Consider the following 57,671-nt stretch of genomic DNA (forward strand, 5'->3'; position numbering starts at 1 on the left):
CCTTGAGCACCAGGCTGGTGGCACCGAACGCCAGCAACTGGACCACTGCCGCAATCAACGCCCAGACCACCACGTCCAGAATATTGATGCTGTAGGCGATGACGTTACTGGCGGGCAAGGCGAAACCGATCAACGAACCGCCCAGGGCCAGGGCCGCTGCGCTGTTGTTGTCGCGGATCAGGACAAACTCTTTGTGCGGGGTCACCCGGCTGTAGATGAACTGGAACACCGCGAACAGTAGAGCGGCGACCAGAATATAGAGAATGAAGCCGAACACCGCCTGGGCATCGAGCGACATACGCAACGCGTCGAGCATGAAGATTTCCTTTTCTTTTATAGAACGTTGATGTCTGTAGAAAGCAGCGTCACACCGACCGCCGTTGTAAGGGTAATGTTCCCTTGCTCGTCTTCTTCCACCGAGAACAGCAAAAACTCACGGCGGTCGATCAGGCCGGTTTCCCGCGCATAGAGCATGCTCAGGTGTTTGACGCGGTAGGCAGTGTCAGGACTGACGACGTTCTCGTCCATAGGCGTGAGTTCGGTCTGACCGGTCTCGGTGCCCCATTGGCGCTCGAACACTTCGCCTTCATGCTCATAGGTCGGCAGGCCGATTTTCGAATCCGGCCCGGTCAGGCGCAGCAGCTCGTCACGGCTGTTGATCGGCGTCGCGCTGTAATAGCCGAACAGCACGATATCCTGAATGTCCTCAGGCAACGGCCCGTTGCTGAGGATCTGCAGAAAGTAGTCTTCATCGTCGAGATAGAAGCGGCGCAGCACCATGGCCTGGCCCAGATCGATCTCCCCCACCGCCCAGACCTTTTCATCGCCCGGCAGCACAACATAGCTGTGGCCATCGAGCAGCAGTTTCAGGGAAGAGTCCAGACACAACATGCCACCGCTGCGCAGCCCCAGCGGACTGGAGGCACTGGCAGCCGTGTTTTTCGGCAGGGGCGCTTCCAGGCCCATGACTCGCTTGAACCAGCTCATAATGCGTTTCCTTGAAGCCGAGTGGATGCAATGTAGAAAATTTCACCGCCCTCGATACGCAGATCGTTGGCGGGGTTGAGTTCGAAATGGCTGCCCTGCGGCGCCCGATAACCGATCAGGGTGGCGTTGAATTCCTGGCGCAGGCGGATATAAAGCTCGCCGCAGGTGATGCTGAAACCGGGCGACAACACATGACGGAACTGGGTTGCGCCTTCACCGATGCACAGCAGTTCGTTGATTACGGTGCTCGAACCCGGATCCTGGGCCGAACGCACCAGCATCTCGATGGCCATGTTGGAGGTGCATTCCAGTTCCGGGGCATAGCTTCTGGCCAGGGCGGCGCGTTCAGAGTTGTCAAAATGGGCAACCACATGACCGGCAGGCTCGAGTTTTTTCAGGGTCAGGACAATCGCCAGGGTCAGGCTGTCGGAGCGGGTGTGCACCAGAATCCGTTCAGCGCCACGAACCCCGGCGCGTAACAGCACCGCCGGCGAATCGAGCGAATCGCCCTTGATGAATGAGGCATGGCCTGGCATCGGATTTTCAGTGATCAGCGAATCGCAGATCACCAGCCCGCCGCTGCGGGTGCGGCAGTCCTGGCTGAGCAGTTCGACAATCCGCTCGCTGGCATCACCGTCCCAGCCGACCAGCACGGTATGGCCGCTTAGTGCTGAACAATCGCCCTGCCCTTTCATGTTGCGTCTCCAGATATCGCCAACCGACGTCGACGCCTTGCCAATCACTGTGGTCAGTAACGCAATCCCGCCGAGCATGATCCAGGTACTGGTAATCAGCTTGCCGGCAGCAGACTTGGGTGACAGGTCGCCGTAGCCCACGGTGGTGGCCGTGGTCAGGTAAAAATAGGTGAAATCCAGCCCGCTCAGCAGATGCTCTTCAGCGGCCAGGGCCAGCAACAGGTAAGACAGCAAGTAGTGACCGAGCAAAAACATGCCGATTCCGGCCCAGCCGAAACGCTCGAAAAAAGCAGACACATGACGCCTGAGCAACAGCAACACCATCATTGGCGCAATCCATTTATCAGAACCCGGTATGTTTCAGCGGCTCGGTCGCCACCATCGCCCTTACTCAGACCTTGCCTTGCCCGGCATGCAGTAGCCTGGCTGCGAAGATTCCTGCCAGCGCACCGCCGATATGTGACTCGAACGATACCCCCGGTGACGGCAGAAAACCCAGCACCAGACCGCTATAACCGGCCAGAGCGATCAGCGCCACCAGCAGGCTGGCGAAGCTGCGTTGATACCAGACCCTGGCCAGCAGATAGGTCCACAGGCCGAAAATCAGGCCACTGGCGCCAACGTGCAGGCTGGTACGGCCAAACACCCAGACCAGACCGCCGCCAAACAGGCAGACCAGTATCACCACCCAGGCATAGCGCTTGACACCCTCGGTCGCCACCAGCCAACTGAGCACCAGAAACGGCAGCAGATTGCTGAGCAGGTGGGCGAAGGATCCATGCAGCAGTGGCGCCAGGGCAATGCCCTGCAAGCCTGAAAGATGACGCGGCAGGATACCGTGGCCCACCAGGCTATAGCCACTGGCCGCGTTGTAGATCTGTACGGCGAGCATCAGCGCCGCCAGACCGAGAATAACGCGAAGTCGGGTCGAGAATGCCAAGCGGTCTTCCTTGTCTATGGCGTTGCGGCTTGATAAGCGTTCGCCCGCCGCGCTGTCGCGCAGCAGACACAGAACCCGGTAGGAGCAGCTTCAGCTGCGAAGCCTGCGCAACTGAAGCCGGTACTGTTAGCTGCCGCCTGTTACTGAGGTGTCTGGCGAGCCTTCAAACGCGCCAGTACATCGTCGGCACCGCTGCTGCTGGCGCCGATGCCGGCTTCCTGCAGACGGCGCTCCAGATCACCGCCATTGGACTGGCTGGCCAGTTCTTCGGCGGCTTCAAGCTTGGCGTCCTGCTCGTCCTGGCGTTGCTTGAGACGGGCCAGCGAACCGACGGCGGTCTCGACCGCGCCATTGGCGCCACCGGTGGCATTGGCGGTGGCGACACGGGCACGCTGCACGGTTTCCCGGGCCTTGGCCATCTCGACCTGCTGCTTGAGGCCGCGAATCCGCGCCTCAGACTTGACCACCTGCTCTTGCAGCAGCGCAGCCTGCTTGCCGAACTGGTCGGCCAGGGCTTTTTCCTGATCACGCTGGGCCTCGATCTCGGCGATCTTCGCCGCGCACTCGACGGCCAGGCTTTCTTCGCCCTTGTTGAGGGCTTGCAGGGCACGGTTTTCCCAATTGGCGATATTGGTGCCATGTTCTTCAAGGCGCTGCGCAGAAAGCTTGTGCTTGGCCTTGATACCGATCAGACCTTCACGAGCCTTGGCCAGTGCGTTGTCAGCGTCGCGGATTTCCTGGTCGAGAATCCGCAGGGCGTTGGCGTCGATGAGTGCCTCACCGGCTTCTGATGCGCCACCGCGCACGGCAGTGACCAGTTTTTTCCAGATGCTTGTCGTCATGAGTGTTCTCCTGCCAAAACCGCTATTCAGTCGATGAAGTGATCTTCGAAAGCTTCTGCCGCACGAATCACGTTGTCGGCCAGCGTCAGCACTTCCTGGACGATCACGGTCAGGCTGGAAGCGGCACTCAATGCGCCGAACAGGCAGTAGACTTCCTGGCCGTCGGCCAGACGCTCGATACCCACCGCCGACAGCGGGAACAGGTCACGGCTGCGCAGCACGATGTCGTTGAAGGCTGCGGTGTCCTTGACCCGGCTGACTTCGATCAGGGTGGTATCGGCGAGGATCTGCTCGCCAACCACGGCCAGATAGACCGGCAGGTCGCCGAACTCCTTGAGGATCAGACGGATACCGGTTTCGGCACCGTCGGTGAGGGACAGGTCGATCTGCCCCAGGCTGACCAGCTCAAGCTCGGCCAGCGATTGATGCAACGAGCTGATGGTCCAGTGGGTGTTCCCGGTCATGAAATCCTCCAGATTGATTCGTTTACCGAGGTAGGGCTGTCGCAAAGCTTTTTCGATACCGCGCAGGGCATCGACGTTTTCAGGACGGATCCAGAACTCACGTTTGACCAGACCCGCGTCCTTGAGGCGTTGGCGCATTTCGCGCATGTAGTCGGTCGAGCTTTTCAAGCTCTTGCCCTGTTCAGCAGTGGTTGCGCCCCCGGTCTTGCGAGGCATAGGCACGGCTCCCTGGATTGGTTGTGGCAATGGAGGTGAACGCTATCAGATACCCAGGCCGAACAAAAGCCTCACATGTGAGGATTTTTGTAGAATGTTTCATCGTGCTTATTCGGCCACTGACAAACGCAGCCACGTCAGTTAGAAGCACCATGCCTGCGATAAAAAAAGGCGCTATCGACCATGGCCGATAGCGCCCCTTCTCCAGCGAGAACCCTGCTTAAACCAGGCTCTTGCTCACCACCTCAAAGACATCAGCCGACAACTCACCGCTGCTGCGGATACGCTCAAGCTCGGCCTTCATCAGCGCCTGACGGGCGCTGTCGTACTTGCGCCAGCGGGTCAGCGGCGCCAGCTGCCGCGAGGCGATCTGCGGGTTGAAGCCGTTGAGTTCGATGACGATGTCGGCCAGAAAGCGGTAGCCCGAACCATCGGCGGCATGGAAGTTGATCAGGTTCTGGCCGGCGAAAGCACCGATCAGGGCACGGACCTTGTTCGGGTTCTTGATGTTGAATGCCTTGTGCTGCATCAACTCGCGGACCCGTGCCAGGCCACCCGGCAAGGTGCTGCCTGCCTGAACACTGAACCACTGGTCCATGACCAGCGGGTTGTCCTTGAAGTGTTCGGCGAATACCGCCAGTGCCTGGGCGCGCTCCTGTTCGAACGGCGAGTTGACCAGCACCGCCAGCGCGGTCAGGCGCTCGGTCATGTTGTCACTGCTGTCGAACTGGTCGATGGCCGCCGCCAGCACTTCAGGCTTGCCGCTGAGCATCAGGTACGACAGGACAATGTTCTGCAGCGCACGGCGAGCGAAGTGCTCAGCCTCGGCGATGTAGGCGGTGTTGCGCGACACTTCGCGGTTGGCCTGGTAACGCGCCCAGAGGCTGTCGGACAGGTTGTCGGCGATGGCTTTACGGGCAAACTCGCGAGCGGCATGAATGGCATCGACGTCGGCGACCTGGCTGATTTCGGTGAGGTACGCCTCACCCGGCAGCGACAGCATCTCGGCAACCATCGCCTGATCCAGGGTCTCGTCAGCCAGTACCGTGCCCAGTGCAGTCAGCAGCCGCTGATCGAGTACCAGTGGCTGGCCGGCCTGATGCTGACCGATCAACTCTTGCAACACCTGCACCGCCAGTTGCTGGCCCGCTTCCCAACGGTTGAAGCCATCGCTGTCGTGCTGCATCAGGAACATCAACTGGTCGCGGCTGTACGGGAAGCTCATCTTGACCGGGGCCGAGAAACCGCGCAGCAGCGATGGCAACGGCTTGGCAGGCACGTCAACGAAGCTGAACGTCTGCTCGGCCTCGGTCACCGAAATGACCCGGCTGGAGCCTTGCGCAGCGGCTTCGCCACTCAGGCGCAGGGCGATTTCGTTGCCCTGCTCATCGAGCAGACCCAAGGCCACGGGAATCACGAACGGCAGTTTTTCCTGCTTGTCCGGGGTGATCGGGCAGCTCTGCCGGAAGGTCAGGCTGTAGGTGCCGGCAGCGCTGTCATAGGCTTCGCTGACGTCCAGGCGCGGGGTACCGGCCTGGCTGTACCAGCGTTTGAACTGGGTCAGGTCGACGCCGTTGGCATCTTCCATGGCCTTGATGAAGTCGTCACAGGTCACCGCCTGGCCGTCATGGCGCTCGAAGTACAGGTCACTGCCTTTACGGAAGCCCTCGGCACCCAGCAGGGTGTGGAGCATGCCGACCACTTCCGAGCCCTTCTCGTACACGGTCAGGGTGTAGAAGTTGGAGATCTCGATAAAGCTGTCCGGGCGCACCGGGTGCGACATGGGGCCTGCATCTTCGGCAAACTGGTGAGTACGCAGGTAGGCGACGTCCTGGATGCGCTTGACCGTGGCGGAGTTCATGTCGGCCGAGAAACCGGCGTCGCGAAACACCGTGAAGCCTTCCTTGAGCGAGAGCTGGAACCAGTCGCGGCAGGTCACGCGGTTGCCCGACCAGTTATGGAAGTATTCGTGGGCTACGATCGCCTCGACCCGCTGGTGCGCGGCATCGGTGGCGGTTTCAGCGCGGGCCAGCACGGCGCTGGAGTTGAAGATATTGAGGCCCTTGTTCTCCATGGCGCCCATGTTGAAGTCGTTGACCGCAACGATCATGAAGATGTCCAGATCGTACTCGCGGCCATAGACCTCTTCGTCCCAGCGCATGGACTTCTTCAGGCTGTCCATGGCGTGCTGGCATTTGTCGACGTTTTCGGGTTCGACATAAATGCGCAGGGTGACTTCACGCTGGCTGCGGGTGGTGAAGGTATCTTCAATGCACCACAGGTCACCGGCCACCAGGGCGAACAGGTAGGCCGGTTTCTTGAACGGGTCTTCCCAGGTTGCCCAATGGCGGTCGCCGTCCTGGCCGCTGGCAATCGGGTTGCCGTTGGACAGCAGGACCGGATAGCGCTGCTTGTCGCCGCTGACCGTGGTGGTGAAGCTGCTCATCACATCCGGGCGGTCGAGGTAATAGGTGATCTTGCGAAAGCCTTCGGCCTCACACTGGGTACAGAACATGCCGCTGGACTTGTACAGGCCTTCCAGTGCGGTGTTGGTTTCCGGGTGGATGCGCACCGTGCTGTCGACCGTGAAGCTGGCGCTGGACGGCTGCAGGGTCAGGTGGCTGTCGGTGAGTTGGTAATCGGCCGGTTGCAGCTCGCGGTCATCGAGTTGCAGCGACACCAGCTCCAGTTGCTGGCCATCGAGCACCAATGCCGGCAAGCCAGCGCCGCGCTCGGGGTTGCGGCGCATCACCAGTTGCGCATGCACCAGGGTGTGGTCCTCGAACAGCTCGAAAGTCAGGTGCGTCTCGTCGATGAGATACTCGGGCGCCTGATAGTCCTTGAGGTAGATCACTTGCGGTTGTTCAGTGCGCATGCGCGAATCCTTTTTACTGGAGCACGGCCAGTTGATAGGCCGTGTACTTGCGGATATTGATGACGCCGGTGTCGAAAATCAGGTACTGGCCCTTGATACCCAGCAGCGTGCCTTCGGCGATCGGGTTCTTGTCCAGGTTGAAGCTGACGATCTTGGTCGGGTAGGCCTCGACCGGGTAGCGAAACTCCAGCGGTTCGACATCGTGCAGCATCTGGATGGCCTGCAGGCCGAAGCGTTCCTGCAACCCCGCCAGCCCCTCGGCGCACTTGTCGAACAGTTCGTCGCGGATCGCGACAAGGTCCACCGGCAGCGCCTCACCCTTGAGCAGTTCGCGCCAGTTGGTGCGGTCGGCAACGTGGCTGCGCAGCAGGTCTTCGACAAAGCCCGATTGCTGCCGGGTGGCGACGCGCAGGATCGGCAGCGCCTGGCTGGCGCCCTGGTCGAGCCAGCGGGTCGGCAGCTGAGTGGCGCGGGTAATCCCGACCTTGACCCCTGAGGAGTTGGCCAGATAGACAATGTGATCGGTCATACAGAACTGCTCGCCCCATGAAGGCTCGCGGCAGGTGCCCTCATGGTGATGGCACTTTTCCGGGCTCATGATGCATACGTCGCACTGCGCCAGCTTCTGCATGCACGGGTAGCAGTAACCCTGGCTGTAGCTGGTTTTGGTCTTGCGCCCGCAATGGCTGCAGTGAATCGCGCCCAGGTATTCCAGACGCAGGCTCTGGCCAATCAGCGGATTGACGGCAATCTCGCTGTCGCCCAGCCGAAAGGCATATTGCACAAACGGCGCGTCAGCCTGACGCACCGCCATCTTGTTGACGGAACCGCGACCCAATTCAATCAATGGATGGCATCCGACTTGAACAGGATGTTGGGCACAGGTGCCGACTTCGACGCGCATTCTTGCGGGCCCATGTAGCCGGTGCGCTGCTCTTCGGGCAGGTTTTGCGCTTCCCAGGCGATCAGCGCCTGCAGCGACAGCTCGCGCTGTTCCTGGGTCAGTTTGCGGCCATCGGACCATTTGCCGATTTCGACAGCCAGCTTGAGGCTCTCGTAGATATCGGGGGTGATGTTTTCAATCATTTCCATAAAAGAGGACATGGCGTACTCCAGAAGACAGCCGGGAAGTTTAGGCTTTTCGGCGCGCGATCGCACCCCCTGCGAGTCCCGTGACACAACCGATGATCAAGCCGCCGACATGTGCACCGTTGGCGATCTCGCCGAAGCCAAGCACACTCACCAGCCCCGACAGGCATAGCAGCAGCCAGACCAGCATCATCACCAGCACGCCCCGCGGCAGACGGTAGATCGGGTTGGGCGCCAGCCACTGGAACAGCCAGCAGTGCCCCAGCAGACCATAGAGCACGCCCGACAGGCCGCCGAATAAAGTCGGGCCACCGAAATAATACTGCACCGCGTTGGAGAACGCGGCGAACACCAGGGTCAGCAACAGCAATTGCCAGCCGCCCTGGCGCAGTTCGATGCGCCGCCCCAGTTCCCAGTACCACAGGCTGTTCATGGCCAGGTGCAGGACACCGAAGTGGATCAGCATCGGTGAGACGATCCGCCACCACTGCCCGGCGGCCAGGCTGTCGGCCAGCGGCACGAACATGGCGTACTCGCCCTGCACCCGGAAGTCGAGAAAGGTCAGCCAGCGCACCGCGTCCAGGTTTTCACCGAGCATGGTCAGGCCCGCCACCACCAGGGTCGCGAGCAACACCAACACGGTGAACGGCACCTGCCTTGCCTGTTGGGCAAGACCGGGACGAGCCAGCGCTGCACCCTGACTGTCCGGCGGCGGCTGATAGGCGTCATTGCCCTCGGGGAAACGCTCGTACAGCTCGCGAACCTCGTCGACCAATTGCGGGTTACCCGGCACCCACAGCACCTGCTCGCCAGCCTCCTCGGCCACCCGGTGCGGCACATTCAGGCGCCGCAGCAGGCTGACAAAACCACTCAGGTCGGTGGACAGCGGCAGGCGCAAAACAGCGACAGGGCTCATGACTTCAACTCCGGGCGGTGCACATCAACCCAGACGAATTTTTCCGGGTCGATTGAAGTTTCCTGGTCCAGCCGATAGGCCACCAGCTTGCCGTACAGCACGGCGCTGTAATCCAGACAGGCCAGATTGGGCCGGATCGGCGCCGGCACACCGCTGCGCCAGTAGTGACCGACAAACAGCAGCGGCTCGTCGCTGCCATAGCGCAGCAAAGCATTTTTGTCAGTGGTTGACAGTGGCGTCTTGGCCACCCCTTCGGGCAGCGCATCGGGCTGGAAGACCACATCACCATAGGTCTGCGGGTCATCCTCCCAGAACTTGGTACGGAAGAACTCGCGGGTCAGGCCATCGCCGCCGGTGAGGGTCAGGCCGTGCGGCAGACGCATGTCGGTGCCGCGCAGCAAACGATTGAAAACGTTGCTGGCAAAGCTGCCAGGCGTGGCGCTGGCCTGGATGAACTGTTGGTTGATCAACCCGTTGCCATGCAGGCCACGCAGCGGCTCAATCAGGTTAGGGTCCCAGCAGGCATGCACGGCGCGAAAGCGTCCGGCATCAATGAACAACGGCAACTCATAAAGCCAGTCGATGAACTCGCGCCACTCCTGCGGGTACTGCTCAAACTGGGCCAGGGTTTCAGCGATGAGCCGCTCGTGACGCGGGGTGTGCTCACGGACGAACTTCTGGCCGGTGTGGGCCGGCGCTGGCGTCACCCAGCCCAGCACGTTGAATTCGTGGTTACCCATGATGCACAGCGCCTGCCCGGCCTGGACCATGTCGCGCACGATATGCAGCGCTTCGCGAATCCGTGGGCCGCGGTCGACGATATCGCCCAGAAACAATGCCATACGCCGTGGATGACGCCATACGCCGGCCTCGCGGCGATAGCCCATCTGCTCCAGCAGCGCCTCAAGGGTCTGGGCGCACCCGTGCACGTCACCGATCAGATCAAAGCCACGCGCCGGATCGATCATCAGTCGTCTCCTCGCCCACCGAGGCGGCTGCCCCAGCCGAGCTTGGTCCGGCAGACTTCGTAGTAGTTGTGATCCAGCGGGTGAATCAGGCGCAGCTTCTTGGGCTTTTTGCGCACCGTGATGGTGTCGCCCGGCGCGCAAGTGAAATGGTTTTGCCCGTCACAGGACACCTGCGGGTAGATGGTCATGTCTTTGGCCACAACGATCTTCAGCTCGCTGTTGCCATCGACCACGATGGGCCGCCCGGACAGGGTGTGCGGGTACATCGGCACAATGACAATGGCGTCGAGTTTGGGGTGCATGATCGGGCCGCCGGCCGACAGCGCGTAGGCGGTAGAGCCGGTCGGGGTCGCGACGATCAGGCCGTCGGCCTTCTGGCTGCAGACGAACTGGCCATCGATGTAGATTTCAAACTCGATCATCCGGGTTGATTTGCCGGGGTGCAGCACGACATCGTTAAGCGCATCGCCCTGACCGATGCTTTCGCCGTGACGACGCGCTTCGGCTTCGAGCAGAAAACGGTTTTCGACCAGATAGTGACCGTCGAGGACTTCTGCGACTTTCAATTCCAGTTCGTCGGGGCGGATATCGGTGAGAAAGCCCAGGTTGCCGCGGTTGATGCCCAGTACCGGGACATTGTGGCGGGCCAGGGCGCGGGCGGCGCCGAGCAGGCTGCCGTCGCCACCGACGACAATGACCAGGTCGCAGACTTCGCCGAGCATTTTGCGTGAGGACGTTTGCAGGCCATGACCGGGCAGCACCTCGGCGATGGTGTCTTCGAGAATGACGTGCAGGTGGCGGTCCAACAGGAACCTCTTGAGCCGGCGCACCGTTTCCAGCACCTGGGCGCTGCCCAGACGGCCGATGATGCCGATATTACGAAAGTGCTCCATGAGGCTCCTGCTAAGTCTGCGAAACGGCGTTATGAGCGCGATTATGGCGAAACGCCCGGCGGGCGGCAAACCGGGGGTGGGTCGGGTGCGGTTCCGGGCATTGCCTGGCACCCGAACGCCCGCCTTCGATCTACCTTGCAGGACCTGCCGGGTGGCGATCCGCCTTAGCCGTAATACTGTTCATTTAGGTACTGCATGCCCTGGTGGGAGCGAGCTAGCTCGCGAAGAGGCCAGTAAAAACACTACATCTGCTGTGAATGTGCCGCCGTCTTCGCCAGCAGAGCTGCCTCCCACCGGTCTAATTGAACAGTATTGGCTTTAGCCGTGAAGGCCATCCAACATTAACCTGATTAATCAATGGCCTTTTTTGATGCCTTACCTTGTCACTGCGCCAGCGCTATTCTTGCTGCATGACACCTTTCCCTTCTCTCTGCGGTCTGCCCCGCCAGTTGCGCCATCCCGAGGTGCGTGATCTGGCCTGGGTGATGCTTGCTCCGCCGATGCTGGCCGAGGCGCCTTGGGTGCAGCGTCATCCGCTCAGCGGCAGCGATTGGGTGGCGGCCCCCGAACAGTTGCGTGACTGGCTGCTGGCGCTCGATCACCACCCGGCTTCGCTGGTCCAGTGGCTGGAGCAGGCGTCGACGCGCCGGCTGGGGCGTTACTACGAGCGACTCTGGCAATACGCAGTGCTGCAGGCTCCGGGTGTCGAGTTGCTGGCGGCCAATCTGCCGGTGCGCCAGCAGGGCCAGACCTTGGGCGAGCTGGACATGCTGCTGCGTGACCGCGACGGGGTGCATCATGTCGAGTTGGCGATCAAGCTGTATCTGGGCCCGCAAGACGGTAACGGCCGTGACCCGGCGCAGTGGCTGGGGCCCAGTGCCCATGACCGGCTGGACCGCAAGCTGCGCCATGTAAGCCTGCATCAATTGCCGATGTCGTCACGCCCGGAGGGCCGCGCAACCCTGGCCGGGCTGGGAGTCGAGGCGTTCAGTGCCGAGCTGTGGCTGGGTGGCTATCTGCTGTACCCCTGGCCCGGCCATGCGCAGCCGCCCGACGGCGCCCATGACCAGCATCTCAAAGGGCTTTGGCTCCATCAGCGCGACTGGCCAGCGTTTGTCGCCGCCAGCCGCCCCGGCCGCTGGCAACCGCTGCCTCGCCACGCCTGGCTGGCGCCGGCACGTTATCAGGACGCCTGGAGCGAGGCGCAATTGCAAGACTGGCTGGCAAAGCTTGAGCCACTGGCCCCGGCGCAATTGCTGGTGCGCCTGGAGCCAGACGCCGAGGGCGGCTGGCAGGAAGCCGAGCGGCTGTTTCTGGTGGCCGATGCCTGGCCTGATCTGCCCGACACCGGCCGCTGACCCGCCGCCTTTATTTGGTACGTGGCAGGAGGATGGTCAGAAAGCCCAGCAACGGCAGGAATGAACACAGGTGGTAGACATAGGCGATGCCGTGGCTGTCGGCCAGGTAACCCAAGGTCCCGGCGCCGATGCCGCTCAAGCCGAACATCAGACCGAAGAACACCCCGGCGATCATGCCTACGTTGCCTGGCACCAGTTCCTGGGCGTAAACCACAATGGCCGAGAACGCCGAGGCCAGGATAAAGCCGATGATCACGCTCAGCACCGTGGTCCAGAACAGATCCGCATACGGCAGCGCCAGGGTGAACGGTGCCGCGCCCAGAATCGAAAACCAGATCACCGCCTTGCGGCCGATGCGGTCACCAATCGGTCCGCCGAAGAAGGTCCCCGCCGCCACCGCGCCGAGGAACAGGAACAGGTGCAGTTGTGAACTGGCCACCGACAGGTCGAATTTCTCGATCAGGTAGAAGGTGTAATAGCTGGTCAGGCTGGTCATGTACCAGAACTTGGAAAAGATCAGCAGCGCCAGGATCGCCAGCGAGAAGATCACTTTCTGCTTCGACAGGCCATGGGTGGCTTGCTGCCCGGTCTTGAGTTTGAACAGGTTCAGGTGCGCCTTGTACCAGCGGCTGATGGCCCACAGCAGACCCAGCGCCAGCAAGGCGATGATGCCGACGAACACCACGTTACCCTGGCCGAACGGAATGATGATCGCTGCCGCCAGCAACGGGCCGATCGCCGTCCCGGCGTTGCCGCCGACCTGAAAGGTCGACTGCGCCAGGCCAAACCGCCCGCCTGAGGCCAGCCGCGCAATACGCGAGGCTTCGGGGTGGAAGGTCGACGAGCCGATCCCGATCAAGGCTGCTGCCAGCAGAATCATTTCGAAACTGCCGGCCATCGACATCATCACGATACCGATGAGGGTACAGACCGAGCCCATCGGCAGCACCAGCGGGTTGGGGTGCCGGTCGGTGTAGTAACCGACCCAGGGTTGCAGCAAGGACGCGGTGAGCTGGAACGTCAGGGTGATCATGCCGATCTGTGCAAAGCTCAGGTCATAGTTGGCTTTGAGCATCGGGTAGATGGACGGCAGGATCGCCTGGATCAGGTCATTGATCAGGTGTGCCAGCGCCACTGCGCCGATGATGCGCATCACCAGCGGGCTGGACTGTGGCGTGGCCGGAGCGGCCGCCGAAGCGGGTTGGACACTGGACATGAGGGTCATCCGTAAAGGCAGGTTGCAGAGCCCTCAAACCGATATTACAAAATATGTCATCAGCCCGAAGGGGGCGACAATGTGCCATTTTTCCGGGCCGCAGCGCCACGCTTTATTGTCGTTTTTGTGGCTCTGGTCCTTACTCGGCCAATGGCCGAACGGTGCGCGCCTTATCCATCGACGGCACCTCATGCAGGGAAATCCGCGAGGTTTCCGGCAACGCCAGGCCCCCCATCAATGCCAGCAACGACACCGCCACCAGATAGAACGCCGGTGACAGATTGCTGCCGGTGGTAGAGATCAGCCAGGTGGCGACCAGCGGTGCGGTGCCGCCAAACAGGGTGTAGGCCATGTTGTAGGTGATTGCCGAGGCGGTGTAGCGGGTCCGGGTCGGGAACACTTCCGAGAGCAACGCGGCGGTGACCACGCCACTGAGTACCGCGCCTACGGCCAGCAACATCACACCGAGCACCGAGGCGGCGAACGACCCGGAGCTGGCCATCAGAAACGCCGGCAGTACCACAACGATCAACAGCGCGCAGGTGGTGGCAATGGTCTTGCGTCGCCCGACCCTGTCGGAAAATGCCCCGGCCAGCGGGCAGATCAGCGCAGCAAACAGCAGCGCGATCAGCGCCACCAGCAGCGAAGTGGCACGCGTCAGGCCACCCGCCACTTGCAGGTAGGTGGCGAAGTAAGTGGTGAACATATAAAACGACAGCGCCGTCAGCGATACAAAGGCGCCCAGGCACAGAATCGGACGGGCGTGGTGGCGAAGGGTTTCCTTGAGCGGCGAATGGGCCACTGCATGCTCGTCACTGACCGCCTGGAAGGCAGGGGTCTCGGCCAGCCGCGAGCGCAGATAGATACCGATCAGGCCCATGGGGGCAGCGATCAGAAACGGCAGACGCCAGCCCCAGCTCTGCATGGTTTGACTCGACAGCGTGGCTTCCAGTGCATACGCCACCACGGCTGCGGTGGCAAACGCGGAGAACGTCGAAACCGGCAGGAAGCTGCCGTACCAGGCGCGCTTGTCAGTCGGCGCATGCTCCATCACATAAGCGCAGGCCCCGGCATACTCGCCGCCAGCGGAAAAGCCCTGGGCGCAGCGAATCAGGGTCAGCAGGATCGGCGCCATGACTCCGATGCTGGCGTAGGTGGGCAGTATGCCGATCAACGTGGTGGCGGCGGCCATCAGCAAAATGGTCATGGCCAGGGTGCGTTTGCGCCCGATCCGGTCGCCGAGCATGCCGAAAAAGATCCCGCCCAGCGGCCGGAAGGCAAACGCCACGGCAAACACGGCGAAGGTCTTGAGCAAGGCGACACTGGGGTCACCACTGGGGAAAAACAGCAAGGCAATGGTGGTGGCCAGAAAACCATAGACGGCAAAGTCGAACCACTCGACAAAGTTGCCAATGGCCGCAGCGACGATGACTTTTCTCAGGGTGGCAGGATCAACCTGCGGGGCGGCGGGGTTTGTCATGCGGACCTCGGCATGCTGATCGGGAGTGCCCCGATTATCCGAAGCGCCGCCTGCCCGACTCGCTCTGAAAGGGGCCTCTACGTACCCGAGACCGACACACTGGCCCGCTTGCCCTGCAAACCACCGGTGTGGACGAACAATAACCGGGTGCCGGAGGCGAAACGGCCCGCCATGACGGCCTGGTGCAAGGCCAACAACGCTTTGCCGGTGTACAGCGCTTCCAGCGGCATGCCGCTCTGTTGCTCACTGTCACGGATGAACGCCAACAGCCGAGCGTCGGTTTTCGCAAATCCACCGCGACTGGCGTCGAGCAATTCATAACCGCTGCCGGGTGCTTGCAGCAAACCCGCAACATTGCCCGCCACACCGTGATCGTCCGGCACCGCCAGCGCACCGAACACCCGATGTGCCCCGGCCTCGGCACGCACCAGCCCGGCCAGGGTCGTGCCGGTGCCGGCGGCCAGCCACCAGCCGTGGTAATCCTCCCAGCCCAGCCCCGCCAGTTGCCCTGTGACCATTGGCAGCAACTGCGCACAACCGATAAGCCCTGCCGCCCCGCCGCCGCCTTCGGCAACCGGCTGAAACTGCGGATACCGCGCCTGCCACGGGCCCCAGAAATCGGCCTGATGGCGCTGGCGATAACCGCCGTAACCCAGCCAGTGCAACTGCATGCCGAAGTCTTGCAGGTCTTGCACGGTTGGCGTGAGCTGTTCATGACCACGCAGCAGACCAACCGTGGCAAAGCCAAAGCGTTTGCCCGCTGCGGCCAGTGCATGCAGATGATTGGAGTGGGCGCCACCGAGGCTGATCACGCCCGCCGCATCCTGAGCAGCGGCCGCTTGCAGATGGCCAATGAGCTTGAACCACTTATTGCCGCTGATCAGCGGGTCGATCAGGTCCAGACGCAGCACGGCCACCTGCACCCCGGCCTGGCGCAGCCAGGGCAGATCAAGAGGATGCAGGGGGGCTGTGGGTTGCCAGGTCAGGGCGTCATCAAGCATAAGAACTATCGGCCGGGAAAAACGCGCAGTGTATCGCTTGCGACTGAAAACCGGCCCCATAAGGGCACCTCTAAAAACGTAGGCGAGGCAGCCAGCGCAAGGCGAAAACCGGCGAGAAACGGTCGGAGTCGCGCTCGACTTTACGGGGTGTAAATGAGCATTTTGAGCCGATTTTCAACGCAGCGATGGCAACGCAGGTAGTTTTTAGAGGCGCCCATAAGCGGCCTGCAACCTGAATCACTCGGTTTTCAAGCCTGGTTTGCCGTTCTCGGCTCGCCATTTTTTTACAGTGTTCACGATACCTTCAGGGGAACAATCTTCATCAGGTGACGGATAGTAGAACAGATCGCTTCCTCTGGGGTGCTCTGTGATTTTTCTGAAGTGCATGATCCACGAATTGTGTTCGCGCTCACTGGCTGATCTGACGAACCAGATGTCATTGATAAATTCAGAAAACTCCAATTCGGTATAGTCATTAAAGCTTTTCTTTAGCTCAGCCACGTTTCACCTCCGCATGTAATTTTATATGACCCTTAGGCGTCATGATAATCAAATTATCCACATCATATACCGCTCCGCCGTTCGAGATAAACTCTATGTGATGTATTTCAAAAACTTGCCTTGCACCTGAACGCTGATTCTCAGGTACAACTGGCGCATAGCCCTGTTTCATACGAGAAATTTCCGAAGGAATAAACTGTTTTCCCAATACTTCGTCAGCCGCCACTAGCCGCCAAAAGGCCTCTCTAAACCGTGAGAAATTGTTGAACCTCATTCCCCGAAGTTGATTTGCGATCCGTGCTGGCACAGGAGACCCGTTGCGCTCCGGGAAGCTACTTAGCCAGCCTCCTTGTACAGACTGCCCCTCGCCACTGACGGTGCCAGGCATATTTCTGGGACTACGGAACACGACATAGAGCGGAGGCAGTCCTGAGTCTGCCGGAAACACGAAGATATAGTCATCAATCTCGGCGTCAGCGAGCTCAGGATAAGTGTCAACCCGGCCATCTAAAGGGACCAGAGCTGCCCCCTCATATACAGGCCCCGGAAAACTGTCGACTGGTCTGGCCGTAGAGCTATCGCCCGGCTCAACAATCGGCGTCCAGATCAAATTTCTTCCCGGCACATCGGGTGTCGACGCAGTATAAACCTTACGTTCAGAATCGTATTTTGCGGCAATGACTCGTAACGAGGAAGATTCACTCAATAGGTCAGTCGCAACCGCCACTATCTCAACCTGATCTGCCGTAGACATCCTGAAGTCAAGGCGAATGGGGATTTTTACAGCGCCTGATTTAAACTCACTGAGCGTAGGCGCATTCAACTCTGACAAGGGGATGGTAAATGAGTAGCGGCTCGACAACTCACCATCTCCCAATTTGGATGAATAGACCAGAGCGCTGATACCAACCATCATGCCAGAGCTTGCTTTTGCCAAGTTCTCAGCCAATGTAGCGACGGCCGAGCGCACTGCGCTTTGCAAGGCAGTCACACCACCCTCTGTCGAAATAACTCTGCCCGATGCTGTAACGAGCTGAGCACTTGACGTACTCGCTGCACCGCTGTAATGAAAGCTGCCAGCAACACCCTCTGTTGTGGTTGATTCGTTTGCACGCTTATCAGCGTCAATACGGGCCCGCTCACTGGCCCGCGCCGCCGCTTGCGCTAGAGACTGCTTGCTATTAGGTAGTGCCGCTTGTGCAAAACGCGCAGCAACCCCCTCCAGACTATTCATCGCATGCGCTGCAACACGCGAACGTTCCTGCTCCGCCGCTCTTGCGCGCTCCAGTTCCTGCTGGACCTCTGCCAGCCTTGCCTGCAATACGCTCGTTTCTTGAACCAGCCTGGCCAATCCCGCTTTTGCAAAACTGCGTCGGTAGGCAGCTTCGTGCGAGCGTTGAGCAAACTGATGTACATCACTGACCGTCCGGGCACGCATCATCTGCTCAGAAACTCTATGCATGCGTTGCTGGTGTGACAGTGACAATGGATCAACGCCGTAAAATCGGTCAGCGACTTCAGAGGCCTGCTGGATTTCCGAACTCTTTTTCTGGATCAACTGAGCTCGGACTGCCAATTCTCGATTAAGCCCATCAATTGATCGAGTGTCTTCAGCGCTAGTCCCACCGAGTGCATTTAGCTCCTGAGTGAGTGTAGATTCAATCAGCGCAAGGCTATCTTTATATTGCTTCTCCCACTCAAGAACCTCGCGATGCATAAAAGGACCGAAGCGTATAATTTCTGGAACCGGAGGGGGTGGAACGGACTGCGCCCACCCACCCAAACCAAAATCTCCATCAGGTGGCTGTGCCCCCACAAAAATGGGCGGTAATTCGATCTGTTTCTTCGACATTTGAAACCCCTGCCTTGAAAGTTTATTAAAATGCCAGACACCAAACCATCAGCAACATGCAACTGACGGAGCGATACCTGACAAAAACTTTCAAACACCACCATTCCAAAACCGCAAGAGATTTCAAAAATAAAAACCAACACAGTTACCGTTAAAAACAGAGGAATAAATAGCAATAAGACAACTCTCAAACCAGAGTAGGAATCTTCCTTAAAAACAGAAGAGACATCTTTTTCCTGCGACAGGACATTCCCGGCACGCCAAACACAACAGCGCATGGCGCGAAACTCGCACCCTAGCTCTTGCGCTAATTTAGAGATCATGAAAAAGTGCTCAAGGCACCTATAAAAACGTGCGAGAGGCGAAGGCAATAATCGGCCAGATTCGTGAGCGACCATACGGAGTATGATTAAGCAGCAAATTTCTAATTTACGCACAAACCTACTTTACAAAACAGCGATGGCAACGCTAACAGTGGATGCTTGCATCCCAAGACCATTAAAACTCAATACCGATAATTTACTGCGTAGCACGCTGAACACTGGAAACTCCTGAGGTGAGACCAGCGATCATATGCAGATTCCTACAAGGCTTCTCGTGAGCATGTTCTCCGGCGCTAAGTCCAAGGCGGAGCAACTTAATTGTTCCGCCTCAACTAGCCCGCATTATTCCTGTAAAACTCTAAAGCACCGCCGCCAGCCGTGACCCCTGATCGATGGCCCGCTTGGCATCCAGCTCGGCGGCGACATCCGCGCCGCCGATCAGGTGCACGCTCTGCCCGCCCGCCAGCAGCGCTTCATGCAATTCACGCAAAGGCTCCTGGCCGGCGCAGATGATGACGTTGTCCACCTCCAGCACCGTCGGCTCGCCCTCGCCCACGCGGATGTGCAGGCCAGCGTCGTCGATCTTCAGGTACTGCACGCTGCTGAGCATCTGCACCTGACGGTTTTTCAGGCCGGTACGGTGGATCCAGCCGGTGGTTTTGCCCAGCCCGTCACCGACTTTCGATGCCTTGCGTTGCAACAGGTACACCTGGCGCGCCGGAGCGTGCACTTCGGGTTTGATGCCGGTGACGCCGCCACGGGCCTGCAAGGCGGTATCAATGCCCCACTCCCTCCAGAACGCTTCGCGGTCCAGGCTGGTGGACACGCCCTGATGGACCAGAAACTCCGATACATCGAAGCCGATACCGCCAGCCCCGATCACCGCCACGCGCTGGCCCACCGGCTGGTGCTCGCCAATCACCTGCAGGTAGTTCAATACCTTGGGATGGTCGATACCCGCAATCTGCGGTGTGCGCGGCACGATGCCGGTGGCCAGCAAGACTTCATCAAAACCGGCGCTCAGCAGGTCCTGGGCTGCGACCCGAGTATTGAGGCGCAGCTCGACACCGGTGCTTTTGAGCTTGCGGTCGAAGTAGCGCAGGGTCTCGAAGAACTCTTCCTTGCCCGGCACCTGCTTGGCGATATTAAACTGCCCGCCGATTTCACTGGCCGCATCGAACAGCGTGACCTGATGCCCGCGCCCGGCCGCCACCGTGGCCGCCGCCAGCCCCGCCGGTCCGGCACCGACCACGGCAATACGTTTGGGCTGCGTGGTGGGCAGGTAGTTGAGTTCGGTTTCATGGCAGGCCCGCGGGTTGACCAGGCAACTGGTCAGCTTGCCGGCGAAGATATGGTCCAGGCAGGCCTGGTTGCAGCCGATGCAGGTGTTGATTTCATCGGCGCGACCGGCAGCGGCCTTGTTGACGAACTCAGGATCGGCCAGAAATGGCCGGGCCATGGACACCATGTCGGCGTCGCCTTCGCGTAAAACCTGCTCGGCCACCTCCGGGGTGTTGATGCGGTTGGTGGTGATCAACGGAATCTGCACCGCACCGCGCAGGTGCGCGGTGACTTTGGTGAAGGCAGCACGCGGCACCTTGGTGGCGATGGTCGGAATGCGCGCCTCGTGCCAGCCAATACCGGTGTTGATCAACGTAGCACCAGCCGCCTCGACGGCCTTGGCCAGTTGCACGATCTCGCTCCAGTCGCTGCCGCCCTCCACCAGGTCGAGCATCGACAGGCGATAGATGATGATGAACTGCGCGCCCACTGCCTCACGCACCTGGCGGACGATTTCCACCGCCAGACGCATGCGGTTCTCGAAGCTGCCGCCCCAGCGGTCGTCGCGCTGGTTGGTGCGCGCGGCGAGGAACTGGTTGATGAAATAGCCTTCCGAGCCCATGATCTCGACCCCGTCGTAGCCGGCCTCGCGGGCCAGGCTGGCGCAATTGACGAAATCACCGATCTGCTTCTCGATGCCCTGTTCGTCCAGCTCACGGGGCTTGAACGGGTTGATCGGCGCCTGAATCGCGCTGGGCGCAACCAGACCCGGGCTGTAGGCATAGCGGCCCGTGTGCAGGATCTGCAGGCAGATCTTGCCGCCGGCCTGATGCACCGCCTCGGTGACGATGCGATGATGAGCGGCCTCCTCGGCAGTGGTCAGCTTCGCCGCGCCCTTATAGGTCACCCCCTCGTCGTTCGGCGCAATACCGCCGGTGACGATCAGCCCCACGCCGCCTCTGGCACGCTCGGCAAAATAGGCCGCCATGCGCTCGAAACCGCCCGGCTTTTCTTCCAGGCCAGTGTGCATCGAGCCCATCAGGGTGCGGTTGCGCAAGGTGGTGAACCCCAGCTCCAGCGGGGCGAGCAGGTGCGGGTAGACGGTGGCGCTCATTGTCAGGCTCCAGCGAAATCATCACGGTCAAAGGTGAGGGAATCTCTGCGGATGCCCTTTCGGTATGTTGCCCACAGTAAATAGCCCGGCCCACGCACTCAATGACCACAACTGACAAGTTAATGATCAAAATGCACAGCAGCGGGCTTGGCAAGCCTTGCGCGACGCCCTACCCTGACTGGCATTCTGCTTACCGCATCCATTCTGGACCTTATGCGCAAACTACTCGGCCTGTGCCTGTCCGCTGCTCTTGTCGCCCTGCTGCTCAGCTATGGCGTGTGGACCTCGCAACGCCCGCTGGGCCATTACCTGTCCGATCTGCGCAGCCATCTGGCAATCAATCAAGGCACGCCTGCCGGGCGCGGCAACCTGCTGGGCATCGAAACCGAGCTGTACCCCACCGATTATCAGGACCTTGAGCGCTTGCACCGCAAGCTGGCGGCCTGGCTGCAACAGGCTCGCGAGCAAGGGCTGCTTAATGATAAAACCCTGGTGGTCTTGCCCGAACACATCGGCACCTGGCTGTTTGCCGCTGGCGAAAAGAATCAGTTCTACAAGGCCGAAACGGTCGATGAGGCGATGACCTGGCTGGCCTGGAGCAACCCGATCAAGTTTGTCAGCGCGTTGCTCAATGCCCGCGGCGAGCAACGCCTGGGTGATGCGCACTTGCGCATGAAAGCGCAATCGATGGCCAGCGACTACCAGCAGTTGTTCGGCGGCCTGGCCAGCGAGTTCAGCGTCACCCTGGTGGCCGGCTCGATCATCCTGCCTGAACCACACATCGAAGGCAGCCAACTGACCGTCAGGCCAGGTCCGCTGTACAACGTCAGCCTGGTGTTCGGCGCCGACGGCAAACCACTGGGTCAACCCCAGCGCCAGGTGTATCCGAGCGTTCATCAAGGCGGCTATGTACAGGCAGACCGCCAGGCGCCCTTGCAGGTGTTCGACACACCCGCCGGCCGCCTGGCGGTGCTGATCGGCAGCGACAGCTGGTATCCGGACAACTATGCACGGCTCAATGCCAGCGGCGCCGAGCTGATTGCCGTGCCGGCTTTTATCCCTGGCCGACAGCGCTGGAGCGCGCCGTGGCCGGGCCACACCAACCAGGGACTGACGCTGCCGGCTGGTGCCCTCAGCGAAGGTGAAGCCTGGCAACGCCTGACCCTGACCGGGCAGCCCTCACAGAGCAACGCCCGCGCCGGCATCAGCGTATTCATGCACGGCCAGTTCTGGAATCAGGGGGCTTCAGGTGACAGCTTCGTGCACCAGCAAACCTCGCCGCCTGGCGCACCGCTCGGCGGCACCCGTTTGATCAACCTCTGGCTGTGAACATGAACCGCCCGCCCTTGCGCCTGGGGGATCTGTCGGTAGGTTTTATCCAATGCCTGGATGAAGCACTGCGCAGCCTCGGCCATGACCCCACGGCGCTCTTGCAGCAATATGGCCTGGACAGCCATAGCCTGAGCCAGGCCGGCGCGCGCCTGAGCATTGCCCGCTATATGCGCCTGGGCCACGCCGCCATCGAGCTCAGTGGCCAGCCGGCGTTGGGCTTACAGATGGGCAAACTCAGCCGCCTGGGCCAGGCCGGGCTGGCCGGGGTCACCGCAGCCCAGGCTCCGGATGTCCGTGAGGCGGCGCGCACCCTGCTGCGTTTCGAGCCGCTCTACGCGGCCAATTACCGGGGCCAGTCGCGTCTGCTTGAAGACAGTGAGGGTGCTTGGCTGCGGTTCTATTCAATCAGCCCCTACAACGCCTACAACCGTTTTGTGGTCGACTCGCTGCTCAGCGGCTGGTTGAGCCAGTTGTCTGGCGTGGCCGACCGCAGCTTGCAGGCCCAGCGCATCGAAATCGAGTTCAACGCGCCAGACTATGCCGCGGCATACGCCGCCCTCAGTGAACAACCTGTTGTGTTCGCGGCGGCAACCAATCAGCTGCGTCTGGATAACGCCAGCCTGGAGATCCGCAACCCAGCTCATTGCCCGAGTACCTGGCAACAGCTGGTGCAGTTATGCGAACTGGAGCTTGAGCGCCTGACCCGCACCCGCAGTCTGCGCGAGCGCATCATCAGCCTGCTGGGGCCATTGCTCAATGGCGGTCGAGAACCGGATCTGGAAGAAGTGGCGGCCAGACTCAAGCTGCCCACCTGGACCCTGCGGCGCAAGCTGGCCGATGAGCAGACCAGTTTTCGGGCCGTGCTCAACGATACCCGCCGCGACCTGGCCATGACCTACATCCGCGACACGGAACTGGCCTTTGGCGAAATCGCCTACTTGCTGGGGTTTGCCTCTGCTGAGGCCTTTCAACGGGCTTTCAAGCGCTGGAATGGCCAGACGCCCGGGGAGTTTCGCCGCAGCCAGCGCCTGGGCGCTCGCTGAGTGTTATAGCTCGGTCGCGTCGTCAGCCGGTTCCGGCATGTCGAGTTCATAGGCGCGGTATTCGAGCAATTCTTCTTGATAGTCATCCATGGTGCTGGTCCTCTTGGCAGGTGTTCAATGCGGCGTCAGACGTTGAGCGCAGCGTGCAGGTAATGACCCTTGTCCTGACAGTAAGGTTCGCATTTGACATCCTCCCCGCCCTAAAGAGCGGGGATTCCTACCGCTAGACGGCGATGCCCCGCCGCAAGAATGTTCCGGGCCGCGTTTACATCACGGTCGTGGGCTGTACCGCAGCACACGCAGGTCCATTCTCTTATTCGCAAACCAGCTCTACCTTTCGGACTGCTGGTGGAAATGCTTCCACAGCACGAGCAGGTCTGGGTGGTATAGCGCTCGGCTACAACCTCAAAAACAACGCCTGCCCGTTGGCATTTCTGCTCCAGCATTGTCTTGAGTTGGCCCCATCCTGCATCAAGCGTGGATTTGGCCATTTGAGTCTTTACGAGTTTGGCGCTGGCTACATCGCCAACGAAAATGGCGGCGCAGCGCTCAACCAGGGCGGTTGAGAACTTGTGTTGCGCATCCTTGCGCCGGTTCCTGATCCTGGCATGGAGGGCGCGAACACGTGCCCTCTTGCCAGCACGCTGAGCGATGCCCAGCTTCTGCTCCAGGGTGCGATATTGGCGCCCTATCAGCACTTGGCCCTCAGACGTTGTCGCCGCCGCTTTAAGGCCCAGGTCGATGCCAACTGCGGCAATGCCGCTGCACGGCTTGCTCTCAACCTGCACGCAGATATTGAGATACCAGCGCCCCCTGGAATCTTCACTGAAGCTTCCGGCCCGCAGGGCGTACTGACTTAAACCGTAGCTGTCCCACAGGCCAAACCTGAACCCGGCGAACTGAATCTGACCGTTCTTGTATTGCAAGGCACGCGCCTTGAATGGAATCCAGCCCAGACTGTATTTGGGGCTGCTCCTGCTGGACACCCGCCAATTGAGCCTGGAACGCTTGAACTGCTTACGGGCCTTGGCGTAGTCCTCGCAAACCTGCTGCACGGTGGGCGAGCCGATCTGCACGCCGTCGCATTTGCTTAATCCATTGGTCAGCTTTTGCAGGTCAAAACCGGAGAGCCACTGGTGGCGTTCCCGGATGGCGCGATGACTCGTTTCATTGCAGTAGTTCCACACCAGATTGACCTCGCGCGCCATCGCAAGCAGCGTTTTCGCGTGCTTGTCTTTGATTCGGAGCTTAAGGGTCTTGGTGTGGTTCATGGCATGAATTATGGTTTGGTCTTTCAAGCTATGGGTGGCGTTGTCGAATCGGGTGGCTTCACTCAGAGGGTATCATCCAGACTGCTGCGTAAGCAGTTCGGGGATTTCCACCCCTGGCTCAAGCGAAGGGGTGTCCTCTGGTCGCCATCCTACCTCGCTTCTAGCTGCGGCAGTGCGCCGATTGAAATCCTGCGCCAATACATCGAAGAACAGCAGACTCCCAACCAGGACGCCTGCGGCTTCCGCGCTCTCGACCTCGGGCTAAACCCCGAGGCTTCTCGCGCATATGGTGACAGGAAAATGTCCGTATCTGGATGATACGAAGCGCCAGGCGGCTAAATTAATCCGGCGCGTGATCCAACTGATATCGCCCTTGACTTTTCCCGTACTGGCGCAATACCCTCAGTGCCATGAATACCTCCAAGCAGTTCTTCGGCCAGATTATTATTACCGTCATTCCAGTCATGGCGGGTTAGCCGACGTTTGCTTGAAAAACCCGCCCTGGAGGCGGGTTTTTTTCTGTCTCCCGGGTCTTGAAAGCTTGAACCAGGAGTCAGACATGATCGCTATCGCCCGCCCAATCGTCGCTTGCCCATCCGTTATCGGCCAATTGCCTGTGCCTCGTGCCCTGTACAAGGAAACGACGCGATGAGCCATGCCGAGTCCGATTTGCTCAACCACTACGTACGCAAGATCCTCACCTCCCGCGTCTACGACGTGGCCATCGAAACCCCGCTGCAGGGGGCTCGCCAGCTGTCTGAGCGGCTCGGCAACCAGATCCTGCTCAAGCGCGAAGACCTGCAGCCGGTTTTCTCCTTCAAGATTCGCGGCGCCTACAACAAGCTGGCGCAACTGAGCGCGGCAGAAACCGCCCGTGGCGTGGTCACCGCCTCAGCCGGCAACCATGCTCAGGGCCTGGCCCTGGCGGCGCGGGAGCTGGGCATCAAGGCGGTGATCGTGATGCCCAAGACCACCCCGGAAATCAAGGTCGAGGGCGTGCGCTCGCGCGGTGGCCAGGTGGTGCTGCATGGCGACTCGTTCCCGGAGGCGCTGGCCCATTCACTGCGGCTGGTCGAGGAACAGGGGCTGGTCTATGTCCACCCCTATGACGACCCCGACACCATCGCCGGGCAAGGCACCGTGGCCATGGAGATCCTGCGCCAGCACCCTGGCCAACTGGACGCGATCTTTGTCCCGGTCGGTGGCGGCGGGCTGATCGCCGGCATTGCCGCGTACGTGAAATACCTGCGCCCGGAAATCAAAATCATCGGCGTCGAACCGGACGACTCCAACTGCCTGCAAGCCGCCCTGGCTGCTGGCGAGCGGGTGGTGCTCAACCAGGTCGGGCTGTTTGCCGATGGCGTGGCGGTGGCGCAGATCGGTCAGCATACCTTTGAGGTCTGCCGGCACTACGTCGACGAAGTGATCACCGTCAGCAGCGACGAAATCTGCGCGGCGATCAAGGACATCTACGACGACACCCGCTCGATCACCGAACCTGCCGGTGCGCTGGGCGTGGCGGGCATCAAAAAGTACGTCGAACAGCGCGGCGTCAGCGGCCAGACTCTGGTGGCCATCGACTCCGGGGCCAATATCAACTTCGACCGCCTGCGCCATGTCGCCGAGCGCGCCGAGCTGGGTGAAGGCCGCGAAGCCATCATTGCGGTGACCATCCCGGAGCGGCCCGGCAGCTTCAAGGCGTTCTGTGAAGCGATCGGCAAGCGCCAGATCACCGAATTCAACTACCGCTACCACACCGACCGCGAGGCGCACATTTTCGTTGGCGTGCAGACCCACCCGGAGCGCGACCCGCGCAGCGCGCTGATCGCCAGCCTGAGCGAACAAGGCTTTCCGGTGGTCGACCTGACCGACAACGAACTGGCCAAGCTGCACATCCGCCACATGGTCGGCGGGCACTCGGAGCGGGTCAGCGACGAAGTGGTGCTGCGCTTCGAATTTCCCGAGCGGCCGGGCGCGCTGTTCAACTTTTTGAATAAACTGGGCGGACGCTGGACCATTTCGATGTTCCACTACCGCAACCATGGCGCAGCCGATGGCCGGGTAGTGGCGGGGCTGGTGGTGCCGGAAGATGAACACGACCTGGTCCAGGACACCCTGCAAGAGATTGGTTACCCCTATTGGGACGAGACCAATAACCCGGCGTATCGGCTGTTTCTTGGCTAAGTCAGATTTATCGCACCTAGAAACACAGTGATGGTCAATGAAGGTATCGCCCTGTGGACGCTACCTTCATGCCAGACGCCATCGCCGCCGACCAGCTCCCCCCTGACCTGCATTACGTCGACGACAGCGAGCCCGGCTTTAGCCGCAAGCTGCTGCGCGGCAAATTTGCCTATTTTGACCTGGACGGCCAACGGATCCGCGACAAGGCCGAGATCCAGCGCATCAACGCCCTGGCCATCCCGCCGGCCTATACCGATGTGTGGATCTGCGCCGACCCGCGCGGCCATCTGCAGGCCACCGGCCGCGATGCGCGCCAGCGCAAGCAGTACCGCTATCACCCGCGCTGGCGGGAAATCCGTGACCAGAACAAGTACGCGCGCATGATTGCCTTCGGCAGCGCCCTGCCCAAGGTGCGCAAGCAGCTTGAAGCGCAGATGAGCCAGCCCGGCATGGGCCGCGACAAGGTGATCGCCACCGTGGTCAGCCTGCTCGACGCGACGCTGATACGCATCGGCAACTCCCGCTACGCCCGTGACAACCGCTCGTTCGGCCTGACCACATTGCGCAACAAGCATGTGGACATCAAAGGCAGCGAAATCCTCTTCCAGTTTCGTGGCAAAAGCGGCGTGGAGCACCAGATCAGCATCAAGGACCGGCGCATGGCTAACATCATCAAGCGTTGCATGGAGTTGCCGGGCCAGAACCTGTTTCAGTATCTGGACGCCGACGGCCAGCGCCACGGCATCAGCTCATCGGACGTCAACGCCTACCTGCATACCCTGACTGGCGCCGACTTCACCGCCAAGGACTACCGCACCTGGGCCGGCAGCGTGTTGGCCCTGACGACCTTGCGCAAGCTGGATTGGGAACCGGAAAGCGACGCGAAGAAGCATATCGTCGAGATGGTCAAAAATGTCGCCCGCCAGTTGGGCAACACTCCGGCGGTCTGCCGCAAGTGTTATATCCACCCGGCGGTGCTCGAAGGCTTCGTGATCGGCGAACTGGCCAAACTGCCGCGCTCGCGCAAACGCCAGGGCTTGAGCGCCGAAGAGGTTGCCTTGGCAGCCTTTCTCCAGCAGTTGCATGCACAGAGCGCCGGGCAGCGCTCCTGAGGTTACTCGGCGGGCGGGCTCTGCTCTGCGGGAGCGGAGTGCTGCTCAAGCAGCTCTTCCAGACTACTCGGCTCGCTGTCGAGGGGATGGGCACTGTCTGTCGGCGCGGTCGGCGACTCGACCTGCTCAACCTTGAATGAACCGGCTTCGACGGGCGCGGCGAGTGGCTGGCTGGTGTCAGCGGGCGCGGCTACTGGCGCTGCGGTTTCGGTGGCTGGCGCTGGCGGCTGCTCAGGGACGGCCGCCGGAGCAGTTGCAGGAGCCGCAGCAGGGACCAGCGCAGCCGGTGCCGGCGCGGTCGCTTCAGGCACACCCATGTCAGGCTTGGGTTGCTCGACGATGTGCGCCGCCTGCTTGACTTCCGGCGGCAGGAAATTCTCTACCAGGCCGAAAAAGCGCTCGTAGAACTTGGTGGATGCGACGGTCTCACTGGCCACTTTGACCATCGAATCGTCGGTGGAACCGATCGGCATCGACACCGAGCCCAGCACACCGACGCCCAGGCTGGCCGACGTGTTGGTTTTCTTCAGCGCGTAGCGGTCCTGCAGGGCGTTGGCGAACATGCTCGACGTACCGGCATGGGCGTCATCGGCGCAGACCACGTTGAAGCTGATTTCGATATGGGTATCGCCAGTCTGCTGGAAGCTCTTGCGCCCGCTGATCATCTTCGGGTCGTTGCTGGTGATGATGTAGCCCTGGCTGAGCAGTGCCCTCCGCGCCGCCTCGCAGGACGCGGTATCGCTGGCCGGGTAGGTGCGCGAGAAGGTTCCGGCGTCATCGAAATGCTCATGATCGTAGATCGCCTGCTTGGGCGAGGAACAACCAGCAGCCATGAGCAGGGCAGACACCCAGCAGGCAGTACGAACATTCAGAACATTGAACATCGGAAATCCCGGAGATAAAGAACGGCAGGGCGATCAGGAAAATGGCGCTAAGTCTGCAACAACCCAGGCGCGGGATCAACGCAGACTTGGCAAGCATTTGGTTACATGAAGTCTTATTCACTGAAATCTGCCCGCCAGCCCCCCCTGTTCATACTCAACGCTTCACCCAAAGGGCGATCACGGCTACCCTTGAGCGCCGCGAGCCGCACGTCAGACGATTCGGAAACCACTGCCACGATGGACACCACCCCTATTAACCGCGCATCTGAAACCGGCAAGGAAACGACCGGTGGCGGCCGAGTGCAAGTCATTGACCGCTCGATCGTGCTGTTGCGCACGCTTTCCAGCCAGAAGAACGGCGCCAGCGCGCTGGATCTGGCGCGCCTTACCGGAATCGACCGGACCACCATTCACCGGCTGCTCAAGACCCTGACCTACTGGAGCCTGATCGAGTCGCACAACGGCACCTACCGGCTCGGCCCGGAGTGCCTGGTGTACTCCACCGCTTACTTGAACCGCCTGAATCTGCGCAAGATCGCCCTGCCCTACGCCATCGAACTGCAACGCGTCACTGCTGACCGCCAGGCCATCGTCTCGGTCTCGGTGCCGGTGGGCGACCAGGTGGTGTTGATCGAGCGCATGTGGACCCCCATCACGCCGTTGAACGTGATTGTCGATCTGGCCGACCACTTTCCACTGGAAGGTAGCCCGAGCGGCCGCGCCATCCTGGCCACCTACGATACGGCTCAAGCCATTGCCGTGCTGGGCGCCGAACGCCACGCCAGGGTGCTGCCAAACCTGGACACCATCCGTCAGCAACAGGACTTCGCCTTCGGCCACAACGAGTTCAAGCCCGGCCTGTCATCGGTGGCCTACCCGATCCGCGCTGGCGACGGCCCGGCAATCGGTGCGCTGGTGGTTGCCGGGCTGGAGATGGAAAGCGAAATCCATCCGCAGTCGCCGCTGGCCAGCCATGTGCGCCGCGCCTGTGACGGGATCGCGGCGCAACTGGGCGACCTGTAGCTGCAAGCCGCCACGACCGGGCTCACTGGCCCGGCCCTGCATCAAGTTCGGCCAGCAACCGGTTCTGCTGCACCTTGCCGTAGTGTGAGCGCGGCAGCTCATTGAGAAACCAGATGCGCCGCGGCACTTTGAAACGCGACAGCCGCGCGCGACAGTGCTCGATCAGTTGCTGGTCCGAGAGCGCGCCAGGCTCACTGAGTACCACGGCAGCACACACCTGCTCACCCCACTCCAGATCCGCCAGGCCAAACACATGGACATCGGTCACCTGGGCCAGCTCACGCAGGCTCTGCTCGACCTCGCTCGGCTGCACCGATTTACCGCCGCTACGGATGATGTCCTTGCAGCGACCTTGCACGCTTAGCAGGCCATCAGCGCGGATACTGCCCAGATCGCCACTGCGCAGCCAGCCGTCGGCCAGGGTGCGCGCGGTCAGCTCAGGCTGCTGCCAGTAGCCGGCCATCAGTTGCGGTCCGGCGATCAGAATCTCGCCCACCCCCTGTTCGTCCGGCTGGTCGATGCGCAGCGCCGCCGAGAACACCGGGCGTCCGACCAGCCCTTGAGCAGACTCACCCGCAGCACGGGTCGCGGCCATCTGCGCCACGCTCAAATAACAACTCCACGGCGCTTCGGTCATGCCATACAGCACGCTCAGCCGGCTGCCGAACAACTGGCATGCGCCTTCCAGAACCTCGCTGGCCAGCGCCGCCGCACCGATGTCCAGGGTTTTCAACGAGGGCAGATCAGCCGCTGCAGTGCCGGCTTCGCGCAGCAGGCGCAACAGCTGGGTCGGAACCAGCGAACTGAAAGCCGCCTGATGCTCACGCAACTGACCGATGAATGCTGGCGCCTCGAAGCGCCCGCCCAGCACCACCTGGCCGCCACTGAGCAGATGCCCCAGTACCGCGACCGCCGCGATTGGCCAGAGCGGGCGCACGTTGAGCAGCACATCACCCGGCACTGCACCACGGGCCATGACGATGTTCTGCAACACCGCACACAGGCTGGCATGCCGGTGCATCACGGCCTTGGGCAGGCCCGTCGTACCGCCGGTGTAGTTCAGCGAAGCCAGGGCTTGCGCCGGCTGGGCTGCACGGGCGGGCAACGGCAGCGCGGATGCCTCGGCAAAGCCCTCCAGGGCCAGACACGGCACACCTGCCAGGCGCAGTTGCCCGGCCAGCGCCTGATAGTGGCTGGAGAACAGCAGCAACTGCGCCCCCGCGTCACGCACCTGTGCCAGCAGTTCCTCACCCGACAACGCCGGGTCCAGCGGCACCCGCACCCGGCCTGTCGCCATGCAGCCATAGTCGGCCAGCAGGTAATTGATGCTGGCCTCGGCCAGCAGCGCCACCCGTGCACCGGCCTGCACATTCAAACGCTCCAGCGCCAGGCCGAAGGCCGTCAGTTGCCGGTCCAGATCCGCAAAGCTCAGGCTGCGGTGCACTGCCGGCTCATACAGAGCAATACGTTCAGGCCACTTGTGCGCGGCCTGACTCAACAGGGTGCTGATATCCATGCTTACCACCCGCTCAGTACGATGCGCCCATTGACCTGCCGCGACTCCAGCAGTGCATGAGCCTGGGCCACCTCAGGAAACGGCAACACCCGGTCGATCAGCGGCCTGACCTGGCCGGCGGCAATCAACGCCAGCGCGGTGCGCAGCTCTTCAAGCGTCGCGCTACCCGAACCCTGCAGTTTCAAGCGTCGGCCAATCAGCAATCCGGGATTGACCGCTACCGCCCCGGGGCTGACGTTACCCAGTACCACCACCCGCCCCCCCAGGCTCATGCTGCGCAGGGTGTCCTCCAGCATATGCCCAAGGTTTTCAATGGCCACGTCCACGCCACGCTTGCCGGTCAGTCGCCAGACCTCGGCGCTGTAGCCGCCGTTGCTGACAGTCACCTCATGGGCGCCCAGCGCCTGAAGAAACTCGCGCTTTTCAGCGCTGCCAGTCACGGCGATGACCCGCGCGCCCAACGCTCGGGCCAGCTGAATCTGATGCGCGCCCAGGCCGCCGCTGGCGCCGTTGATCAGCACCGTTTCACCCGGTTTGAGCGCAGCCTCGCCATGCAGGGCGCGCACGCTGGTGGCGATCGGGCACGAAGCCAGCGCCGCCTGCACATAGTCGAGCCCCTCGGGCAATGGGACGGCAGAAATGGCCGGCACCCGCAGGTACTCGGCATAGGCGCCCTCGGTATCCACCGACGGCAGGCCCAGTGCCCGGCACAAGTCCTGGCGACCGCGCAGGCACTGCCGGCACTGGCCGCAGAACCGCCGCTGGTAGATCACCACCCGTGCCCCGACGGCCAGATTCAGCACATCGTCACCGACCTGCACCACTTCCCCGGCCACCTCATGGCCTAACACCACACCGGTGTGTGCGCCGGGCAACTGCCCGGCACGGTGCAGCAGATCGTGGTGGCAGACACCGGCGGCGTGCACCCTGACCAGCACTTCGCCGCGCCCCGGCTGCGGGGTGGGCACCTCTTCGACCTGCAACTGCTCGGGCCCGCCGAAGCCTTTCAGAACTATCGCTTTCATCTTTTATAACCGTTGGTAACCACTTAAGAATATGTTCATATAACAAACATGTTGTTTGCATTGTGCACATCAATTAAGTTTTCCCCACTTTGACGCCGACCTCAAGAGGCAATGCGTCTTTCTTTCACAATCAGCGAAATCACGTGATGACAGTCGAGTATCAGAAGCAGGGCGACGGCGTTCTGCTGGTCACCCTCAACCGCCCCGAGCGTCTCAACGCGCTGGACAGCCAGACCAAGGCCGCACTGGGTCAGGTGTGGCAACGCGCCCAGGACGACACCGACGTACGCGCCATCGTGCTGCGCGGTGTCGGCGAGCGGGCGTTCTGCGCCGGTTCCGACCTCAAGGAAATTCACAGCACCGGCCAGACCGCCAGCAGCGACGTGCTGGCCAACGCTCTGCCTGGGGTGGGCGTCAACCTGCGCAAGCCAGTGATCGCCGCTTTGCACGGCCATACCCTGGGGCTGGGCATCAGCCTGGCGATTCACTGCGATTTGCGTATCGCCCGTACCGACACGCAATTCAGTTTCCCGGAAGTGCGCCACGGCATGCTGTCGGGCTTCAGCGCCATCACCCTGCCGAGCCTGATCGGGGAAGCCGCGGCACTGGACATCATGCTCAGCGCCCGGACCTTCGACGCCGATCAGGCGCTGGCCCTGGGGCTGGTCAATGAGGTGGTCGACGACCCGCACAGCCGCGCCCTGGAACTGGCCGCGCAACTGGCCGCCCATGACCCGCGCGCGGTCGAGTGGAGCAAAACCCTGCTATTGGCCGAACGCAGAGAACGGCTGCAACGGCATCTGGCGCTGGTCGATCAGGCCAGGATCGACGTCATGCGTGACCGATAACCATAACTGCCCACCCTTTTCCGCCACGCCCGTACTGCCAGGCACACCCACCACCAGCGATGGAAGCGGCGTTTCACTTGGAGCTTCACTATGTCTCGCCCTTGCATTGCTTATCGCCCAAGGCTCAGCCTGCTGACCCTGGGTATCCTCGGCCTGTGCGCCACACCGCAGGCGTTCGCTGCGCAGCCGACCCACACCGCTGACAACCAGGACACCGCCTTGCAGACGGTGGTGGTCACCGGCGCCCGCGACGCCGGCCGCACCGTGGCTGAAAGCCTGGCGCCGATTGATGTGATCAGCGGCGAGGCCCTGGCCCGCTCGGGCAAACAGAACCTGCGCGAGGCCCTGGCCGCCAGCGTGCCGTCCTACACCAACGCCGCAGGATTTACCGGCGGCACCGGCCTGGCGGTCAAATCCGCGACCTTGCGCGGCCTGGGCGGCAACCACGTACTGGTGCTGGTCAACGGCAAGCGCCGGCATAACACCTCGTTGATTTTCGTCCAGACCGCCGCGACCTCCAGCGGCCAGTCGCCTGCCGACCTGGACCTGATCCCGGTCAGCGCCGTGGACCATGTCGAGGTACTGCGCGACGGTGCCGCCGCCCAGTACGGCTCCGACGCCATCGCCGGGGTGATCAATATCATCCTCAAGCAGAACGATCAGGGCGGCAGCGCCAGTGCCCTGTATGGTCAGTATCGGGAACGGGTCGGCGGCAAGGGCAACTTCGGCGCCCGCGGCCAGGCCCAGATCAACCAGGGCTTTGCCCTGCCCAATGACGGTTTCTTCAGCCTCAGCGCCGACGTCGGCATCCAGGAAAGCTCTAACGTCGCCGGGGCCGTACCGGACTCCACGCGCATCTACTTCGCCCAGAACGGCCAGCCCGACCCGCGTGAAACCGGCGAAAGCCGATACCGCCAGCAGCTTGGCCAGCCGCGCTCGCAGACTTACAACCTCGGTTACAACGCCGAACTGCCGCTCAACGACGACGTCACCGTCTATTCGTTCTCCACGGTCAGCCATCGCAACTCCACCAGCTGGGGCACCTACCGCACCGCCAACTCGCCGCAAAATATTGTCTCGGTGTACCCGGACGGTTTTGCGCCGCGCTTTGTGGTCGAAGAGGACGATTTCCAGAGCGTGATCGGTGTACGCCACGACGACCTGCTGGGCTGGAAATGGGACCTGTCCAGCAGCTATGGCCGCAACGACGCCAATATCCGCAACGAACGCTCGCTGAACCCGTCGCTCGGCCCGGACAGCCCCCGCGACATGGACGGCGGCCATCTGATCGCCAGCCAGTGGACCAATAACCTGGACCTGACCCGCGGCTTCGAAACCGGCTTGTTCAGCAGCCCGCTGAACGTCGCCGCTGGCCTTGAGTTTCGCCGTGACGGCTTCCAGATTGAGGATGGCGAGTTCGCCTCTTATGGTGACGGCGGCTATATTTTCCCGGCCGGTCACCCGCTGGCCGGCCAGCGCCCCAACCCCGGCGCGCCGGGCCTGGCTGGCTTCACCCCGCAGGACGCGCACAATTACTCGCGCACCAACACCGCCGCCTATGTCGACCTCAGCCAGCGCCTGACCGACAAGTGGGATGTCAGCCTGGCCGGGCGCTTCGAGCACTACAGTGACTTTGGCGACACCACCAGCGGCAAGTTCTCGACCCGCTACGCCTTTACCCCGGCCTTCGCGGTACGCGGCACCATCAGCAACGGCTTCCGCGCCCCGTCGCTGCAACAACAGAACTACTCTTCGTCGCTGACCGCCTGGCGCGCCAACAGCTTCACCGGCCAGCTGGAGCAGAACACCACCCGCTACGTGACCGTCGATGATGCCGCCGGCCGCGCACTGGGCGCCAAACAGCTGGACCCGGAACGCTCGCTGAACTACAGCCTGGGCTTTGTCGCCACGCCCACCGACAACCTCAGCGTGACGGTCGACCTGTACCAGATCGACATCAAGGACCGCATCCTGCAGACCAGTAACCTGCAAGGCACGGCGGTGTCCAACCTGCTGGCCAGCCAAGGGCTGAACCCCAACCAGATCGTCTCCTACTTCGGCAACCTGGCCGACACCCGCACCCGTGGCATCGACCTGGTGGCCGACTACCGCTATGACTTCGGTCAGTACGGCAAAACCCAGTGGACCCTGCTGAGTAACCAGAGCCTGCAGACCATCGAGAAACTCAAGGAGCCTGCCGCACTGGCCGGCACCGGGGTCAGCGCAGTGGGCCGCGACCGGCAGGGCAACCTGACCACCGCCTACCCCAAGAACGTCACCTCGCTGAACCTCAACTGGCAGTTGGGCGACTTCGATGTGAACCTCAAGGGCACCCGCTATTCGCAAGTGGTGGGGCGCAATCAGATCTCCGAAAGCCGTGACGAGAAGATCCGCCCGGCGTTCATCACCGACCTGAGCCTGGGTTACTACCTGACCGACGCGGTGAAACTGACCGTCGGCGGCGAGAACATCTTCGACCGCCGGCCGCAGCAGCTCAATGCCGAAGCCAAGCGCTTCTATTTCTTCCCCACCGACAACCCGACCTATAGCTGGTATTCGCCCTATGGCCTGGAAGGCGCGTACTACTTCGCCAAAGTCGACGTGAGCTGGTGACCCCATGAGTCTTTCAAACAGCACGCCAGCCCCCGAGGGGCTGGTCGAACATACCCCCTCACAGGGCTTCGATCAGGCGCTGTACCGCAAGCTGGCCTGGCGGATCATGCCGTTTCTGTTTCTGTGCTTCGTGCTCAACTGGCTCGACCGGGTGAACATCAGCTTCGCCCATTTGCAGTTCAAGACCGATCTGAACATCAGCGACGCGACCTTCGGGATCATCGTCGGGGTGTTCTCCATCGGCTATCTGCTGTTCGAAATTCCCAGCAACCTGCTGCTGGAAAAGATCGGCGCAAAGAAGACCATGATGCGCATCATGGTGCTCTGGGGCCTGGTGACCATCGCCACCGCCTTTGCCCAGACGCCGATGCAGTTCTATGTGTTGCGCATCCTGCTGGGCGCCGCCGAGGCCGGCTTTTTTCCCGGCGTGATCCTGTACCTGACCTACTGGTTCCCGGCCAGCTACCGCGGGCGTATCACCTCACGGTTCATCATGGCCATCGCGGTCTGCGGGATCATCGGCGGCCCGCTGTCGACCTGGATCATGAGCCACTTTGCCGGCCTGGGCGGGTTCACCGGCTGGCAATGGCTGTTTGTGGTCACCGGCATCCCGCCGGTGCTGGCCGGGCTGTTCGCCTGGTACTGGCTGGATGACAAACCGGCCAACGCCAAGTGGCTGAGCGACGATGAGAAACGCCGCATCGCGCATGCCCTCGACGAAGAGCGCCGCAACCGCAAGCCGGGCGGGCATCAGCGTTTCGTCGAAGCGCTGAAAGACCGCAAGGTGTGGTTCATCACCCTGGCCTACTGCCTGACCATCATGTGCACCGGCAACGTGACCAATATCTGGGCGCCGTCGATCATTCGTGAGTCGGGGGTCGCCAACCTTAGCCAGTTGGGGCTGTTTTCGGCGCTGCCCTACGTGGTCGGGGTGGTGGTCATGCTGCTGGCCTGCCGGCATTCGGACCTGCGCCAGGAACGCCGCTGGCATTTCGCCCTGGGCGGCCTGACCGCGGCCACGGCAATGCTGATCCTGCCAAACTTTCTGGTCAGCCCCTGGGCCGCCATTGCGATCCTGACCCTGATGACCAGCGGCTACCTGGTGGCCACGGCAGTGTTCTGGACCATTCCCACCTATTACCTCTCCGACCAGGCCAAGGCGGCCGGGCTGGCGATGGTCAATTGCTGTGGGCAGGTCAGCAGCCTACTGACGCCGATCATGATCGGCTCGATCAAGACCAGTACCGGCAGCATCTCGCTTGCGCTGTATATCGTCGCCGGCCTGGTGACCTGCGGCGCGTTGATTCTTTTGTTCGGTGTCCCGCGCCAAGCGCTGCGTGATGCTTCTGAAACCTGATGGATAGCTCAATGACTGATTACGTTGCACTGGCCCACCAACTGGCCGCGCAGATCCAGCCCGGCGCCGCCGAGCGCGACGCCAAGCGCACCCTGCCCTACGCCCAGCTCGACCTGATCCGCGAGTCCGGCCTGGGCGCGGCACGGGTGCCCAAGGCGCTGGGCGGTGGCGATATTGACCAGTTGCAGGTGGCGCAGATCTTCATGGCCCTGGCCAAGGCCGACCCCAGCGTGGCCCAGGCACTGTTCCCGCATTTCGCCACGGTCGAGCATCTGCGGCTGATCGCCAATGAGCGCCAGCAGCGCGAATACCTCGGTGCCTTTGTCGACCGCAAGCTGTCGTCCGGAGCCATCGCCGAACGCAGCGGCACCTTTCGCGGCGAAATCCACACCCGGCTGCAACGCCAGGGCGAGCAACTGCTGCTCAACGGCAGCAAGTTCTACAGCACCGGTTGCCTGTTCGCCGACCTGCTGAAAATCCAGGCCGTGGATGAAGCCGGCCAGGCCGTGTATGTGATGCTGCCCGCCGACACCCCCGGCATCAGCCTGCTCGACGACTGGGACGGCATGGGCCAGCGCACCACCGCCAGCGGCAGCACCCTGCTGGAGAACGTGCCGGTGCACCCCGATCAGGTCATCCCGCTGGCGCAGTGGTATCAGCGGCGCAACTACATCGGCGCCAGCGCCCAGCTCATCCACTGCGCGCTGGACGTCGGGATTGGCCTGGCGGCGCTGGACGACGCCATCGCCTGGGCACGCAGCGGCGTGCGCCCGGTGCGCGAAAGCGGCGTCGACAAGGCCAGCAACGATCCGTACATCCTGCACACCATTGGCGAGCTGTCGGCCACCATCCATGGTGCCCAGGCGCTGGTGGAAAAAGCCGCCGGTGCGGTACAGACCGCCGCCGTCACCCAGTTGCAAGGCCTGGCCGAAGGCGCAGAGCTTGACGCCATTCTGGCGCGCTCCTCGATTGCCGTGGCCGAAGCCAAGATCGCGTCGACCCGCGCCGCCCTGCATGTCTGCGAGCGGCTGTATGAGGTAGGCGGCGCCGCAACCACTCAGAACCGCTACAACTTCGACCGTCACTGGCGCAACGCCCGCACCCACACCACCCACGATGCAGTGGCCTATAAGTACAAGGCCATCGGAGACTACCTGCTCAATGGCAACTATCCACCCATCGCGTTCACCTATTAAACCGCTGCTGGCGCTGAGCCTGCTCTGGCTGGCCATCGGCACTCAGGCCTGCGCAGGCAGCGGCGATCCCTGGGCTGATCTGCCGGCCCAGGTCGACACATTGCTGCCCGGCGTGATCGAACTGCGCCATGCCATTCACCGCCACCCCGAGCTAGGCAATCGCGAGTTCAAGACCGCCGAACGCATCGCCCGGCGCCTGCGCGAGCTGGGCTTCGAGGTGCAGACCGGGGTTGCCCATACCGGTGTGGTCGGCGTGCTCAAAGGCGGCCAGCCCGGACCGGTGGTGGCCATCCGCGCCGAGCTCGATGCCCTGCCGCTCACCGAACAGACCGGTTTGGCCTATGCCTCGACGCTGCGCGCCAAGGACGAAGGCAATGACCTGCGCAGCCGTGGCAAGGACGTCGGGGTGATGCATGCCTGCGGTCACGACGCGCATATGGCCATGGCGATCGGCGTGGCCGAAGTGCTGGCCGCACACCGCGACGCGCTGCCCGGCACCCTGAAGCTGATTTTCCAGCCCGCCGAAGAGGGCCCGCCACTGGGCGAGCAAGGCGGCGCCGCGCTGATGATCAAACAGGGCGTATTGCAGGCGCCGGCACCGGAGGTGATTTTCGGCATTCACGTCACCGCCGGCACTGCCGGCACCTTTACCCTGAGCAAGGCACGCACCACCGCCTCGGCCGACACCTTCGTGGCGCGCATCACTGGCCGCCAGACTCATGCGGCCTTTCCCTGGACCGGGATCGACCCGGTGCCGGTGGCAGCGCAGATTATCCTCGCCTGGCAGACCATTCCCAGTCGGCAGTCGAACCTGAGCGTGCTTCCAGCGCCGGTGATTTCGGTGGGCCGCCTGGAGGGCGGCGACCGCCATAACATCATCCCGGCCGAGATACGTCTGGAAGGCTCGATACGCACGGTCAGCGATGAGCAACGCGACGATGTGCTCAAGCGCATGAGAAATACCGCGCAAAGCATTGCCCAGGCATCCGGGGCTACGGCAACGGTGGAGTATCTGCCCGGCGGTTATCGCTCTGGCCATAACGACACGGCACTGGTTGAACGCATGTTGCCGGTCCTGCAACAGGTGTCAGGCACACCGGTGAAGATCGACAACGGCACCTATGGCGCCGATGACTTTGCCGAGTATGCGCGGCAGATTCCGGGGCTGTTCATGCGCATGGGGGTGACCCCGCCGGCACTGCAGGACAAACCGGTGTGGCCGACTCATTCGCCGGGCTTTCAGGTCGACGATCCGAGCCTTGCCACTGGCATCAAGGCGCTGAGCCTGATGACCCTGCGTTACATGAAGGGCGAAGGACATTGACATCCTCCCCGCCCTAAAGGGCGGGGATTCCCACAATTGGACGCTCATGCCCGAGCGCGAGAATGTTCTTTGCGGCGTTGACGTCGCGGTCGTGGGTGGCACCGCACCCACAACAAGTCCATTCCCTTATTCCAAGCCCTGCGATACCTCTGGGCCTCGAGTCCGGCAATTGCTTGCAGCTCGAACAGGTTTGGGTGGTGTTTCTCTCGCTGACAACCTTGAAAACCGTGCCTGCGTGATCGCATTTGTATTCCAGCATGGTTTTCAATTGGCCCCAGCCGGCGTCCAGCACCGACTTGGCCATCCTGGTTTTCGCGAGTTTCAGTGAGTTCACATCGCCCACCACAATGACGCCACAACGCGCTACCAGCGCGTTGCTGAACTTATGCAGGCAATCCTTGCGACGGTTCGCAATTTTGGCGTGAATCGCCCGCACACGGGCCTTCTTGCCGGCGCGCTGGGCCGTGCCCAGGGCGCTCTCCAGATCCCGGTAGAACCTGCCGCTTTCAAGGCGATCACCGTCGCTGCAGGTGGCCGTGGTTTTCAGTCCGAGGTCGATACCCACCGCGTCCTGGCCTGGCGATAACTGACGGTCGACCTCGACCACGACGTTGAAATACCAGCGTCCACGGGTGTCTTCGTTGAAGCTACCGGATCTGAATTTAAAGCCCGCCAGGCCGTAGCTGTCCCAGACCTTGAAGTGCTGTTTGTTGAAGACGACCTGGCCGTTTTTCCAGACAGCAGCGCCGACCTTGAAGGGCAGCCAACCCAGACTGCGCCGAGCGCCGCCCGAGCAGCGCCAGCGGAGCTGGCGCTTTTTGAACTGCTTGCGCCGTGTGACATATTCGTCGGCAACAGCCTGCACCGATTGGCTGTGCAGTCCCAGGTCTTTGCTGGCCCCGTTGGTGTACTTGTGAATGTCGAACGCCGACAGAAAACGACCACGCTCACGAATCGAGCGACGGCTCAACTCGTTTACGTAGTTCCACACAAAATTCACAGCACGAGAAGCTTCACGCAGCTGCGCTGCATGCTTATCTCGCACTCGAATCTTGAGGGTTCTGGTCGCTTTCATTTCAGTCATGAAACACAGGATAGGGCGGTTTTATGGATCTTAACCCCTATGACCGCTTCGCGGTGGCGCTTTCATCCCCCACCTGAAGGAAGGGGCTTTTCGCGCCAACTTGGTAAAAATCGCAGACAACAAAAAAGCGACCCTAAGGTCGCTTTCTTGTTTGTTCCAGAGAGTTCAAGGGCTCTGGAACCGGATATGGCGCAGCGGACGGGACTCGAACCCGCGACCCCCGGCGTGACAGGCCGGTATTCTAACCGACTGAACTACCGCTGCGTATCGCTTGTAACTCTTGCTTCAACCTGAAACAAACTTTCGGTAGTTTGAATCACGGCATGATTGAACTGCCAGTTGGCGTTTCAATCGCAGACCCGGCGAACCCGATCTGGATAAAGTGGCGCAGCGGACGGGACTCGAACCCGCGACCCCCGGCGTGACAGGCCGGTATTCTAACCGACTGAACTACCGCTGCGCATGCAGGACTTTCATCCTGGTTTTTACAACCTTGAAAGTTCTCGTGAATCAACTTTCAAACTCAACGATGGTGGGTGATGACGGGATCGAACCGCCGACCCTCTGCTTGTAAGGCAGATGCTCTCCCGGCTGAGCTAATCACCCTTTGCTTCGCTGAGGCCGCGAACTTTACGCACCCCCCTCATGCAAGTCAACACCTGGAGTGAAATATTTTTCAAATCAGGGAGATACGGTTGAATCCGGGGACCGTCTTGAGCCGGGAAGCCCTTTAAAAAGATCCCGCCGCTGGGTTGGAGGACCCCGGTTCCCATGCCACTCAAATAAAAAAACCGGCATGGCGCCGGTTCAGGTATTTGCTTGAGTACTACGCTTGTTCGGCGTAGATCATCTTGCGGCTCATGCCACCATCGATGACGAACTCCTGGCCGGTCACGAAGCCTGAGTTGCGTGACAACAGCCAGCTCACCATCGCGGCTACGTCTTCCACGGTCCCGACCCTGCCCACCGGGTGCTGAGCGTGGTCAAGGTCAGACAGCGGTTCGGCGCGGCGTGCCGACGGGTCGCGGGCGTCGATCCAGCCGGGGCTGACCGCGTTGACCCGGATCTGTGGGCCGAGGCTGACCGCCAGTGCATGGGTCAAGGCCAGCAGGCCGCCCTTGCTGGCCGCATAGGCTTCGGTGTCGGCTTCAGACTGATGGGCACGGGTGGAGGTCAGGTTGACGATCCCGCCACCGTGCGCACGCAGGTACGGCGCACAGTGCTTGGCCAGCAGCATGGGGCCGGTCAGGTTGACCCCCAGCGCGCGGTTCCAGCGCTCCAGGCTGAGGCTTTCCAGAGTACCGTTATGGGGCTCGGAAATTGCCGCGTTGCACACCAGAGCGTCCAGCCGGCCAAACTGGCGCAGCACCTTGGCCACACCACCGACCACCTGTTCTTCGCTGGACACGTCCATGACCACGAACATCGCGTTATCGCCCAGGCTTTCAGCCACCTTGCTGCCACGAATGCGGTCCAGGTCGGCCAGCACCACCTGCCAGCCCTCGCTGATCAGCCAGGCGGCAATGCCCAGGCCGATGCCGCGTGCAGCGCCGGTCACCAGAGCCACCCGGCCGTTAGTCGGCCCGGCAGCCTGCATGGCCCACTCGCTCACAGCGCTGCCAGGCCGCGAGCCAGATCGTTCTGCAGGTCGACAACGTCTTCCAGGCCGACTGCGACACGAATCAGGCTGTCGCTGATACCCGCCGAGGCACGCTCCTGCGGGGTCAGACGCCCATGCGAAGTCGTGCCCGGATGAGTAATGGTGGTTTTGGCATCACCCAGGTTGGCGGTGATCGACACCAGACGCGTGGCATCGATAAAACGCCATGCACCCTCTTTGCCACCCTTGACCTCAAAACTCACCACCGCGCCGTAGCCTTTCTGCTGGCGCTGGGCCAGTTCGTGCTGCGGATGGCTCTTGAGGCCGGCATAGTGAACCTTCTCGATACCGTCCTGCTGTTCCAGCCACTCGGCCAGCGCCTGGGCGTTGGCACAGTGGGCGCGCATGCGCAGGTTCAATGTTTCGAGGCCCTTGAGAAAGATCCAGGCGTTGAACGGGCTGAGGGTCGGGCCGGCGGTGCGCAGGAAGCCCACCACTTCTTTCATCTGTTCGCTGCGTCCGGCAACCACACCGCCCATGCAACGACCCTGGCCGTCGATGAACTTGGTGGCCGAGTGCACCACCACATCGGCACCCAGCTTCAGCGGTTGCTGCAAGGCCGGTGTACAGAAGCAGTTATCGACCACCAGCAAGGCACCCTTGGCATGGGCGATTTCTGCCAGCGCGGCGATATCGACCAGTTCAGCCAGCGGGTTGGATGGCGACTCGACAAACAGCAGCCTGGTGTTCGGCTTGATCGCCGCATCCCAGCCAGCCAGTTCAGCCAGCGGCACGTAGTCGACCTCGACACCGAAACGCTTGAAGTACTTCTCGAACAGGCTGATGGTCGAGCCGAAGACGCTGCGCGACACCAGCACGTGATCGCCGGCGCTGCACAGGCTCATCACCACCGACAGGATTGCCGCCATGCCGGTGGCGGTGGCCACCGCCTGTTCGGCGCCTTCAAGAGCAGCAATACGCTCTTCGAAGGCACGCACAGTCGGATTGGTGTAGCGCGAATAGACGTTGCCCGGCACCTCACCCGCGAACCGGGCGGCGGCATCAGCCGCCGTACGGAACACGTAACTGGAGGTGAAGAACATCGGGTCGCCATGCTCGCTCTCAGGGGTGCGGTGTTGACCCGCACGCACGGCCAGGGTGTCGAACCCTACGCCTTCAAGATCGCTGTCCAGCCGGCCTGCATCCCATTGCTCTGCCATGCCCGTTTTCCTTGTCAATCAGTTGTTGTACAGATCGATGATCGCGCTGACGGCCTGGCTCTTGACCTTGGCCGCGTCATTGCGGGCGTCTTCGATCCGGTTCAGGTAGTGCTCATCGATATCACCGGTGACGTACTGGCCGTCGAACACCGAGCAGTCGAAGTTATCGATCTTGATCTTCTTGCTGCCACTGACCGCTTCAATCAGGTCACTGAGCTCCTGGTAGACCAGCCAGTCGGCGCCGATCAGATCAGCCACTTCCTGGGTGGTACGGTTGTGGGCGATCAGTTCGTGAGCACTCGGCATGTCGATGCCGTAGACGTTCGGGTAACGCACGGCCGGTGCGGCCGAGCAGAAATAGACATTCTTGGCGCCGGCTTCACGCGCCATCTGGATGATCTGCTTGCAGGTGGTGCCGCGCACAATGGAGTCATCGACCAGCATCACGTTCTTGCCGCGAAATTCCAGCTCGATGGCGTTGAGCTTCTGACGCACCGACTTCTTGCGCGCCGCCTGGCCCGGCATGATGAAGGTCCGGCCAATGTAGCGGTTCTTGACGAAGCCTTCGCGGAACTTGACGCCCAGGTGGTTGGCCAGCTCCAGCGCCGCGGTGCGGCTGGTGTCCGGAATCGGGATGACCACGTCGATGTCGTGGTCGGGACGCTCGCGACGGATTTTTTCCGCCAGGCGCTCGCCCATGCGCAGCCGCGCCTTGTACACCGAGATACCGTCAATGATCGAGTCAGGACGCGCCAGGTAGACGTGCTCGAAGATGCACGGCGCGTAACGTGGGTTCGGCGCGCACTGGCGAGTGAACAGCTTGCCGTCGTCGGTGATGTACACCGCTTCGCCCGGTGCCAGGTCACGGATCAGGGTGAAGCCCAGCACGTCGAGGGCGACGCTTTCGGAGGCGATCATGTACTCGACGCCTTCGTCGGTGTGACGCTGGCCGAACACGATCGGGCGGATGGCGTCCGGGTCACGGAAGCCGACGATGCCGTAGCCGGTGACCATCGCCACCACGGCATACCCACCGCGGCAACGTTTGTGCACGTCAGCCACGGCGGCGAAGATGTCCTCTTCGGTCGGCTGCAATTTGCCGCGTACCGCCAGTTCATGGGCGAACACGTTGAGCAGCACTTCCGAATCGGAATTGGTGTTCACATGACGCAGATCGGACTCGTAGATTTCCTTGGCCAACTGCTCGACGTTGGTCAGGTTGCCGTTATGCGCCAGGGTGATGCCATACGGCGAGTTGACATAAAACGGCTGGGCTTCGGCCGACGTCGAACTGCCGGCTGTTGGATAGCGCACATGGCCGATGCCCATGTGCCCGACCAGACGCTGCATATGACGCTGCTGGAACACATCGCGCACCAGACCGTTGTCTTTGCGCAGGAACAACCGGCCATCATGGCTGGTCACGATACCGGCAGCATCCTGGCCGCGGTGCTGGAGGACGGTGAGCGCGTCATACAGCGCCTGATTGACATTCGACTTACCGACGATTCCGACGATGCCACACATGCGACACAACCCCTACTTAGTGGAACTGGATTTACCGAGCACATCCTTGGCCATTTCCGGCGACAGGATCTGCTCCTTGAACGGCAATTCGGCAGGAATGCCGATGCCGCTGGTTGACCACTGACCGGACATCCCGACAATCAGGTTTTTCGACCAGTCAGCGACCATGAGAAACTGCGGCACCAGGCGTGATTCCTGCCACCACTGATCCTGTTGCACCGGGCCCAGGCTCAGCAGCCCGACCGCGACAACGATCAGCAGGGCGCCACGCGCGGCACCAAATACCATACCGAGGAACCGATCGGTCCCGGACAACCCGGTGACGCGAATAAGCTCGCCGATGAGAAAATTGACCATCGCCCCGACAATCAGGGTGGCGACGAACAGAATGATGCAACTGGCGATCACCCGCATCGAAGGCGTGGCGATGTAGTCGGCCAGATAATGGGACAGCCCGGCACCGAACATCCAGGCGACTGCGCCTGCGATGATCCAGATCAGCAGCGACAAAGCTTCCTTGACGAAGCCGCGCTTGATGCTGATCAAAGCGGAGATGGCGATGATCACGAGAATCGCCCAGTCAACCGGAGTAAGTGCCACGTTGCAGCCTGCAGACGGATAAGGCGGCGCATTTTAACAGAGCGGCCGCCGGTCGGTAAGCGGCGATTATCGGTGAGCTGAATTTTCTCGAAACAGCTGTGTTCAGCCGCGTTCCGGCTGGAAACGCACCACGATACCCTTGAGTTTCTGCTGTTTGTCGAGCTGGTCGCGCAGACGATCGGCTTCGCCACGCTCGATCAGCGGCCCGACGAACACCCGATTGACGCCATCGGAGGTGCGAATGTAAGCGTTGTAGCCTTGGGCACGCAGGGTCTTTTGCAGGTTATCGGCATTGGCCCGATTGGACATGCTGGCCAATTGAACCGACCAACTGACCGACAGGCCGTTGGCGTCCACACCGCTGGGCGCAGCTGCCTTGGCCTGGGTCGGCGCAGGCGGCTGAACAGGCGTTGACGGCTGGGCAGGCGCTGGCGCGGGCTTGACGGCCGGCTTGGGTGCGCTGGCCACAGGTGCGGAGGCCACAGGTGCAGCGGCAGGCGCCGCTGGAGCCGCCTGCTGGGCCGGCGCCGGGGCAATCGGCCGCGATGGCGGCGCCGTGCTCGGCGCTGGGGTTTCGACCTGAGTGATCTGCTGGGGCTCAGGCACTGCGACCGGCTCGATTTGCACCGGCTGCATCACCGGGGCTTCGGGCGCAGCAGGCGCATCGACCCGCACGCTGCGGGTTTCGTCTTCACGGGTGAACAGCATCGGCAGAAAGATGACCGCAATGGCGATCAGCACCAACGCCCCCACCATCCGCTGTTTGTAAGCCTTGTCCAGCATCGCAGCCACCTTCAGTCCTCAATCAGCGTGATCGGCCAGCCATTCAAGCGCTTCGGCCACGCAGTAAAAAGATCCGAACAACAGGATCTCGTCATCCGCCGTCGCCTGCTCACACTGTGCCAACAGTGCCTGGGCCACGTTCTGATAGGACGTCACGCTCGCACCAAGGTTCTGCAAGCAGGCCTGCAATTGCTCAACCGGCGTGCTACGCGGGGTTGGCAACGGCGTCACAGCCCAATGCGCGACCCCCGCCACCAGCTCGGCAACCACGCCTTCGAGATCCTTGTCGCCCAACAGACCGAACACCGCCAGGCGCTTGCCTGGCACCGGACGCTGGACAAGCCGTTGCGCCAGAAAACGCGCAGCGTGAGGGTTGTGCCCGACATCCAGCAATAGATTGAGGGTTTTGCCTTTCCAGCGCAGCACCCGTCGGTCAAGCCGACCGACAATCCGGGTACCGCTCAGCGCCTCGGCCAACACCCCGGGCTGCCATGGCAGATCGAGCAAGGCATAGGCTTGCAATGCAAGCGCGGCATTCTCCATCGGCAGATCGAGTAGCGGCAGATCAGTCAGCACCAGCGGCTGCCCTGCCCCATTCACTCCTTGCCAGGACCAGGCATTGACGTCGATAGCGACGCTGAAATCCCGACCGCGTAACAAAAATGGGCAGTTGAGCGCTGCGGCCTGCTCCAGCAAGGGTGCAGGCGGATCAAGATCGCCACACAGCGCCGGTTTGCCAGCACGCAAGATGCCGGCCTTCTCGAACGCTACTGACTCACGGGTATTGCCCAACCAGTCGGCATGGTCCAGACCGATACTGGTGACCAGCGCCAGATCAGCGTCGACCAGATTGACCGCATCCAGACGCCCGCCCAGCCCGACTTCCAGCACCACAGCGTCAAGCCCGGCCTGTTCGAACAGCCAGAATGCCGCCAGCGTGCCCATTTCAAAGTAGGTCAGGGTGATATCACCACGCGCCGCCTCGACAGCAACAAAGGCCTCGCACAATTGAGCATCGCTGACCTGTACGCCTTGCACTTGCACCCGCTCGTTATAGTGCAGCAGGTGCGGCGAACTGTAGACACCCACTTTCAGACCCTGAGCCTGCAACAGTGCCGCCAGAAACGCACAGGTCGAACCCTTGCCGTTGGTGCCGGTCACCGTGATCACTCTGGGCGCCGGACGACTCAGGCCCAACTGACCGGCGACTTGCCGGGCACGGTCCAGCCCCATGTCGATGGCCGACGGGTGCAGTTGCTCCAGATAGGCCAGCCATTGACCCAGGGTCCGCTGTGTCATGCGGTTGCCGGAGTCGGAGCCGGAGTAATCTCGACCACTTCCAGAACCGGCTTGTCAGCCTTTGGCGATGGCAGGTTCATCATCTGCGCCAGCAAGCGACCCAGACGCTCGCGCAGTTCAATGCGCGGAATGATCATGTCGATGGCGCCGTGCTCGATGAGGAACTCGCTGCGCTGGAAGCCTTCAGGCAGCTTTTCACGTACGGTCTGCTCAATCACTCGCGGGCCTGCAAAGCCAACCAGCGCCTTGGGCTCAGCGACAATCACATCACCCAGCATGGCCAGGCTGGCGGAAACGCCGCCGTAGACCGGGTCGGTCAGCACCGAAATGAACGGAATGCCTTCTTCACGCAGCCGCGCCAGCACCGCCGAGGTCTTGGCCATCTGCATCAGCGAGATCAGCGCTTCCTGCATCCGCGCACCGCCGGAGGCCGAGAAGCAGACCATCGGGCAACGGTGCTCAAGGGCATAATTGGCCGCACGCACAAAGCGCTCGCCAACGATCGCACCCATCGAGCCGCCCATGAAGGAGAACTCGAACGCCGAGACCACGATCGGCATGCCCAGCAAGGTCCCGCTCATGGAAATCAGCGCGTCTTTTTCACCGGTCTGCTTTTGTGCAGCGGTCAGGCGATCCTTGTACTTCTTGCCATCGCGGAACTTGAGACGGTCTACCGGCTCCAGGTCAGCACCCAGCTCATTGCGACCTTCGGCGTCCAGGAAGATGTTCAGCCGGTTACGCGCACCGATACGCATGTGGTGGTCGCACTTGGGGCAGACGTCCAGGGTCTTTTCCAGTTCAGGGCGATACAGCACGGCTTCACAGGATGGGCACTTGTGCCACAGCCCCTCAGGGACCGAGCTTTTCTTGACCTCTGAACGCATGATCGAAGGGATCAGTTTGTCTACCAGCCAGTTGCTCATGCTTTCTTTCTCCAGTGCCGATTCGGCTCCAGCACCCGGCGTTGTAACGCCCGGCACCCGCCCTTGGCTAAATGTGTAAAAAGTGACGAGCAAGGACAGCCTGCGGTCGGCACCTGGCCAGACCTGCCCCTCTCAGCCGTAATACTTGAAACCGCACCCGACGCAAAAGCGTCCGGTTAATCAATTCAGCCCGCACATGTTCATTACCGGGACAGGCTAATGGACGGCGGCAGCTGCCACGCCGTCACATCAGGCTTCACGCACCGCACGCATGAAAGCCCGCACCTTGTCGTGATCCTTTATGCCTTTACTGCGCTCTACCCCGCCACTGACATCCACCGCATAGGGCCTGACCTGAGCAATGGCCTGCGCCACGTTACCCGCGTCAAGACCGCCAGCCAGGATGATCGGCCTGGACAGATCATGGGGAATCAATGACCAGTCGAAGCGCTCCCCCGTGCCACCGGGCACACCCGGCACATAAGCATCAAGCAGGATGCCGCTGGCTTTGCCATAAGCCCGGCAGGCGGCGGCGATATCGTCACCCGGCTTGACCCGCAATGCCTTGATGAAAGGCCGGTGATAGCCGTCGCATGCCTCGGGTGATTCATCACCATGGAATTGCAACAGATCCAGCGGCAATGCATCGAGGGTTTCGTTCAATTCACAGGAACTGGCGTTGACGAACAGGCCAACCGTGGTCACGAAGGGCGGCAGGCCGGCAATGATCGCCCTGGCCTGCTGCACGCTGACCGCACGCGGGCTGGGCGCGTAGAACACGAAGCCCAGCGCGTCGGCACCCGCCTCAACGGCCGCCAATGCATCCTCCAGACGGGTAATCCCGCAGATCTTGCTGCGAACGGCTGACATATGACGAAACCTCAGTCCTTGCGCAAAGTCCCGGATGGTAACAAATGCAGGTTCAGCCGTCAGCCTTCAAGGCCAGCGAAACCGGTCAGAAAATGCGGACCGATGTAACGCTGCGGCAGACCGAATTCATCGGCATACTCGACCTCAACCAGATACAGGCCAAAGGGGTGCGCAGTCACGCCGCCGTTACGCCGCACCCGACTCTGCAGCACTTCATTGATCCACTCCACCGGGCGCTCGCCAGCACCGATGGTCATCAGCACACCGGCAATGTTTCTCACCATGTGATGCAGGAACGCACTGGCCCGTACATCAATGACAATCATCTTGCCGTGACGACTGACGCGCAGGTGATGCATCTGCTTGATCGGCGATTTGGCCTGGCACTGGCCGGCGCGAAACGCGCTGAAATCGTGGGTACCGACCAGATACTGGGCGGCCTCGGCCATGCGCTCGACATCCAGCGGACGATAGTTCCAGGTTACTTCCTCACCCATATGCGCCGGGCGAATCTGATCGTTGTAGATCACATAGCGGTAGCGCCTGGCCTTGGCCTTGAAGCGCGCATGAAAGTGTGCCGGCATGACCTTTGCCCAGGTCACGCTGATGTCATGTGGCAGGCTGGCATTGGCGCCCATGATCCAGGCTTTTTCCGAGCGCTCTGTTTGCGTATCGAAATGCACCACCTGACCGCAGGCATGCACACCGGCATCAGTGCGCCCGGCACACAGCAAGGTGACCGGGGATGCAGCGACCTTGCCCAGAGCATTTTCCAGTGTTTCTTGTACGGTGGGCACGCCACTGGCCTGACGCTGCCAGCCGTTGTAGCGCGAGCCTTTGTATTCGACGCCTAGCGCGACGCGGTGAAAGCCCTCGGCAGCCATCTCGGCGGCCGGGTTGTCTATGTTCGCCAAGGAGTTACAGCCCGTGGGTTGCGAAAAGGGCGGCCATTATAAGGCTGTCGGGCAAAGACGCCAGCGCACGCAGCGAGCAATCCGCCAGATCAGGCGGATCGCTCACCGCGAGCAGGCTCAGGCCAGCCGGGCGAGCATTTCCCGGGCTTCATTTTTCTGCACGTCATCGCCTTCAGTGACCACTTCACCGAGGATATCGCGCGCGCCCTCGGCATCACCCATGTCGATGTAGGCCCGCGCCAGATCCAGCTTGGTCGCAGCCTCGTCAGTACCGGACAGATAATCGAACTCCAGGTCGTCTTCCAGCGCAGCGGCATCACTGGCAGTGAAGCTTGGCGTGTCGAGTGGCGGGCTTTCCAGATCCTGAGACAGACGATCAAGCTCGGCGTTGACGTCGTCGATCTCCGAAGCGAATGCCTCGGTGGCCTGGTCAGTTTCGATTTCATCGGCCAGCGACAGATCGAAGTCTTCCGGCAGCTCAAGGTCATGCCCCAGGCTGTCAGCGCTGCTCAGCCCCAGATCCAGTGGTTCTTCACCCAGACTCAGAAGCAGATCGTCCTCAGTCTTGAGCGCAGCCTCCTCCTGGGTCAGGTTCAGATCGAACTCGTCCAGCGGCTCTTGCGCCTCAGCCACCACCGGCGGCAGCGGCTCAGCATCGAGCAGATCGGCCAGCGGGTCATCTTCAGCCACCACCGGCGACAGCGGCTCGGCGTCGAGCAACTCGGCCAGCGGGTCATCCTCGACAGCCGTCAGCGGCTCGGATTCGAAGCCGCCGTCATTGAGCAGGTCATCAAGATCGTCAACCGTCACCACCTCGTCAGTGGCAGCCGCCTCGAACTCGTCCAGGCTCAGATCAAAATCGTCATCCGCCGCCGCTATCACAGGCTCTGCTTCGGGCTCCGGCTCGGGCTCTGCCTCCAGGGCAGGCTCCGCCTCGGCCGCTGCCGGCTCATCATCAGCCAGCAGCTCTTCCAGATATTTGGCATCCAGCTCCGCCGCGATCGCCGCCGCAGACGTGGCCGCCGCAGCGGCTGCCACGGCCGCCACCGGCGCCACAGAAGCAGGCGCAGGCTCGGCAGGTTTGGCCAGCTCGGTCACAGGCGCCGGTGTCGGCGCCTGCGCTACACCCTTGGTCGAGTGATCGTCTTTTTGCTGCTCGACCTCAGCTTGAAGCTTTCCCGCCGCCACCAGCTTGCGCTCGTGCGCGGCATACGCCTTGTTGTTGCCTTGTTCGGCGTAGATTTCCATCAGTTTCAGACGAATATCGTCGCGCTCGGGAGTCTCTTTCAAGGACTCTTCCAGCAACTCCACGGCCTGGTTCATACGGCCGTAAGCGATATGAATCTCGGCCTGCACCAGCGGGTCGGTCGGTCGCTCACGCGAAGCATTGGCGGCAGCCGCGGCAACGGCAGCCGGGGCCATGGTGTAGCTCGGCGACGGCGTCACCAGGCTGTCGAAGCTGTCCGAAGAGGCGTTCAGGTCCATGTCAGAGACAAACTGCGACTCTTCAGCCAGTGCACGGGCCATATTGCGGTGTTTTTCTTCCTCGGCCCTGGCCCTGTTACGCCGCGCCAGGAACAACAGCAGCAGGGCCAGGAACAGCAAGGCCGCGCCACCGATAAGCCCCAGCAAGATCGGGTTTTCAAGGATAGCCTTGAACGGATCGGTTTCTTCCTGGGCAGCCACCGGCTCTACCGCCAGCGGCTGTTCGGCAGGCGCTGCAGCAGATTGGGCAGCACTGGCTGCCAGCGCATCTTCAGGGGCCAGCTCGCCTATCGGCTTGATCGGCGCGCCACTGGCATCGACGGCTGCAGCCGGCAATGGCGGGCTGACCGCTGGTGCGGCACCGGCACCGGCACCGGCAGCCTGCATCTTGGCCAACTGATCATTCTTGAGTTCCATCAACCGCTGCAGCTTGTCCAACTGGCTTTGCAGGTCGGTCAGGCGACTGTTGAGTTCAGCGTTGTCGCGCCGCGAGGTGTCCAGCGCCTCCTGGGTAACAGCCAGCTTGTTGGCCAGATCATTGTCAGTCGCCGCGCCCTTGCTGCCAGGCGCCTTATTGGCCGCGACCAGGCTGAGATTGTCAGGGGTCTCGACCCGGGCTGGCGCAGCTCCGGTGCCGGCACGCCGGGTCGCGTCGACCTGACGCTGACCGGCTGCACTGCGGCGCCCGTCACGCCAGGCCTGATACTGCCGGGCCACTTCGGCAATCGCCTGGCCTTGCGGCAGCGCGGTGGCCTGTTGAGCCGTCGGCAGGCGCAGCACCTGACCACGCTTGAGGCGGTTGATGTTGCCACCAATGAAAGCGTCCGGATTCAACGCCTGGATCGCCAGCATGGTCTGTTGAATGCTGCCGCCATTGCGTACCTTGGCTGCGATCTCCCACAACGTGTCGTTGTTGCTGGTCACGTACTGCTCGGGCTTGTCTACTGTCGGCGGCGGCAGTGCGGGCTGGGCAGGCGCGGGCGGCGGGGCGGCGGGCGGTTGTGCGGCAGGCGCCTGCACGGTCGCCGCCGGGGCGACCGCAGGCAGTTGCACAGGCGCTGCGGCCGGGGCCGGGGCCGGAGCAGGCGCTGACGCAGCCGTTTCGGAAGAGAAGCGCGGCGGGTCGAGCAACAGGCTGTATTCGCGCTGGGCACGACCGTTGGGCGACAGCACCTGAACCAGGAATTTTACATAAGGGTCGGTCACCGGCTTGCTGGAGGTGACGCGCAACACGCTCTTGCCACCGGGGTTGATCACCGGGGTAAAGGTCAGGTCATTAAGGAAAGCCTGGCGGGTGACCCCTGCCTGAGAGGAATCTGCCGTGGTTCCCAGACTGGGTACCAGTTGCGAAGCATTGATGCCACGGGCATCGGTCAGCTCGATTTCAGCCACCAGCGGCTGGTTCAGGGTCGATTTGACCGACAGCTCGCCGAGCCCCAAAGCGTGTACTGCACCCGACGACAGCGCCGAAGCCGCAGCAATCGCTACTACCAGTTTACGAACCTGAACCATAGCCCATCCCTTGTTTGAAGACTCTCCGAAACCGGAGTAAGGCGTGTTGCCGCTAGAATCATTATACAAATCGTTGCCAAGTATCTTTTACACATGGCCTTTTATCAACAACTCAGCCACTTGCACAGCATTGAGCGCCGCACCTTTGCGCACATTGTCGCAAGTCAGCCACAGGCTGAGCTGGCGTGAATCGTCGATACCGCGGCGCACCCGGCCGACATACACCACATCCTGCCCTACCGCATCGCCCACCGGGGTCGGGTAATCTCCGGCATCGACCAACTCCACGCCCGGCGCGGCATCCAGGCGCTTGTTGACCAACGCCAGGTCGACATCCTGAGCGGTTTGCAGCGATATGCTGAAACTGTCGCCGAAAAATACCGGCACCTGGATACAAGTAGCGCAGACCTTGAGTAAAGGCAGCGCCAGCAATTCGCGCAACTCGCTGACCAGACGTTTTTCTTGCGGCGCATGACCGTGCTCATCCGGCGTACCGACCTGGGCAAGCAGGTTAAAAGCCACCTGGCGATCATAAAACCGCGGTTCAAGAGGCCGCATGTTGAGCAACTCGGCGGTCTGCCGCGCCAGCTCGCTGACACCCTCACGCCCCAAGGTCGAGACTGCCATGCAGGCCGTCACATCGACGCGCTGGATATCCAGTACCTCGCGCAGCGGCGCCAACACCAGAGCCAACGCCGTCGCCGCCGAGCCCGGATTGCTCAACAACAGTGGCGCAGAGCGGCGAGCAAGCTGCGCGGCGTTGATTTCCGGCACCAGCAGCGATGCCTGCTGGTGATCGAAGGCGCCGGACAAATCAATGACCGAACAGCCCGCCTGCAGGGCACGCGGCGCAAAACTGCGACTGATCGCAGCGCCTGCGGCAAAAAACGCCAGGCCGACTCTGGAAAAGTCAAACGCGTCCACTTCCCGCGCACGCAGATTCTTGCCTTTGAATGGCAACGAGGTACCTGACGATTCGGCACTGGCCAGCAAATGCAATTCGCTCAGTGGAAAGTCGCGCTCCTCAAGAATCTGGACGATGGTTTCGCCCACGGTTCCGGTGGCGCCGATCACGGCGATAGCAAAGGGCTGACTCATGCATAAACCTCAGGGAAAAATGGGGAGCGGCACTTTACCCGCGCCACGGATGCCAGGCAATCAAGGCTGCCCGCTCTAGACTGCTTTCATGGCTCTGGGCCAATAGGAAAAAACACACCATGGCTCCACACCCCCAACCAGCGCTGGCCGTCCAATTCGGCAGACACGGCCAGGTCGACCAGTTGATAGAAGACATTGCGATGCAGCAGCGCCTCCAGATTGGCGCGCACCAGCACATAAGGGGCCGGTTCAAGGGTGACTGGGTCGGTTTCGACCCGCAGCGGATGTTGCGGGCCGATCTCGACCTGATCATCGACGTGGGTGACCAGGCTCAGAATCTGGCGCTCGCCCGCCCCGCTGACACTGAGAGAGATGGCCACAAAAGGCGCGTCATCCACCTGGATGCCGACCTTTTCTACCGGTGTGACCAGAAAGTAGTCATCGCCATCGCGACGGATGATGTTGGAAAACAGCTGGACCATGGGCTTGCGGCCAATCGGCGACCCCTGGTAGTACCAAGTGCCGTCACGGGCGATACGCATATCGATATCGCCACAAAATGCCGGATTCCACAGATGCACCGGCGCAGGCCCCCGGCCTTTGGGGAGTTGCGCCAGCAGGTCGGAGGTCTTGCCTGAATCGCTCATACCGGTCCTATCGAGAGACACCTATCAAGCCACGAGCATATTGCTCCATGGGCGGACCAAGCAAATCTTCGGGACGGGTGTCGTAAAGCGTCAGCAAACCGCCACGACTGCGGATTCGTGCGCTGTCGATCAAGTATTGCGTGGAGGTTTCGATCAGCATCATCTGAATGACCCCGCTGTCGATGCCAAAGCGATCCAGCGCTTCTTCATCAGCCCACTGGTCCCAAGTGCCTATCCGGTCGTCAGCACGGGCGAAACGGGTATACAACAGGTAGTGCGCACCAGCACTGCGGGCTTCGCTCAAGGCTTGATCGAGACCCACCGGGGCACGGGCACGGCGCACCAGAGGAAAGAACTCGATGAAGTTATTGAAAGCCTCTTCGGCCACTACGTTAGGACGCGGATAAGCCCTGCCTGGCGGCACGAAGGCCGCTTGAGCGATATAGATAAAGGAGTCGGGCTGCAGGCGAAAGTTACTGGTCCGCCGGGTCTGGCTGTGATCGAGCAGCCCGGCATCGCTGAACTGCTCGTGAACGCCATCGGCCATGTCGCTGACTTTCATGCAGCCACCAAGCGCGACAAGCGCCAGCAGCAGAATCAGGCTACGCATCATTACTCTCCCAAAAACCGGTGACGAAAAACCGGCGAATGGCCGTCGGATGCAGCTTCCGCGCCATTTTCACCTACCCGGCAGGAAACTCATTTCGCCGCAGGGTCGGGTTTTACTTCAACAGCCAGCTCAGGGTCACGCTTGCGTTTGTTGCCCATGCGCACGCCGATGTCCATCAGGAACTGGAAAAAGCCTTCCTGATCTTCGAGCACATTGCTCCAGAACGGCGAGTGGTACAGCGCCACAGCGCCGTGGACCAATGCCCAGGCGGCACAATAATGGAAGTATGGCGGGACATCTTCGAGCTTGCCTTCGTTGATACGCCCCTTGATAAGCAAGGTCAGATGCTCAAAGTTAGAGGCACGAATGCGGTGCAGCTCTTCGACCATTTCCGGCACCTGGTTGCCCTTGACCACTTTCTCTTCGAGGCGGTCGAACAACCGGTAACGCTGCGGGTCGCGCATGCGGAACTCGAAGTAGGCCCGTGACAGCGCCTCCTTGTCACGATCGACATCGGCCGAGTGCAGCAATTCGTTGAGATCGCGCTCGTAATCAAGCATCAGCCGCAGATAGATCTCGGCCTTGGACTTGAAGTGCTTGTAGATCGTCCCTTTGCCGATCCCGACCGCGTCGGCGATCATCTCGACAGTGACACTGTCCTCACCCTGCTCCAGAAAAAGCTTCAGTGCGGTGTCGAGAATTTCCTGTTCACGGCGGCGAAATTCACGGACCTTTCGAGGTTCTTTTTGCATAGTGAGAGGGTCTGCAAGGCTCAAAATCGAAGCCGGGTATTATGCCTAATTGGCGCGAAAATGCACTGTTCATCCATCTTGTCGAGCACCCGCTGTCTGCATTTCGCCCCCCCTGCCCTGCAAGGCTGGCACTTGCGGCACAAACCGCCGGACACAGTGGCCGCCCATCAAGGTTGCCCAACCCTATACATCAATCAGGCACTCAATAACGGTTTTAGTATTCCAAAACTGTTTAAAAAATGACCAATGGCGACTGGCAGGCCAGGTATTCTCATCAATACTTAAAGCGTTGGTACGCATTCCCCCCAAATGCCGCACCGATAAAGGCATTCATGGATGGCATGCCTTTGTTTTACTCCTAATGGTCTTGACCCGGTTTCACCCCCCAGAATCCGGGTTTCTTTTTGCCTGCTGTTTTTGTCTGGCCTCAACGCTGCAAGTGGGCCAGAGGAAACAACCGGGCGAAGTTATCGGTGGTCTGCTCAGCGAAGCGCTCGTAGCTTTCACCGCGCAGCATGGCCAGAAACTGGGCGACTTCACGCACATATTGCGGCAAGTTGGGTTTGCCACGGTAAGGTATCGGCGCCAGGTAAGGAGAGTCAGTCTCGACCAGCAACCGGTCGGCCGGAACCTGACGGGCCACATCACGCAACGCATCAGCATTGCGGAAGGTGACGATGCCCGACAACGAGATATAAAACCCCAGATCCAGAGCGGCTTTGGCCATTTCCCAGTCTTCAGTGAAGCAATGCAGCACGCCGGCCTGAGGCAATGCCGCCTCACGCAATAACTGCAGAGTATCGCTGCGCGCCGCGCGGGTATGCACGATCACCGGCTTGCCGGTAATCCGTGCGGCCTCCAGGTGCAGGCGAAACGACGCCTGCTGCAGTTCGGCCGCCTCAGGCTCGTAATGGTAATCCAGGCCGGTTTCACCGATGGCCACCACCCGCGGGTGATCCAGCTCCCGGAGCAGCCATTGCAGTGCAGGCTCCTCGCCGGGTTTGAGGT

Annotated in this window: 49 protein-coding genes, 3 tRNA genes and 1 pseudogene (2 of these 53 only partly in view); 12 read left to right on the plus strand and 41 right to left on the minus strand. The window is 61.5% G+C overall.

The annotated features are described in order from the left end of the window. From NJC40_RS25290 to NJC40_RS25345, 12 genes are all read right to left on the minus strand, one after another. A protein-coding gene (locus tag NJC40_RS25290; RefSeq protein WP_045493460.1) for a DUF350 domain-containing protein crosses the window boundary here: on the minus strand, positions 1-316 show its 5' portion. It extends 110 nt beyond the left edge of the window; 316 of the gene's 426 nt are visible here — the first part of the coding sequence; its start codon is at positions 314-316; the stop codon falls past the left edge of the window. 17 nt (positions 317-333) lie between these two features. Further along, a complete protein-coding gene (locus NJC40_RS25295; RefSeq protein ID WP_045493462.1) occupies positions 334-987 on the minus strand; it encodes a DUF2491 family protein in 654 nt (217 codons plus the stop codon). After that, positions 984-2,009 (minus strand): ion channel, encoded by a 1,026-nt coding sequence (locus NJC40_RS25300; protein WP_253117277.1) that lies wholly within the window; start codon positions 2,007-2,009, stop codon positions 984-986. The genes NJC40_RS25295 and NJC40_RS25300 overlap by 4 nt, the downstream gene beginning before the upstream one ends. Positions 2,010-2,073: 64 nt before the next feature. Next, complete coding sequence (locus tag NJC40_RS25305; RefSeq protein ID WP_045493464.1) at positions 2,074-2,622, minus strand: rhomboid family intramembrane serine protease; 549 nt, start codon at positions 2,620-2,622, stop codon at positions 2,074-2,076. 140 nt (positions 2,623-2,762) lie between these two features. Then, positions 2,763-3,464 carry a PspA/IM30 family protein gene (locus NJC40_RS25310; RefSeq protein WP_253141502.1) on the minus strand — a complete coding sequence of 234 codons (702 nt, stop codon included), beginning with the start codon at positions 3,462-3,464 and terminating at the stop codon, positions 2,763-2,765. A gap of 26 nt (positions 3,465-3,490) precedes the next feature. After that, positions 3,491-4,144 (minus strand): YjfI family protein, encoded by a 654-nt coding sequence (locus tag NJC40_RS25315; protein WP_045493470.1) that lies wholly within the window; start codon positions 4,142-4,144, stop codon positions 3,491-3,493. A gap of 220 nt (positions 4,145-4,364) precedes the next feature. After that, entirely contained in the window at positions 4,365-7,019 is a 2,655-nt protein-coding gene (gene pepN / locus NJC40_RS25320; RefSeq protein WP_253141504.1) for an aminopeptidase N, read from the minus strand. A gap of 13 nt (positions 7,020-7,032) precedes the next feature. Beyond that, positions 7,033-7,866, minus strand: a complete 834-nt coding sequence (locus NJC40_RS25325) for a DUF2797 domain-containing protein (RefSeq protein ID WP_045493479.1) — start codon at positions 7,864-7,866, stop codon at positions 7,033-7,035. Continuing rightward, the gene (locus NJC40_RS25330) at positions 7,863-8,123 is read right to left on the minus strand and encodes a YeaC family protein (RefSeq protein WP_045493480.1); all 261 of its coding nucleotides are present in this window, start codon (positions 8,121-8,123) and stop codon (positions 7,863-7,865) included. The genes NJC40_RS25325 and NJC40_RS25330 overlap by 4 nt, the downstream gene beginning before the upstream one ends. A gap of 28 nt (positions 8,124-8,151) precedes the next feature. Further along, positions 8,152-9,024, minus strand: coding sequence for a rhomboid family intramembrane serine protease (locus NJC40_RS25335; protein WP_045493481.1), 873 nt, complete (start codon positions 9,022-9,024; stop codon positions 8,152-8,154). Beyond that, on the minus strand, positions 9,021-9,992 hold the full coding sequence (locus tag NJC40_RS25340) for a metallophosphoesterase (RefSeq protein ID WP_045493482.1): 972 nt from the start codon (positions 9,990-9,992) through the stop codon (positions 9,021-9,023). The genes NJC40_RS25335 and NJC40_RS25340 overlap by 4 nt, the downstream gene beginning before the upstream one ends. After that, positions 9,992-10,885, minus strand: coding sequence for an NAD(+) kinase (locus NJC40_RS25345; RefSeq protein ID WP_045493483.1), 894 nt, complete (start codon positions 10,883-10,885; stop codon positions 9,992-9,994). The genes NJC40_RS25340 and NJC40_RS25345 overlap by 1 nt, the downstream gene beginning before the upstream one ends. 410 nt (positions 10,886-11,295) lie before the next feature. On the opposite strand from NJC40_RS25345, the gene NJC40_RS25350 reads away from it, so the two are divergent. Next, positions 11,296-12,243 (plus strand): DUF1853 family protein, encoded by a 948-nt coding sequence (locus tag NJC40_RS25350; RefSeq protein ID WP_253141506.1) that lies wholly within the window; start codon positions 11,296-11,298, stop codon positions 12,241-12,243. Between the two features lie 10 nt (positions 12,244-12,253). On the opposite strand, the gene NJC40_RS25355 is transcribed toward NJC40_RS25350, so the two are convergent. From NJC40_RS25355 to NJC40_RS25380, 6 genes are all read right to left on the minus strand, one after another. After that, the gene (locus tag NJC40_RS25355; protein ID WP_492180420.1) at positions 12,254-13,459 is read right to left on the minus strand and encodes an MFS transporter; all 1,206 of its coding nucleotides are present in this window, start codon (positions 13,457-13,459) and stop codon (positions 12,254-12,256) included. 139 nt (positions 13,460-13,598) lie between these two features. Next, positions 13,599-14,939 (minus strand): MFS transporter, encoded by a 1,341-nt coding sequence (locus NJC40_RS25360; RefSeq protein WP_253141511.1) that lies wholly within the window; start codon positions 14,937-14,939, stop codon positions 13,599-13,601. Between the two features lie 77 nt (positions 14,940-15,016). Continuing rightward, entirely contained in the window at positions 15,017-15,940 is a 924-nt protein-coding gene (locus NJC40_RS25365; protein WP_253141513.1) for a 1-aminocyclopropane-1-carboxylate deaminase/D-cysteine desulfhydrase, read from the minus strand. 237 nt (positions 15,941-16,177) lie between these two features. Continuing rightward, a complete protein-coding gene (locus tag NJC40_RS25370; protein ID WP_084710170.1) occupies positions 16,178-16,441 on the minus strand; it encodes a bacteriocin immunity protein in 264 nt (87 codons plus the stop codon). After that, entirely contained in the window at positions 16,434-18,293 is a 1,860-nt protein-coding gene (locus tag NJC40_RS25375) for a pyocin-S2/colicin E7-DNase domain-containing protein (RefSeq protein ID WP_253141515.1), read from the minus strand. Before NJC40_RS25375 ends, NJC40_RS25370 begins: the two co-directional genes overlap by 8 nt. A gap of 681 nt (positions 18,294-18,974) precedes the next feature. Then, positions 18,975-21,011 carry an NADPH-dependent 2,4-dienoyl-CoA reductase gene (locus NJC40_RS25380; protein ID WP_253141518.1) on the minus strand — a complete coding sequence of 679 codons (2,037 nt, stop codon included), beginning with the start codon at positions 21,009-21,011 and terminating at the stop codon, positions 18,975-18,977. Positions 21,012-21,224: 213 nt separating this feature from the next. Here NJC40_RS25380 and NJC40_RS25385 point away from each other — a divergent pair, with 213 nt between their 5' ends. Next, complete coding sequence (locus tag NJC40_RS25385; protein ID WP_253141521.1) at positions 21,225-22,340, plus strand: carbon-nitrogen hydrolase family protein; 1,116 nt, start codon at positions 21,225-21,227, stop codon at positions 22,338-22,340. 2 nt (positions 22,341-22,342) lie between these two features. Next, positions 22,343-23,386 (plus strand): AraC family transcriptional regulator, encoded by a 1,044-nt coding sequence (locus NJC40_RS25390; RefSeq protein WP_253117286.1) that lies wholly within the window; start codon positions 22,343-22,345, stop codon positions 23,384-23,386. 200 nt (positions 23,387-23,586) lie between these two features. Here the strand turns inward: NJC40_RS25390 and NJC40_RS25395 are convergent, their stop codons facing one another. Next, the gene (locus NJC40_RS25395; RefSeq protein WP_253141522.1) at positions 23,587-24,657 is read right to left on the minus strand and encodes an RNA-guided endonuclease InsQ/TnpB family protein; all 1,071 of its coding nucleotides are present in this window, start codon (positions 24,655-24,657) and stop codon (positions 23,587-23,589) included. Positions 24,658-24,691: 34 nt separating this feature from the next. On the opposite strand from NJC40_RS25395, the pseudogene NJC40_RS25400 reads away from it, so the two are divergent. The 3 genes and pseudogenes from NJC40_RS25400 to NJC40_RS25410 form a co-directional block, all read left to right on the plus strand. Beyond that, positions 24,692-24,882 (plus strand): annotated as a pseudogene (locus tag NJC40_RS25400) (IS200/IS605 family transposase); the annotation flags it as partial. Positions 24,883-25,326: 444 nt separating this feature from the next. Further along, positions 25,327-26,841: a threonine ammonia-lyase, biosynthetic gene (ilvA, locus tag NJC40_RS25405; RefSeq protein WP_492180592.1), complete on the plus strand. Its 1,515-nt coding sequence runs from the start codon at positions 25,327-25,329 to the stop codon at positions 26,839-26,841. A 68-nt stretch (positions 26,842-26,909) separates the two neighbouring features. Next, entirely contained in the window at positions 26,910-27,953 is a 1,044-nt protein-coding gene (locus NJC40_RS25410) for a DNA topoisomerase IB (protein WP_045493504.1), read from the plus strand. Between the two features lie 2 nt (positions 27,954-27,955). Here the strand turns inward: NJC40_RS25410 and NJC40_RS25415 are convergent, their stop codons facing one another. Then, positions 27,956-28,837 (minus strand): DUF2242 domain-containing protein, encoded by an 882-nt coding sequence (locus tag NJC40_RS25415; RefSeq protein WP_253141976.1) that lies wholly within the window; start codon positions 28,835-28,837, stop codon positions 27,956-27,958. Positions 28,838-29,074: 237 nt separating this feature from the next. Between NJC40_RS25415 and NJC40_RS25420 the strand changes: the two genes are divergently transcribed. Continuing rightward, positions 29,075-29,860 (plus strand): IclR family transcriptional regulator, encoded by a 786-nt coding sequence (locus NJC40_RS25420; RefSeq protein ID WP_290447708.1) that lies wholly within the window; start codon positions 29,075-29,077, stop codon positions 29,858-29,860. A gap of 22 nt (positions 29,861-29,882) precedes the next feature. Here NJC40_RS25420 and NJC40_RS25425 read toward each other — a convergent pair whose 3' ends face one another. Both NJC40_RS25425 and NJC40_RS25430 read right to left on the minus strand, forming a co-directional pair. After that, positions 29,883-31,376 carry a class I adenylate-forming enzyme family protein gene (locus NJC40_RS25425; RefSeq protein WP_253141974.1) on the minus strand — a complete coding sequence of 498 codons (1,494 nt, stop codon included), beginning with the start codon at positions 31,374-31,376 and terminating at the stop codon, positions 29,883-29,885. 2 nt (positions 31,377-31,378) lie between these two features. Next, positions 31,379-32,401 (minus strand): alcohol dehydrogenase catalytic domain-containing protein, encoded by a 1,023-nt coding sequence (locus NJC40_RS25430; protein WP_253141973.1) that lies wholly within the window; start codon positions 32,399-32,401, stop codon positions 31,379-31,381. Positions 32,402-32,547: 146 nt separating this feature from the next. Between NJC40_RS25430 and NJC40_RS25435 the strand changes: the two genes are divergently transcribed. From NJC40_RS25435 to NJC40_RS25455, 5 genes are all read left to right on the plus strand, one after another. Then, entirely contained in the window at positions 32,548-33,249 is a 702-nt protein-coding gene (locus NJC40_RS25435) for an enoyl-CoA hydratase/isomerase family protein (RefSeq protein WP_253141971.1), read from the plus strand. 90 nt (positions 33,250-33,339) lie between these two features. Beyond that, the gene (locus NJC40_RS25440; protein ID WP_253141970.1) at positions 33,340-35,862 is read left to right on the plus strand and encodes a TonB-dependent receptor plug domain-containing protein; all 2,523 of its coding nucleotides are present in this window, start codon (positions 33,340-33,342) and stop codon (positions 35,860-35,862) included. A 4-nt stretch (positions 35,863-35,866) separates the two neighbouring features. Beyond that, entirely contained in the window at positions 35,867-37,219 is a 1,353-nt protein-coding gene (locus tag NJC40_RS25445; RefSeq protein WP_084710176.1) for an MFS transporter, read from the plus strand. Positions 37,220-37,230: 11 nt separating this feature from the next. Further along, positions 37,231-38,415, plus strand: a complete 1,185-nt coding sequence (locus tag NJC40_RS25450) for an acyl-CoA dehydrogenase family protein (protein ID WP_253141969.1) — start codon at positions 37,231-37,233, stop codon at positions 38,413-38,415. Beyond that, on the plus strand, positions 38,381-39,739 hold the full coding sequence (locus NJC40_RS25455) for a M20 metallopeptidase family protein (protein ID WP_253141968.1): 1,359 nt from the start codon (positions 38,381-38,383) through the stop codon (positions 39,737-39,739). Before NJC40_RS25450 ends, NJC40_RS25455 begins: the two co-directional genes overlap by 35 nt. A 13-nt stretch (positions 39,740-39,752) precedes the next feature. Here NJC40_RS25455 and NJC40_RS25460 read toward each other — a convergent pair whose 3' ends face one another. The 19 genes from NJC40_RS25460 to NJC40_RS25550 all read right to left on the minus strand — a co-directional run. Continuing rightward, positions 39,753-40,814: an RNA-guided endonuclease InsQ/TnpB family protein gene (locus NJC40_RS25460; RefSeq protein WP_492180421.1), complete on the minus strand. Its 1,062-nt coding sequence runs from the start codon at positions 40,812-40,814 to the stop codon at positions 39,753-39,755. A 196-nt stretch (positions 40,815-41,010) separates the two neighbouring features. Next, positions 41,011-41,087: transfer RNA gene (locus NJC40_RS25465), tRNA-Asp, on the minus strand. Between the two features lie 119 nt (positions 41,088-41,206). Beyond that, positions 41,207-41,283: transfer RNA gene (locus NJC40_RS25470), tRNA-Asp, on the minus strand. Positions 41,284-41,353: 70 nt separating this feature from the next. Further along, a tRNA-Val gene (locus NJC40_RS25475) sits at positions 41,354-41,429 on the minus strand. A gap of 220 nt (positions 41,430-41,649) precedes the next feature. Further along, a complete protein-coding gene (locus tag NJC40_RS25480) occupies positions 41,650-42,420 on the minus strand; it encodes an SDR family oxidoreductase (RefSeq protein ID WP_253141982.1) in 771 nt (256 codons plus the stop codon). A gap of 11 nt (positions 42,421-42,431) precedes the next feature. After that, positions 42,432-43,643 (minus strand): O-succinylhomoserine sulfhydrylase, encoded by a 1,212-nt coding sequence (locus NJC40_RS25485; protein WP_045493534.1) that lies wholly within the window; start codon positions 43,641-43,643, stop codon positions 42,432-42,434. A gap of 18 nt (positions 43,644-43,661) precedes the next feature. Beyond that, positions 43,662-45,170 carry an amidophosphoribosyltransferase gene (gene purF, locus NJC40_RS25490; protein WP_253141966.1) on the minus strand — a complete coding sequence of 503 codons (1,509 nt, stop codon included), beginning with the start codon at positions 45,168-45,170 and terminating at the stop codon, positions 43,662-43,664. 12 nt (positions 45,171-45,182) lie between these two features. Next, complete coding sequence (locus NJC40_RS25495) at positions 45,183-45,770, minus strand: CvpA family protein (protein WP_253141964.1); 588 nt, start codon at positions 45,768-45,770, stop codon at positions 45,183-45,185. A 102-nt stretch (positions 45,771-45,872) separates the two neighbouring features. Next, the gene (locus tag NJC40_RS25500; protein ID WP_045493537.1) at positions 45,873-46,553 is read right to left on the minus strand and encodes an SPOR domain-containing protein; all 681 of its coding nucleotides are present in this window, start codon (positions 46,551-46,553) and stop codon (positions 45,873-45,875) included. A gap of 18 nt (positions 46,554-46,571) precedes the next feature. After that, entirely contained in the window at positions 46,572-47,852 is a 1,281-nt protein-coding gene (folC, locus tag NJC40_RS25505; protein WP_253141961.1) for a bifunctional tetrahydrofolate synthase/dihydrofolate synthase, read from the minus strand. Continuing rightward, positions 47,849-48,775, minus strand: a complete 927-nt coding sequence (accD, locus tag NJC40_RS25510; RefSeq protein WP_045493541.1) for an acetyl-CoA carboxylase, carboxyltransferase subunit beta — start codon at positions 48,773-48,775, stop codon at positions 47,849-47,851. The genes folC and accD overlap by 4 nt, the downstream gene beginning before the upstream one ends. Positions 48,776-49,024: 249 nt before the next feature. Continuing rightward, positions 49,025-49,645 carry a phosphoribosylanthranilate isomerase gene (locus NJC40_RS25515; RefSeq protein WP_253141960.1) on the minus strand — a complete coding sequence of 207 codons (621 nt, stop codon included), beginning with the start codon at positions 49,643-49,645 and terminating at the stop codon, positions 49,025-49,027. Between the two features lie 59 nt (positions 49,646-49,704). Beyond that, positions 49,705-50,529, minus strand: coding sequence for a tRNA pseudouridine(38-40) synthase TruA (truA, locus tag NJC40_RS25520; protein ID WP_045493552.1), 825 nt, complete (start codon positions 50,527-50,529; stop codon positions 49,705-49,707). A gap of 147 nt (positions 50,530-50,676) precedes the next feature. Then, positions 50,677-53,556, minus strand: coding sequence for a motility hub landmark protein FimV (locus NJC40_RS25525; RefSeq protein WP_253141959.1), 2,880 nt, complete (start codon positions 53,554-53,556; stop codon positions 50,677-50,679). A gap of 87 nt (positions 53,557-53,643) precedes the next feature. Continuing rightward, positions 53,644-54,654, minus strand: coding sequence for an aspartate-semialdehyde dehydrogenase (locus NJC40_RS25530; protein WP_253141958.1), 1,011 nt, complete (start codon positions 54,652-54,654; stop codon positions 53,644-53,646). An 86-nt stretch (positions 54,655-54,740) separates the two neighbouring features. Next, positions 54,741-55,301: a DUF1285 domain-containing protein gene (locus NJC40_RS25535; RefSeq protein ID WP_045493569.1), complete on the minus strand. Its 561-nt coding sequence runs from the start codon at positions 55,299-55,301 to the stop codon at positions 54,741-54,743. Positions 55,302-55,308: 7 nt separating this feature from the next. Further along, positions 55,309-55,911 carry a DUF4823 domain-containing protein gene (locus NJC40_RS25540; protein WP_045493573.1) on the minus strand — a complete coding sequence of 201 codons (603 nt, stop codon included), beginning with the start codon at positions 55,909-55,911 and terminating at the stop codon, positions 55,309-55,311. Positions 55,912-56,000: 89 nt separating this feature from the next. Further along, positions 56,001-56,663 carry a TetR/AcrR family transcriptional regulator gene (locus NJC40_RS25545; protein ID WP_045493577.1) on the minus strand — a complete coding sequence of 221 codons (663 nt, stop codon included), beginning with the start codon at positions 56,661-56,663 and terminating at the stop codon, positions 56,001-56,003. 427 nt (positions 56,664-57,090) lie between these two features. Then, on the minus strand, positions 57,091-57,671 hold the 3' portion of the coding sequence (locus tag NJC40_RS25550) for a TatD family hydrolase (protein WP_253141957.1). The gene runs 205 nt beyond the window's last position; only the last 581 of its 786 coding nucleotides appear in the window; the start codon falls outside the window, past its right edge; it ends in the stop codon at positions 57,091-57,093.

Source organism: Pseudomonas sp. 21LCFQ02 (assembly GCF_024129895.2).
Lineage (GTDB): Bacteria > Pseudomonadota > Gammaproteobacteria > Pseudomonadales > Pseudomonadaceae > Aquipseudomonas.

Bases quoted from the DNA above. Each gene is read 5' to 3' on its own strand.
- NJC40_RS25295 (WP_045493462.1), bottom strand. From the start codon at position 987: ATGAGCTGGTTCAAGCGAGTCATGGGCCTGGAAGCGCCCCTGCCGAAA.
- NJC40_RS25300 (WP_253117277.1), bottom strand. From the start codon at position 2,009: ATGATGGTGTTGCTGTTGCTCAGGCGTCATGTGTCTGCTTTTTTCGAG.
- NJC40_RS25310 (WP_253141502.1), bottom strand. From the start codon at position 3,464: ATGACGACAAGCATCTGGAAAAAACTGGTCACTGCCGTGCGCGGTGGC.
- NJC40_RS25315 (WP_045493470.1), bottom strand. From the start codon at position 4,144: ATGCCTCGCAAGACCGGGGGCGCAACCACTGCTGAACAGGGCAAGAGC.
- pepN (WP_253141504.1), bottom strand. From the start codon at position 7,019: ATGCGCACTGAACAACCGCAAGTGATCTACCTCAAGGACTATCAGGCG.
- NJC40_RS25330 (WP_045493480.1), bottom strand. From the start codon at position 8,123: ATGTCCTCTTTTATGGAAATGATTGAAAACATCACCCCCGATATCTAC.
- NJC40_RS25335 (WP_045493481.1), bottom strand. From the start codon at position 9,024: ATGAGCCCTGTCGCTGTTTTGCGCCTGCCGCTGTCCACCGACCTGAGT.
- NJC40_RS25340 (WP_045493482.1), bottom strand. From the start codon at position 9,992: ATGATCGATCCGGCGCGTGGCTTTGATCTGATCGGTGACGTGCACGGG.
- NJC40_RS25345 (WP_045493483.1), bottom strand. From the start codon at position 10,885: ATGGAGCACTTTCGTAATATCGGCATCATCGGCCGTCTGGGCAGCGCC.
- NJC40_RS25350 (WP_253141506.1), top strand. From the start codon at position 11,296: ATGACACCTTTCCCTTCTCTCTGCGGTCTGCCCCGCCAGTTGCGCCAT.
- NJC40_RS25355 (WP_492180420.1), bottom strand. From the start codon at position 13,459: ATGTCCAGTGTCCAACCCGCTTCGGCGGCCGCTCCGGCCACGCCACAG.
- NJC40_RS25360 (WP_253141511.1), bottom strand. From the start codon at position 14,939: ATGACAAACCCCGCCGCCCCGCAGGTTGATCCTGCCACCCTGAGAAAA.
- NJC40_RS25365 (WP_253141513.1), bottom strand. From the start codon at position 15,940: ATGCTTGATGACGCCCTGACCTGGCAACCCACAGCCCCCCTGCATCCT.
- NJC40_RS25375 (WP_253141515.1), bottom strand. From the start codon at position 18,293: ATGTCGAAGAAACAGATCGAATTACCGCCCATTTTTGTGGGGGCACAG.
- NJC40_RS25380 (WP_253141518.1), bottom strand. From the start codon at position 21,011: ATGAGCGCCACCGTCTACCCGCACCTGCTCGCCCCGCTGGAGCTGGGG.
- NJC40_RS25385 (WP_253141521.1), top strand. From the start codon at position 21,225: ATGCGCAAACTACTCGGCCTGTGCCTGTCCGCTGCTCTTGTCGCCCTG.
- NJC40_RS25390 (WP_253117286.1), top strand. From the start codon at position 22,343: ATGAACCGCCCGCCCTTGCGCCTGGGGGATCTGTCGGTAGGTTTTATC.
- NJC40_RS25395 (WP_253141522.1), bottom strand. From the start codon at position 24,657: ATGAACCACACCAAGACCCTTAAGCTCCGAATCAAAGACAAGCACGCG.
- NJC40_RS25410 (WP_045493504.1), top strand. From the start codon at position 26,910: ATGCCAGACGCCATCGCCGCCGACCAGCTCCCCCCTGACCTGCATTAC.
- NJC40_RS25415 (WP_253141976.1), bottom strand. From the start codon at position 28,837: ATGTTCAATGTTCTGAATGTTCGTACTGCCTGCTGGGTGTCTGCCCTG.
- NJC40_RS25420 (WP_290447708.1), top strand. From the start codon at position 29,075: ATGGACACCACCCCTATTAACCGCGCATCTGAAACCGGCAAGGAAACG.
- NJC40_RS25425 (WP_253141974.1), bottom strand. From the start codon at position 31,376: ATGGATATCAGCACCCTGTTGAGTCAGGCCGCGCACAAGTGGCCTGAA.
- NJC40_RS25430 (WP_253141973.1), bottom strand. From the start codon at position 32,401: ATGAAAGCGATAGTTCTGAAAGGCTTCGGCGGGCCCGAGCAGTTGCAG.
- NJC40_RS25435 (WP_253141971.1), top strand. From the start codon at position 32,548: ATGACAGTCGAGTATCAGAAGCAGGGCGACGGCGTTCTGCTGGTCACC.
- NJC40_RS25440 (WP_253141970.1), top strand. From the start codon at position 33,340: ATGTCTCGCCCTTGCATTGCTTATCGCCCAAGGCTCAGCCTGCTGACC.
- NJC40_RS25445 (WP_084710176.1), top strand. From the start codon at position 35,867: ATGAGTCTTTCAAACAGCACGCCAGCCCCCGAGGGGCTGGTCGAACAT.
- NJC40_RS25450 (WP_253141969.1), top strand. From the start codon at position 37,231: ATGACTGATTACGTTGCACTGGCCCACCAACTGGCCGCGCAGATCCAG.
- NJC40_RS25455 (WP_253141968.1), top strand. From the start codon at position 38,381: ATGGCAACTATCCACCCATCGCGTTCACCTATTAAACCGCTGCTGGCG.
- NJC40_RS25460 (WP_492180421.1), bottom strand. From the start codon at position 40,814: ATGAAAGCGACCAGAACCCTCAAGATTCGAGTGCGAGATAAGCATGCA.
- NJC40_RS25480 (WP_253141982.1), bottom strand. From the start codon at position 42,420: ATGCAGGCTGCCGGGCCGACTAACGGCCGGGTGGCTCTGGTGACCGGC.
- NJC40_RS25485 (WP_045493534.1), bottom strand. From the start codon at position 43,643: ATGGCAGAGCAATGGGATGCAGGCCGGCTGGACAGCGATCTTGAAGGC.
- purF (WP_253141966.1), bottom strand. From the start codon at position 45,170: ATGTGTGGCATCGTCGGAATCGTCGGTAAGTCGAATGTCAATCAGGCG.
- NJC40_RS25500 (WP_045493537.1), bottom strand. From the start codon at position 46,553: ATGCTGGACAAGGCTTACAAACAGCGGATGGTGGGGGCGTTGGTGCTG.
- folC (WP_253141961.1), bottom strand. From the start codon at position 47,852: ATGACACAGCGGACCCTGGGTCAATGGCTGGCCTATCTGGAGCAACTG.
- accD (WP_045493541.1), bottom strand. From the start codon at position 48,775: ATGAGCAACTGGCTGGTAGACAAACTGATCCCTTCGATCATGCGTTCA.
- NJC40_RS25515 (WP_253141960.1), bottom strand. From the start codon at position 49,645: ATGTCAGCCGTTCGCAGCAAGATCTGCGGGATTACCCGTCTGGAGGAT.
- truA (WP_045493552.1), bottom strand. From the start codon at position 50,529: ATGGCTGCCGAGGGCTTTCACCGCGTCGCGCTAGGCGTCGAATACAAA.
- NJC40_RS25525 (WP_253141959.1), bottom strand. From the start codon at position 53,556: ATGGTTCAGGTTCGTAAACTGGTAGTAGCGATTGCTGCGGCTTCGGCG.
- NJC40_RS25530 (WP_253141958.1), bottom strand. From the start codon at position 54,654: ATGAGTCAGCCCTTTGCTATCGCCGTGATCGGCGCCACCGGAACCGTG.
- NJC40_RS25535 (WP_045493569.1), bottom strand. From the start codon at position 55,301: ATGAGCGATTCAGGCAAGACCTCCGACCTGCTGGCGCAACTCCCCAAA.
- NJC40_RS25540 (WP_045493573.1), bottom strand. From the start codon at position 55,911: ATGCGTAGCCTGATTCTGCTGCTGGCGCTTGTCGCGCTTGGTGGCTGC.
- NJC40_RS25545 (WP_045493577.1), bottom strand. From the start codon at position 56,663: ATGCAAAAAGAACCTCGAAAGGTCCGTGAATTTCGCCGCCGTGAACAG.